General features: G+C 44.3%; 39 protein-coding genes (1 of these 39 only partly in view). 18 read left to right on the top strand and 21 right to left on the bottom strand.

Annotation, left to right across the window (positions count from 1 at the left end; all coding sequences use genetic code 11):
- Positions 1 to 74: 74 nt before the first annotated feature.
- The gene (locus ACS8FD_RS00255) at positions 75 to 1325 is read left to right on the top strand and encodes a cation:proton antiporter (RefSeq protein ID WP_439273893.1); all 1251 of its coding nucleotides are present in this window, start codon (positions 75 to 77) and stop codon (positions 1323 to 1325) included.
- Between the two features lie 11 nt (positions 1326 to 1336).
- Here the strand turns inward: ACS8FD_RS00255 and ACS8FD_RS00260 are convergent, their stop codons facing one another.
- The 4 genes from ACS8FD_RS00260 to ACS8FD_RS00275 form a co-directional block, all read right to left on the bottom strand.
- Positions 1337 to 2701: a serine hydrolase domain-containing protein gene (locus ACS8FD_RS00260; protein ID WP_439273894.1), complete on the bottom strand. Its 1365-nt coding sequence runs from the start codon at positions 2699 to 2701 to the stop codon at positions 1337 to 1339.
- Between the two features lie 202 nt (positions 2702 to 2903).
- Positions 2904 to 3419: a protein tyrosine phosphatase family protein gene (locus ACS8FD_RS00265; RefSeq protein ID WP_439273895.1), complete on the bottom strand. Its 516-nt coding sequence runs from the start codon at positions 3417 to 3419 to the stop codon at positions 2904 to 2906.
- A gap of 188 nt (positions 3420 to 3607) precedes the next feature.
- Positions 3608 to 4525, bottom strand: coding sequence for a MaoC family dehydratase (locus ACS8FD_RS00270; RefSeq protein ID WP_439273896.1), 918 nt, complete (start codon positions 4523 to 4525; stop codon positions 3608 to 3610).
- 217 nt (positions 4526 to 4742) lie between these two features.
- Positions 4743 to 6143, bottom strand: coding sequence for a 3-oxoacyl-ACP reductase (locus ACS8FD_RS00275; protein WP_439273897.1), 1401 nt, complete (start codon positions 6141 to 6143; stop codon positions 4743 to 4745).
- Between the two features lie 1027 nt (positions 6144 to 7170).
- Between ACS8FD_RS00275 and ACS8FD_RS00280 the strand changes: the two genes are divergently transcribed.
- Together ACS8FD_RS00280 and ppk2 are read left to right on the top strand one after the other, a co-directional pair.
- Positions 7171 to 8757 carry an acetyl-CoA C-acetyltransferase gene (locus tag ACS8FD_RS00280; protein ID WP_439274041.1) on the top strand — a complete coding sequence of 529 codons (1587 nt, stop codon included), beginning with the start codon at positions 7171 to 7173 and terminating at the stop codon, positions 8755 to 8757.
- A 228-nt stretch (positions 8758 to 8985) separates the two neighbouring features.
- On the top strand, positions 8986 to 9999 hold the full coding sequence (gene ppk2 / locus ACS8FD_RS00285) for a polyphosphate kinase 2 (RefSeq protein ID WP_439273898.1): 1014 nt from the start codon (positions 8986 to 8988) through the stop codon (positions 9997 to 9999).
- 54 nt (positions 10000 to 10053) lie between these two features.
- Here the strand turns inward: ppk2 and ACS8FD_RS00290 are convergent, their stop codons facing one another.
- From ACS8FD_RS00290 to rsmG, 10 genes are all read right to left on the bottom strand, one after another.
- Positions 10054 to 10401, bottom strand: a complete 348-nt coding sequence (locus tag ACS8FD_RS00290; protein ID WP_439273899.1) for a PilZ domain-containing protein — start codon at positions 10399 to 10401, stop codon at positions 10054 to 10056.
- Positions 10402 to 10519: 118 nt separating this feature from the next.
- Entirely contained in the window at positions 10520 to 11632 is a 1113-nt protein-coding gene (locus ACS8FD_RS00295) for a DNA polymerase III subunit delta' (protein WP_439273900.1), read from the bottom strand.
- A 95-nt stretch (positions 11633 to 11727) separates the two neighbouring features.
- Positions 11728 to 12579: a 3-deoxy-manno-octulosonate cytidylyltransferase gene (kdsB, locus tag ACS8FD_RS00300; protein WP_439273901.1), complete on the bottom strand. Its 852-nt coding sequence runs from the start codon at positions 12577 to 12579 to the stop codon at positions 11728 to 11730.
- Between the two features lie 47 nt (positions 12580 to 12626).
- Positions 12627 to 13784, bottom strand: coding sequence for a tetraacyldisaccharide 4'-kinase (lpxK, locus tag ACS8FD_RS00305; protein WP_439273902.1), 1158 nt, complete (start codon positions 13782 to 13784; stop codon positions 12627 to 12629).
- A gap of 113 nt (positions 13785 to 13897) precedes the next feature.
- A complete protein-coding gene (gene msbA, locus ACS8FD_RS00310; protein WP_439273903.1) occupies positions 13898 to 15679 on the bottom strand; it encodes a lipid A export permease/ATP-binding protein MsbA in 1782 nt (593 codons plus the stop codon).
- A 198-nt stretch (positions 15680 to 15877) separates the two neighbouring features.
- Positions 15878 to 16309, bottom strand: coding sequence for an ExbD/TolR family protein (locus ACS8FD_RS00315; protein ID WP_439241058.1), 432 nt, complete (start codon positions 16307 to 16309; stop codon positions 15878 to 15880).
- Between the two features lie 60 nt (positions 16310 to 16369).
- Positions 16370 to 17107 carry a MotA/TolQ/ExbB proton channel family protein gene (locus tag ACS8FD_RS00320; protein ID WP_439273904.1) on the bottom strand — a complete coding sequence of 246 codons (738 nt, stop codon included), beginning with the start codon at positions 17105 to 17107 and terminating at the stop codon, positions 16370 to 16372.
- A 94-nt stretch (positions 17108 to 17201) separates the two neighbouring features.
- Entirely contained in the window at positions 17202 to 18386 is a 1185-nt protein-coding gene (locus ACS8FD_RS00325) for a ParB/RepB/Spo0J family partition protein (RefSeq protein ID WP_439273905.1), read from the bottom strand.
- Positions 18387 to 18545: 159 nt separating this feature from the next.
- Positions 18546 to 19325, bottom strand: coding sequence for a ParA family protein (locus ACS8FD_RS00330; RefSeq protein ID WP_439273906.1), 780 nt, complete (start codon positions 19323 to 19325; stop codon positions 18546 to 18548).
- A gap of 170 nt (positions 19326 to 19495) precedes the next feature.
- Positions 19496 to 20197 carry a 16S rRNA (guanine(527)-N(7))-methyltransferase RsmG gene (gene rsmG / locus ACS8FD_RS00335; RefSeq protein ID WP_439273907.1) on the bottom strand — a complete coding sequence of 234 codons (702 nt, stop codon included), beginning with the start codon at positions 20195 to 20197 and terminating at the stop codon, positions 19496 to 19498.
- Positions 20198 to 20407: 210 nt separating this feature from the next.
- On the opposite strand from rsmG, the gene ACS8FD_RS00340 reads away from it, so the two are divergent.
- The 3 genes from ACS8FD_RS00340 (at position 20408) to ACS8FD_RS00350 (ending at position 25244) form a co-directional block, all read left to right on the top strand.
- On the top strand, positions 20408 to 23134 hold the full coding sequence (locus ACS8FD_RS00340) for a Lon protease family protein (RefSeq protein WP_439273908.1): 2727 nt from the start codon (positions 20408 to 20410) through the stop codon (positions 23132 to 23134).
- Positions 23135 to 23372: 238 nt separating this feature from the next.
- Positions 23373 to 24506 carry a helix-turn-helix transcriptional regulator gene (locus ACS8FD_RS00345; protein WP_439273909.1) on the top strand — a complete coding sequence of 378 codons (1134 nt, stop codon included), beginning with the start codon at positions 23373 to 23375 and terminating at the stop codon, positions 24504 to 24506.
- Between the two features lie 78 nt (positions 24507 to 24584).
- The gene (locus tag ACS8FD_RS00350; RefSeq protein WP_439273910.1) at positions 24585 to 25244 is read left to right on the top strand and encodes a TerD family protein; all 660 of its coding nucleotides are present in this window, start codon (positions 24585 to 24587) and stop codon (positions 25242 to 25244) included.
- 53 nt (positions 25245 to 25297) lie between these two features.
- Here the strand turns inward: ACS8FD_RS00350 and ACS8FD_RS00355 are convergent, their stop codons facing one another.
- On the bottom strand, positions 25298 to 26281 hold the full coding sequence (locus ACS8FD_RS00355; protein ID WP_439273911.1) for an ion transporter: 984 nt from the start codon (positions 26279 to 26281) through the stop codon (positions 25298 to 25300).
- A gap of 752 nt (positions 26282 to 27033) precedes the next feature.
- On the opposite strand from ACS8FD_RS00355, the gene ACS8FD_RS00360 reads away from it, so the two are divergent.
- The gene (locus ACS8FD_RS00360; protein WP_439274042.1) at positions 27034 to 27663 is read left to right on the top strand and encodes an OmpW/AlkL family protein; all 630 of its coding nucleotides are present in this window, start codon (positions 27034 to 27036) and stop codon (positions 27661 to 27663) included.
- Positions 27664 to 27921: 258 nt separating this feature from the next.
- On the opposite strand, the gene ACS8FD_RS00365 is transcribed toward ACS8FD_RS00360, so the two are convergent.
- Both ACS8FD_RS00365 and aceE read right to left on the bottom strand, forming a co-directional pair.
- Positions 27922 to 29694, bottom strand: coding sequence for a 2-oxo acid dehydrogenase subunit E2 (locus ACS8FD_RS00365; RefSeq protein ID WP_439273912.1), 1773 nt, complete (start codon positions 29692 to 29694; stop codon positions 27922 to 27924).
- 38 nt (positions 29695 to 29732) lie between these two features.
- Positions 29733 to 32549 carry a pyruvate dehydrogenase (acetyl-transferring), homodimeric type gene (gene aceE, locus ACS8FD_RS00370; RefSeq protein WP_439273913.1) on the bottom strand — a complete coding sequence of 939 codons (2817 nt, stop codon included), beginning with the start codon at positions 32547 to 32549 and terminating at the stop codon, positions 29733 to 29735.
- 1042 nt (positions 32550 to 33591) lie between these two features.
- Between aceE and ACS8FD_RS00375 the strand changes: the two genes are divergently transcribed.
- The 5 genes from ACS8FD_RS00375 (at position 33592) to ACS8FD_RS00395 (ending at position 46361) form a co-directional block, all read left to right on the top strand.
- Positions 33592 to 36792 (top strand): hypothetical protein, encoded by a 3201-nt coding sequence (locus ACS8FD_RS00375; protein ID WP_439273914.1) that lies wholly within the window; start codon positions 33592 to 33594, stop codon positions 36790 to 36792.
- Positions 36793 to 37195: 403 nt separating this feature from the next.
- A complete protein-coding gene (locus tag ACS8FD_RS00380; protein WP_439273915.1) occupies positions 37196 to 37660 on the top strand; it encodes a hypothetical protein in 465 nt (154 codons plus the stop codon).
- A gap of 71 nt (positions 37661 to 37731) precedes the next feature.
- The gene (locus tag ACS8FD_RS00385; RefSeq protein ID WP_439273916.1) at positions 37732 to 39855 is read left to right on the top strand and encodes a hypothetical protein; all 2124 of its coding nucleotides are present in this window, start codon (positions 37732 to 37734) and stop codon (positions 39853 to 39855) included.
- A gap of 178 nt (positions 39856 to 40033) precedes the next feature.
- Positions 40034 to 45280 carry a hypothetical protein gene (locus ACS8FD_RS00390; RefSeq protein ID WP_439273917.1) on the top strand — a complete coding sequence of 1749 codons (5247 nt, stop codon included), beginning with the start codon at positions 40034 to 40036 and terminating at the stop codon, positions 45278 to 45280.
- Positions 45281 to 45458: 178 nt separating this feature from the next.
- Complete coding sequence (locus ACS8FD_RS00395) at positions 45459 to 46361, top strand: hypothetical protein (protein WP_439273918.1); 903 nt, start codon at positions 45459 to 45461, stop codon at positions 46359 to 46361.
- Positions 46362 to 46419: 58 nt separating this feature from the next.
- On the opposite strand, the gene ACS8FD_RS00400 is transcribed toward ACS8FD_RS00395, so the two are convergent.
- The 3 genes from ACS8FD_RS00400 to glnA all read right to left on the bottom strand — a co-directional run bounded on the left by ACS8FD_RS00400 (position 46420) and on the right by glnA (position 49467).
- Entirely contained in the window at positions 46420 to 46848 is a 429-nt protein-coding gene (locus ACS8FD_RS00400; protein ID WP_439273919.1) for a hypothetical protein, read from the bottom strand.
- A 300-nt stretch (positions 46849 to 47148) separates the two neighbouring features.
- Positions 47149 to 47859 carry a DUF4124 domain-containing protein gene (locus tag ACS8FD_RS00405; RefSeq protein ID WP_439273920.1) on the bottom strand — a complete coding sequence of 237 codons (711 nt, stop codon included), beginning with the start codon at positions 47857 to 47859 and terminating at the stop codon, positions 47149 to 47151.
- Between the two features lie 198 nt (positions 47860 to 48057).
- Entirely contained in the window at positions 48058 to 49467 is a 1410-nt protein-coding gene (gene glnA / locus ACS8FD_RS00410) for a type I glutamate--ammonia ligase (RefSeq protein ID WP_439273921.1), read from the bottom strand.
- Between the two features lie 655 nt (positions 49468 to 50122).
- Between glnA and ACS8FD_RS00415 the strand changes: the two genes are divergently transcribed.
- The 5 genes from ACS8FD_RS00415 to ACS8FD_RS00435 all read left to right on the top strand — a co-directional run bounded on the left by ACS8FD_RS00415 (position 50123) and on the right by ACS8FD_RS00435 (position 54482).
- Positions 50123 to 50746 carry an anthranilate synthase component II gene (locus ACS8FD_RS00415; RefSeq protein WP_439273922.1) on the top strand — a complete coding sequence of 208 codons (624 nt, stop codon included), beginning with the start codon at positions 50123 to 50125 and terminating at the stop codon, positions 50744 to 50746.
- Positions 50747 to 50863: 117 nt separating this feature from the next.
- Positions 50864 to 51994, top strand: coding sequence for an anthranilate phosphoribosyltransferase (trpD, locus tag ACS8FD_RS00420; RefSeq protein ID WP_439273923.1), 1131 nt, complete (start codon positions 50864 to 50866; stop codon positions 51992 to 51994).
- A gap of 46 nt (positions 51995 to 52040) precedes the next feature.
- Positions 52041 to 52904, top strand: a complete 864-nt coding sequence (gene trpC / locus ACS8FD_RS00425) for an indole-3-glycerol phosphate synthase TrpC (protein ID WP_439273924.1) — start codon at positions 52041 to 52043, stop codon at positions 52902 to 52904.
- Between the two features lie 97 nt (positions 52905 to 53001).
- On the top strand, positions 53002 to 53733 hold the full coding sequence (locus tag ACS8FD_RS00430) for a Smr/MutS family protein (RefSeq protein ID WP_439273925.1): 732 nt from the start codon (positions 53002 to 53004) through the stop codon (positions 53731 to 53733).
- A gap of 116 nt (positions 53734 to 53849) precedes the next feature.
- Positions 53850 to 54482, top strand: a complete 633-nt coding sequence (locus tag ACS8FD_RS00435; protein ID WP_439273926.1) for a DNA-3-methyladenine glycosylase family protein — start codon at positions 53850 to 53852, stop codon at positions 54480 to 54482.
- Between the two features lie 43 nt (positions 54483 to 54525).
- Here ACS8FD_RS00435 and ACS8FD_RS00440 read toward each other — a convergent pair whose 3' ends face one another.
- On the bottom strand, positions 54526 to 56463 hold the full coding sequence (locus ACS8FD_RS00440; protein ID WP_439273927.1) for a mechanosensitive ion channel family protein: 1938 nt from the start codon (positions 56461 to 56463) through the stop codon (positions 54526 to 54528).
- Positions 56464 to 57029: 566 nt separating this feature from the next.
- On the opposite strand from ACS8FD_RS00440, the gene ACS8FD_RS00445 reads away from it, so the two are divergent.
- Positions 57030 to 57671: the start of a TonB-dependent receptor domain-containing protein gene (locus tag ACS8FD_RS00445; protein WP_439273928.1), read on the top strand. The gene runs 1311 nt beyond the window's last position; only the first 642 of its 1953 coding nucleotides appear in the window; the start codon lies at positions 57030 to 57032; the stop codon falls past the right edge of the window.

Genomic DNA, 57671 nt, shown 5'->3' on the forward strand with positions numbered 1-57671 from the left:
TTTCTGCATTATAAGTAACGATTCAGGCTATTTAGATGCTGGTGAATACTAACTTATAGGCGTACGCAACTCTTATGATCGAAAACTATAACTATATACTCTTAATAGGCGGCGTCGCATTTTTACTAGGGACACTCTTTCCTATCATCTCCAAACGTGCTCCTATCTCGTTGCCTATGCTGCAAGTCGCTTTTGGGATGATAGTCGGGTATTTTTGGCTCACGCTATCATTTTTAAACCCTTTAGACAATAGTATCGTCATCGAAAAAGTGACTGAGATTGTGGTATTAGTATCTTTAGTTGGCGCAGGTATCAAAATAGACACTGAGCTGGCTTGGGATTTATGGCGTCCTACGCTGCGCTTATTGTTTATCACTATGCCGATTTGTATTTTTGCTATGGCGGTACTCGGCTATTACACTTTTGGACTGACTATAGGCGCTGCGATATTATTGGGCGCGGTACTCGCTCCAACTGATCCTGTCTTAGCTTCCAGTATTCAAGTAGGCCCTCCCAATAGCGGAGGTGAAGATATTCCACGCTTTACCCTGACCTCAGAGGCCGGTCTCAATGACGGTCTTGCTTTTCCCTTTGTTTATTTAGCGATTAATATTGCTGAAGCCTACAATGATGGCCAGCGCTTTACTGGGGAGATGTTGTGGTCGTGGTTTACTTATGAGGTATTGTGGAAAATATTAGCTGGCGTAGTCGTTGGTGTCTTGGTTGGTAAACTGCTAGCGAAAGCTGTCTTTTCCAACAGTTCTGATGAGACCAATATATCGCAAGGCTATACCGTCATTGCTTTAACTTTACTAGCCTATGGTTTAGCAGAATACGTGCATAGTTATGGTTTTATCGCGGTATTTATCGCCGCCTTCGCTTTTCGCCGCTCAGAGCATAAACACTCTTACCATCAAAAGCTGCACGATTTTGCAGAGCAATCAGAAGGCCTGCTGATGTCAGTCGTCTTAGTGGCTTTCGGTATGCTTATTGGTCAATGGCTACACTCTGGCATTGAGCTGACATGGCGTGTGTACATTGTCAGCTTCGCTTTTTTGTTCCTTATACGTCCCATTGGCGGCGTGATAGGCCTCACTGGGCTAAACATGCATCATACCGAAAAATATGCAATATCTGCCTTGGGCATTCGCGGTATTGGTACGTTATACTATCTATCCTATGCGCTTAATAAAGATCTATTTAGCGAAGCTGATGCGACTAAGCTTTGGATAGTCTGTATCATTGTTATTCTGATCTCTATCTTCATTCATGGGTTGAGCGCGCCTTCACTATTAAACATGACGCCAGACAAACCGCGCCGATAACTATTAGGGTCTTAATCTTGCGCATCAATTATCTCAATTACCGCTTCGGTCAGCGCAAACTGACGAATATCATTAAGCATAGTGACATCAAAGTTATGAATAAAAGCAAAAGATAACTGGCGCGTCGGCTCACACCAAGCCACTGAACCGTTATAGCCCATGTGCCCAAAACCTTGATCGGTGCTTGAAGTAACGCTATCGTCGTTACTTTGGCAAACGCTAAAAAGCTTATGATAGCCGAGGCGCCAATTCATTGCGGCGGGCATCACCGCATCCATACCCACCGCTTGTGGCTCAGACAGCTGTGCAAACGTCTCTGCATCTATCAAGGTCTTACCTTGCCATACGCCACCATTAGCGAGCATGCCGTAGATAGTGGCGAGGGCTTGCGCTGAAGCTACGCCATTGGCAGCAGGGATAACGGCTTGGAGCGTTTGCGGCTGATAATAATCGATAGGTTGCTTGCTGGCGGGCACTAGCGCGGCTCGATAATTGCTTGCATTAATAGCGCTGTGATCGAAGTATAAACGATTAATTTTTGTAGCGGTCAAGGGCGCGTTATGCTGATTTTTATCTGCTGTTGATGAGGCTTTTTGCTTGTCAGCCAATTGTTGCCAACACTCATAGCTCGGTAGCTGCTTGTAAATCGCTAACGTCTGCTCCGATTCCGCTTTTAACACTGGCTTTTGGCGTCTCGTTGTTAATGACTCATTTTCTGACGCTGCATTGGCAAAGCCTTTCGCTAATTTGGCTACCTTATCTACTTTGTTTACAGGCACGCCAAAATAACAGCTCTCAGCGATACCTAAGGGCTCAGTTAGATAGTGACGTAGCGCTGCAGCAAGCGTCATGTCAGTCGCCTTTTCTATCAAGCCACCTAATACCCAGCCATAAACAAGCGCACTATAAGCACTGACAAAACGTTCAGCAGCATCGATCTCATTAGTTGGTATCGCCGCCACCTTTTCAAGCATCTTGGGCCAGTTTAATAAAGTTGCATTGTCTACTTCGATAGCACTAATAGCGAACAAGCTAGCTTGGTGCGACATTACCTCACGTAAGGTAATTTCAGCTTTGCCATTAGTAGCAAACTTGGGCCAATAGCTGGCAATAGGCTTATCATAAGCTAGCAGTTTCTTAGAGACCAGAATATGGGCTAGCGTCGCCAGCACCCCTTTACCGGTAGAAAAGTTAAGCGCCAAAGTATCTGCTTGCCACTCACGATCGCTTTGTGCCTGCCCTACGCTTGCAGCAGCTAAGCACTCGCCTGCCTGATAAACCACCACCGAGCCGCCTGCGGGCGCGTCCTCTAGCTGCAAATCATTGAGCCATTGTTGTAAGCGAAGTTGCAAGTCGCCGTTGATGCTTTTGGTCATAATATTTCCCTACATAAAATATGGCTAAAAAAAGTGGAATTTATACTTATATCAGGTATCAGGTTTACATTTGTCACTGTTTGATTCTTAACTTACTATACCAGCACAAGCCTGAGTGTCTAATAAACAAACAGGCGACCTATAGTGATACAAGTCGCCTGTTATTGTGTCGCGTCTTTTGACTCGCTAGTAAGTCATCCTCTTAGCGAGGCACTAGCAAGCGGTTATAAGTCTCTTGCTCTAACTTTTCGGTTAGTCCATGACTATGACCACGCTCCATAGCAGTATCCATTTTACGGCCACGTAACCAGCCTGCACGTAAAGCAACAGCCGCGCCTACTCGGCTGCCTGAGCCGCAGTGTATGACGGTTTTTTTGCCATGATGTTGACGCAAAACATTATCAAAGGCTAAGATGTTGAGCTGCTTAAGATCGGCAGCGCTAGCGATAGGCAGATGCTCGTAAGCCATCCCTGCTTGCTGAACCGCTTCGGCTTCATCGAAAGCTAGCTCTTCATCCGCTTGCAAGTTGACGACTAGCTCCACTCCTGCCTGCGCAAGAGCACTTACTTTTTGCTCATCAAGTGCTCCGCAAACGATAGTTTGCTCAGCAGGACGAAAATAACGTGTCAGCGTCTCGGTGAGTACTACTCCGTTATCAGAGTCGTAGCGAGTATCTGTATCTTGTGATTCTGTCGGTTGAGTTGTATTTTGGGTCATAATGATAAAAAAATTAAGTAATAAATGAATAATTAAGATTGGCGGTATTGAAGCTGAAAGACTATTCGATCGCTACCGAAAAAAATATAAAATATTGGCCGTATTTAATCTCGAAATCGAAGCGATTTAACGCTGATAGCGAATATCTATCAGCGTTATTTCCTTCAATATAAATAAAACGCGATTATTTATTGCGAGTCTTCTATTAACTTTACAACGCCAGCTAAGTGTGGCTTATCGTTTTTGGCACTATATAGACCAAAATTACAATGATCATCGCTACTTTCGAGCTTATCGACTGGCTCAGCGATGAGCTCTACTTCTGACGGCAAGAAAATAGGCAACTTAAAAGATACCTCAGCGCTATAAGCATCTGGCAAATCATTCATCATCGCTAAGCACTTTGCTTTTGACCACATACCATGAGCGATAGCTTTTGGAAAGCCAAAAGCTTTGGCTGATAAGGGATGCAAATGAATCAAATTAAAATCACCTGAAATAAAGGCATAACGGCGACCGATATCCTCTGGCACTTCAAACACTTTATGTACGCCTTTGTCATCAACCATAGGCTTCACGGTTACTGGACGTGGTTTACTTCTCTCAGTACTATTACCTTTAGGCTTTTTACCACGAGCCAAATAAGTAGAAGTGCCTTCCCAGATGATGTCTTCTTGCGATTTCACCGTCGTCACAAAATCAAACTGCTGACCTTGCGCATGATCGCGCAGATTGGCAAAACTGACTGATAAGGTAACGGTCTCACGCTCACCGATAGGACGGTGCTGGGTCACTAAGTTATCAACGTGTACTAAACCTAGCATCGGAAACGGGAACGGCTCTTTGACCATCATATTCATCTGCAGAGTCTGTGACAGTACTGCAAAGTAAGTAATCGGTACTTTACCGTTATCACTGAAACCGCAAATCTTACGATAATCATCTAAGTTGCTTTGATCAATATGTAACTCGTCTACAGTATAAGTGGCTGATGGCAATGCATCTTTACTGACCTTCGTACTATCACCAATGGGCAGTAAGCTTTTAATGATATTGGCATAAGTGGTATGCGCTTTTGGCAGGGCATCATAATGGGTATCTGACATAAATCTATCCTAGGTAGGGCTTGGCAAACTTTTAATGGAACAATGGAACGACTGGCCTAACAGTTTAAGCCTCATGGCTATCTATTCCTGTGTTTTTATCATAAAAAAGCTACCCTTGGGCAGCTTTATTAACATTTATTAGTATTTTTTTCGTAAGCATATGTGAGCTATTTTTATTTATTGCAATAAAATCAATAGCTTAGTTAACATTAGCATACTAAGCACCTAGCATGCTTTGACCACAGACGCGTACCGTATTACCGTTTAGGCCACTAGAAGCAGGAGACGCAAGCCAAGCGATCGTTTCTGCGACATCGACAGGAAGTCCGCCTTGGCTCATAGAGTTCATACGGCGACCTGCTTCACGAATAGCAAATGGGATAGCTTCTGTCATTTGCGTTTCGATAAATCCTGGCGCAACCGCATTGATCGTCATGCCTTTGCCCTCAGCCGCTAACTGTCTGGCGGTTGCATCAACTAAACCGATAACACCCGCTTTCGAGGTGGCATAGTTGGTTTGACCCAAGTTACCCGCGATACCTGAGATTGAAGAAACACAAACGATACGCGCATCGTCTTTTAGCACTTCTTTCTCCAGCAAGTATTTATTAAGCTCAGCCACGCTATTTAGGTTGATGTCGATAACCATGTCCCATTTTTTCTCATCCATATTGGCGAGCGTCTTATCGCGCGTCACGCCGGCATTATGGATAATAGCGTCAAGACCACCACGCTTTTGCGCTGCATCAGCGATTTGCTCACCTGCATCTGCGCTGGTGATATCTACAGTCAAGGTTGAACCACTGATTTCGCTGGCGACATTTTGCAAGTCCGCTTGCTGCTGCGGAACATCAAGACAAATCACATGCGCGCCTTCGCGAGCTAATACTCGCGCAATAGCTTCACCAATACCGCGACTGGCGCCAGTGACTAGCATCGTTTTGCCCGCGAGCGGCTGTGACCAATCGATATCAATAGTATTACCCGCGCCAACACGGACGACTTGGCCTGAGACGTAGGCTGAGCGAGCTGAGGTAAAGAAGCGCAGCGCTGAATCAAGATTTTTCTCGCTACCTTTAGCCACATAAATGAGCTGTGCGGTGATGCCGCGTTTGAACTCTTTACCTACGGACTTGACAAAACCTTCAAGCGAGCGCTGGGCAAGCGCAGTTTGGACATCGTCGATATCTTCAGGTGGGCGACCAATAATGACCACGCGGCCAGACTTTTCAACACTGCGCGCGACTTGATGAAAAAACTCATATACTTGTTTGAGCTCATTAGCATTGCTGATATTACTGGCATCAAATAGCAGTACTTTAAACTTATCTTTGCTGCCCGTATTTGCTTTGGCTTCGATACCAGCTTCTATTAACGCATCTTTGGCATCATCACGGCTATTAACATAAACCTCAGAATGTAAGTCAGATAAAATACGCGCAACTGAGCTACTGACACTCATGTCCTCGCCTTTCGCGCGACCGACTAAGACGCTACCGCGTACCAAGCGTTGTCCGCTTTCAAAACGATCTAGACTTACCGGCTGCGGTAACCCTAAGTTTTTAGCTACTTTTTTACCAATTGAGGATTGTACAAAATCACCATAACGGTCTGACATAAAATACTCCTGTATATAAAAATGAAGAATAATGAGGGTTATCAAATTAAATACTATAAAACGAATAAGATTAGCGATTAACCCTAAATCGCCGCTTACGGATAAAAACCGAACAGCTACATTTTGCAGCCATCTAGCCCATAACACTTAATAAGGCGTTGCTAATATATAGCACCTGAACAAAATATTTACTTATTATAAAGACTCATCTAGGCGATGATTATAAGTGTTTAGTAAGTACTACATATTGGTCCTTATCCATAATAGGCTTATTACAAGCTTCTGCCAACTTGTCATCGCTGACACTAACATTGGTAAAACTTACCGATGTTTATTAAGGATAGGATTAAACAGCTTTTAAATGATCTTAGTAAAAGATCTCTTAGCAAGAGATCTATAGTAACTAACTATCGACGGCATCTGTAAACCAGATAAAAGTCAATAGCCATCCTCAATCACAAACGTAGACAGCACAGTTACTCTATAATCATTTAAAAAAAACATGCTTATGTTAAAATCTGTTCGGTACTTACTATAAGTTATGATCTTCACCATCAATGATAACAATATATTATTGAATGAGCTACTCAGTATTTAGCCTAGTCAATACTGCTCAGTCTAATATTTATAGCTCACTGTTTGCAATACTGTCTCTTTGAGCTGCAAATATTTGCTAAAGCCCTACAAGAAGGTCATTAAAATTATTATGATTAGCAGTTATCATCTTATATATTGATTAATAATTACTTAACACTCTAACATTCACTACTACTTTAAGGATACCTTTATGAGTAACAAAAAAGACAGCCCTATTGTTGGCACGACAGTCGTTAAAGGTGACGATAACAGCACCAAAAAAGCGACGACCAGCAACCCAAGCTCTACTCCATCTGTAGACAACGATGCGCAGTATGATTCTATCGCTGACCTAAAGCAGCATACCGATATTCTTGATGCCGATGGCAATCCAGTTACCAATCAAGCTGACAGTGCCGAAGCGGATAAAAAAGCTAAAATCAAAGAAGACATGGCTAGTGACAAAAAAGCAGCTAAAGACGAAGAGCTTGCTACTCTTGGCGCTGCTCCTGAGTCTAAAACCACTGATAAAGCGGAAACGGATAGCGCTGATAAAAATAGTGCTGATAAGAACACTGCCGATAAAAAATCAGCTAGTAAGCGCACTACTGCTAGCGAAAACTCTAAAAAAAGCACCACGACTAAAAATAACGCTAATGAGAAAGAAGCTATGCAAGACAAAAAAGATGAACCAAAAGCTGCCGCCACTAAAAAACCACGCACCGCGCCTAAAAAGAAAAATACCGCATCAAATTCAGAGCAGCAGCGCGTCGCTATCTTAGGTGGTAACCGTATCCCATTTGCACGCTCAAATGGTTCTTATGCTGACGCCAGTAATATCGATATGCTCACCGCGGCCTTAAATGGTCTAATCGAGCGTTATAACTTGCAAGATGAAGTCATGGGTGAAGTGGTTGCCGGCGCAGTCATGAAACTAAGCCGCGATATCAACTTGACTCGTGAATCAGTGCTAAACACTGCTCTAAACGCCCACACGCCGACGTATGACATTGCTCAAGCTTGTGGTACTGGCTTGCAGGCGACTTTTGCTTCAGCGAACAAAATCGCTTTAGGTCTTATCGATTCAGCCATTACCGGCGGCGTTGATACCACTTCTGATGCGCCTATCGCAGTGGGTGACGGCCTACGTAAGGTCATGATCAAACTAGGAGCCGCTAAGACTAACAAACAACGCCTAAAAGCATTAATGGGTCTTAATCCAAAGGATATCATCGACTCTCCACAAAATGGTGAGCCGCGCACCGGCCTATCTATGGGCGAGCATCAAGCCATCACCGCTCTTGAATGGAACATCAGCCGCGAAAATCAAGACGAGCTGGCATTCAATAGCCATAAAAACTTAGCGCGTGCTTACGACGAAGGTTTCTTTGATGACTTAATCACGCCTTATAAAGGTCTGACACGTGATAATAACCTGCGTCCAGATACCACTTTAGAGAAATTAGCTAAGCTTAAGCCTGTATTTGGTAAGAAAAACGCCAATCCAACCATGACAGCCGCGAACTCAACGCCGCTCACTGATGGTGCCTCATGTGTACTATTAGCCAACGACGAGTGGGCCAAAGAGCATGGTCTAAAACCATTAGCTTATATCGTGCATCAAGAAACCGCTGCGGTGGACTTCATCGGTAAGTCTGGCGAAACAGAAGGTCTACTCATGGCTCCTGCTTATGCCGTACCACGTATGCTTGAGCGTGCAGGGCTAACTCTACAAGACTTTGACTTCTATGAGATTCATGAAGCCTTTGCCTCGCAAGTATTATCAACGCTAGCGGCTTGGGAAGATGAGACTTTCTGTCAAGAGCGTTTAGGTCTTGATGAGCCATTAGGCTCTATCGATCGTAGCAAGCTTAACGTTAACGGTTCATCACTAGCAGCCGGTCACCCCTTTGCAGCAACCGGTGGTCGTATCTTAGCGACAGCAGCCAAATTGCTCGATGAAAAAGGATCAGGTCGTGCGCTTATCTCTATCTGCGCCGCTGGTGGTCAAGGCGTTACTTGCATTTTAGAAAAGTAGTCTGAAACTCTACTGTTGATTAATGAATCAATGATTCGTTAATGATCACGCCGTAATATCCAAACGCCTTCTGGTGATAATCAGAGGGCGTTTTTTATGGCTACAATGTTTTTCTTGAGGGTACTTTTTATTAATAACGCCTAACCTATCTCTAGATTTTTTGAAAGGTATGGTAAAGTAAAGATATCCCTAACTCTGCTACGACATTTTTATATTAATGAGCTTTATATGACTAAAATACCATCAGCAATAGACCCTGACTCACTGACCATTCAGGAGCGCCACGAACTGAGCCCGCCTGAGCAGGATAACTTTGTAGAGCGTATGGATAAAGAGGTGTTCGACGATGAGCTGCGGCGCAAAATGCATCTAGATTTAATCGATACCTATGATGAGGAGCTCGAAAACGAAGTTGATGACTATGTGCGAGATTTTCGTTTCGATGGTATTGAGATGAGCGAGCATGAAGTTTTGGAGCGGCGCACCTATTTTCAAGAGTTAGTGCGCTTGCAACGAGAGCTTATAAAGCTCCAAGACTGGGTGGTAGATCGTGGTGAGCGTATTGTTGTGGTCTTTGAAGGACGCGATTCTGCTGGTAAAGGCGGCGCTATTAAGCGCATCACTCAGCGATTAAACCCAAGGGTTTGTCGTGTGGCAGCCCTGCCTGCGCCTACCGAACGTGAGCAGTCACAGTGGTACTTTCAGCGCTATGTGGCGCATTTGCCGGCGGCGGGTGAGATCGTATTATTTGATCGCAGTTGGTATAACCGCGTTGGTGTGGAGCGGGTTATGGGGTTTTGTACCGATGCGCAATACGAGGAGTTTTTTCAATCGGTGCCTGAGTTTGAGCGTATGCTAGTGCGCTCAGGCATTCGTCTCGTTAAATATTGGTTTTCGATTACTGATGATGAGCAGCACTCACGGTTTATGAGCCGTATCCATGATCCGCTAAAACAATGGAAGCTCTCACCGATGGACTTGCAGTCGCGTCGGCGCTGGGAAGATTATACCAAAGCGAAAGAGACGATGTTCGAGCGTACCCATATTCCAGAAGCGCCTTGGTGGGTCGTTGAAGGTAATAATAAAAAGCGCGCGCGGCTCAATTGCATCGCTCATTTGTTAGAGCAAATCCCTTATATCGAAGTACCGCGTGATGAGGTAGACCTACCGGATCGTAAGCGTGATGACGAGTATTACCGCGAGCCTATCCCCGATGACATGTATGTACCCTCTCGGTATTGAGCGGTATTAGACTATCTTAAGATCTACATCTTAAAAATGACGTCGTATAAAAACCTACATCGTATAAGTGTTTTGCTGACTGTCTATCTTGCCAGCGAGCAAACGCTCTACTTCGTTCTTAATTCTTTGACCCGTGACATCTTTACCGATTTGCACTGCGAACCCTGCTGGACGGTGGGCGTTGGCTTTATGATTGATCCAGACTACTTTGCCATTCATCGGTAAGCGCTCTTTTGAGTTTGGCAGAGTAAAAGCCACAAACACCTCATTACCTAAGCGCTGCTCAAGGTTACTGGGCACAAATAATGCGCCGTTATCGACAAAAGACAAATAACTGGCATATAAAGTGTTGATATCTTCAATATGACAAGTAAGAATTCCACCGCGTCCTGGCATAGCCATAATCAGCTCCTTGAAGGTTAGGCTTTTAAATATAGAGTTTTATAACGTTTATCTATTTGCTTACAAAGGCTACAGCAGTTGCTATTAGTTTCACCGCAATCTTTTCAAAGTGAATGGGTTATAACATCACTAATGCTTGCATGAGCTTATCATAGGCAAACTTCTCTTGGACATTTTGTTGTAGAGAAATTTTGATTTGTTGCAAGCTATCGACAAGAGTCTGCATCGACATCTCCGTCGGCTTGCGCTGAGCTAAAGCTTTGGGTAGCTCAGTATCGTTTTGAATACTCGCTAAACCCATATTTATCCGGCGAATATCTAGGAGCATAAGCTCGGTTAATTTGATAAAATCGCTGAGAGTGAGCTGCTGCTGCCAATAATCACTTGCCGCTAAGCTGCTACGCTTGCCACTACGCAAGGCCTGCCAAGTCGTCAGCCATAGTGCTCGGTTACTGTACCAATCGGCCTTTGCCAAAGCTATCGCAGCTAAAGGCGCGCCATTGGCGAGCTGTAAGAGTTGCTGGATCTTATCTGGACTGACTGCTTCACGGTTAATAGTACTGCCAAGCGCCTGCTGCACATAGTCAGCCGCAATAGAGGGCTCAATGTGCTGCAAAGGCAATTGTTGTACTCGGCTCTTTATGGTCGGAAGTAATTTGCTCGGTGTATCACTCAGTAAAAATAGATGCACTTGCGCTTGCGGCTCCTCCAATGTCTTTAACAGCGCATTAGCGGCGGCAACAGTCATTTGCTCGGCATAATCCAATACACAAATCCGTACCCCCTGCCCGCCTTGATGAATAAAAGGTTGTAGCGCACGAATATCATCGACCTTGATGGTGACGAGCGTCTTACTAGCCGATTTGGCTGGCTTGCTACTGCTGTTTGACTTTTTATGATGAGACTTAGAACCTTCTTGAACATTATCATGCTCGGCATCAAGCGGCATACTCGTTAGGGGTAATACTTGTAGGCTTGGATGCGTCCCTGATTTTAACCACTGACAGCTCTCACAATGACCGCAGGCACCTTGCCGATGACTGGCCTGCTGATGGCACAGTAACCAAGCGACAAAGCGCCAGACAAACGCCCGCTTACCCATACCTGCCATACCTGCCGCCAGCAATGCATGCGGTAGATTATGCGGCGGCGTTAATACTCGCTCAGTCATTTGGCTCCAGAGCGACTGCTGCCAAGGTAATAACGGCGCAAAATAAATACTATCGGTCATATTCCTTATTACCTTCAACTGTCATCTGCAAAATAAGTATTGATAAGCTATTCTGTATTTTGCTTAGGCTATTTAACTATTCAGCTTTTATAAGCCTATGTGTTATGGTATTGCTGAAAATCGTTCAGGCTCATAGCATTGAGTCGGTCTAAGTCTTCTTGCGTATCCACCCCTGCCGGTAATTGCAGCGCGGCAGCGGCAATCGCAATAGAACCACCGTTTTCTAAAATACGTAATTGCTCTAGGCTCTCAAGCACCTCAAGCGGTGTCTGCGGCCACGTCACGAACTGCTCTAATAGGCTAACTCTATAAGCATATAAACCTAAATGACGATAAGCCTCTTTTGGCGGTTTAGAGTCTAGATCTAATGATACGGCATCTGATGAGGCTTCTTGATTATCGCGAGCCATAGCTAAAGCGAGATCACGATCGCAAGGTATAGGCGCACGGCTGAAATAAAGCGCACGCTGTTGCTGATTCACGGTAGCATTCACGACTTTAACCACTGAAGGACGCATAAAACTGGCAAAATCTTCGATCGGCTCATATAAAGTTGCCATTACGCTAGCGCTATCATTGACTAGTAGCGTTTTGACTTGTTCTAATAATAAAGGCGGCACTAACGGTTCATCGCCTTGCATATTGATAACAATATCCTCTTTGTCCCAGCCTTTAATGGTGGCCACTTCTGCCAAACGATCGGTTCCTGAAGCGTGATCACTACGCGTCATGACGACCTCAAAGCCCGCTTCCATACAAATCTTCGCGATGCGCTCATCGTCAGTAGCGATACACATATCATCTGCAAAATCTGCCACTTGCGCTTTTTCTGCCACCCATAGGATCATAGGCTTGCCATGGATCGCTAATAACGGCTTACCCGGCAAGCGCGTACTTTTAAAGCGCGCAGGGATGACAATGTGAGTCTTAAAAGGTGCAGATGCCATAGCGATTTCCATAATAAGTGATAAAACAAGCGCTATCAGTTGATATTTTAGTGAATAGTGAGATTATGAGTGGCGTTATCTATCGGCGCAGTATTGATACCTAACGCTTTGAGTTGTTGCTCTAGCGTTTGATAGCAAGCAGCGGATAGTTCTGCGCTCACAGGTAATACCCAAAGCCTAGCAGCTAGCTCATTCCAGTCATGATTAGACTTGGCTTCCTCGCGACTTGCGGATTGTTGTTGTCGCTTTTGCAGCCATAGCGCTTTTATTTTCACTGCATCTTTGCTAGTGACTACAATAGGATGCTCGGTATATTGCCACAGCTCAGTCAAGCTAAAATCATAATGATCAGGATAAGGGTGTTGGATAACTTTAAAGCCAAGCGTACTTAGGGTATCAAAAAACCGCTGCGGATAACCAATACCGCTAACGCCATGAACGCTACTGCCAGGTTTCGGCGCGGCTAGCTGACTGACGCTGTCAGTACCGTTTTCTTCTAATTCGTGCGCTAGTAGCGGCTTTAATGGACTAGGCTGCAAATGCATGGTTAATTCATTCGCCGCTTGCAGGCTACCGCTCAAGACCGGATCATCAAGTTTTTTGTGATAGATGACAGTGCTGTCTTTGAGCCGTGATAGCGGCTCGCGAAGATAGCCTACCGGCAATAACTGGCGATTACCAAAGCCGCGCGCAGCATCCACCACAATCCATTCAATATCGCGCTGCAAAGCATAATGCTGCAAACCATCATCAGCGATGATCAGTTGAATATCCTCATGAGCTTCAAGCAAAGTCGTTATCGCTTGCTCGCGATTCGGACAGACTGCCATAGCGACGCCAGTCGTGTTGACGATCAAACAAGGCTCGTCGCCGACAGCACTTGGCAGGCTATCTTTAGTCACCAGCGTTGGCATTTGCGTACTATCGCCGCCATAGCCGCGACTGATGACGCCTACTTTGATACCGCGCTGCTGTAAATAGTGCACTAAGCTGATAATTAGTGGCGTTTTACCACTACCGCCTACGGTAATATTACCGATGACCATAACCGGCACAGGGGCACGGTAGCTGGCCACCCATCCTAACTGATAGGCCTTGCGGCGCACGGCGGTTAGCAGTCCATACAAGCCGCTTATCGGTAGCAATAACCAAAGCCAAAGCGCCTTTCGCTGCCACGCATCAGTGATCAGAGTCTCTAATTTCATAGCACTAACACTACTCTTTATTTGTCATATCAGTCAGATATTCGTTGAGACAATTATCCTCTACCCTATTGCCAAAAATCTGTTCTAAATCAAAGAAATATAGCTGTGGCATACTATTCAAAATCACGCTCATACATCTGCGCGTAATAGCCTTGCTTTTGTAGCAGCGATTCGTGGGTGCCAATCTCAACGATACGCCCACCATCCATCACCGCGATGCGATCAGCGGACTCGATAGTGGTCAGGCGGTGAGCGATAACTAAGGTCGTGCGATCTTTCATGACATTATCGAGCGCTTGCTGGATATAATATTCCGACTCATTATCAAGGGCGCTAGTCGCCTCATCTAAGATCAGAATAGGCGCGTCTTTTAGCAGAGCTCGCGCAATCGACAAGCGCTGGCGTTGGCCGCCAGAGAGCTGCAGCCCTTCTGCGCCTATTTGGCTTTGATAGCCCTGCGGCATTTTCATAATAAAATCATGCGCAAAAGCATCTTTGGCAGCGCGTTCAACCTCAGCTTGGCTTTTGGTCGCCAAACTACCATAAGCGATATTTTCAAAGACACTCGTATTAAACAGTACCACTTGCTGATTGACCATCGCGATCTGCGAGCGTAGGCTCTCTAAAGTAATATCTTCAATAGGCATGCCATCCATAGTGATCTGACCTGAGGATGTCGCTAGTGTTCGCGTCAGCAAATTGACTAATGATGATTTACCAGCGCCACTGCGTCCGACTAGCGCCACCGTCTCACCCGCTTTTACCTCTAAGCTAAAGTCTTGTAGCGCCACAGTTGAGTCAGGATAAACCAAGCTCACCTTATCTAATTGCAAAGCACCTGAGAGCCTTGGGTTTAAAGTGCCAGTATCTTGCTCTTCAGGCTCATCGATAAGGGCAAATATCGACTCGCCAGCCGCGATACCTTTTTGCAATTTTTGATTGACGTCTGTCAATGAGCGTACCGGCTTACTTAGTAGCCCAGCTGCAGCAATATATGAGATAAACTCCCCTGCCGAAATGTTATTGATTACTTGAGGACGCAGCGCCAACCACACCACCACAGACATTGCCATTGCCATCAGTAGCTGCACCGCTGGGGTGTTAATACTGTTAGTCACAACGACTTTCATGCCTTGGCGTAGGTTTTTCTTCGAAGTCTTATCAAAGCGCTTGGATTCATAGGCCTGACCGCCATAGTTCTTGACCACCTGATAACCACCAATAACCTCATTGGTGATGTGGCTGACATCGCCCATCGTTTGCTGAATGCCTTTTGAGAGTTTGAGATAGCGCTTAGAGGCGATGCGTATCAGCCATAATATAGGCGGTAAGACTAAGAACAAAATCAGAGTCAAGCGCCAATTGCTATAAAGTAAAAAACCCACCAAAGCCACAACCGTCAGACCATCGCGTAATAAGGTTTTCATAGAGTCTGTACTGGCAGCAGTGACTTGCTCAACATCAAAGATAAGCTTTGAAGAGATAGTGCCGGCAGGATTGGCCAAATAAAACGAGCTTGGTAGCCGCAAAAGCTTATTAAAAACTTGTACTCGCAGCTCATAAACTAAGTTTCTGGACACTAGCGCTGAATAATAGTTCCCTAAGAAGCTCCCTACGCCGCGCACGAAGAATAAGCTAATGATCAGTAAAGGAAATAAATTTTGTTTGGCTTGATCGTTTTGATTGATAGCATCGGTGATGTACTGCAGTAGCTTCGCGATCCAAATTTCGGTAGCCGCATTAATGGCAAAACCAACGATAGTCAGTAATAGCGCCCACCAATATGGCTTTAAATAACGCAGTAGCCGCAGTAAGGTTTTATGTTTGGGCGGTGCTACTCGCTCAGGCTTAGCTTTAGCCTTATTATTGGTATGTGATAGGCGAGATTGGCTCATAAAAGCCCCAAGTTAAAACAAAATGAATTACTCTTACGAGAGCGGCTGAAAACTGCGACAAAGTATACCATCATGAGGGAGAGGATAGCTATGTCTGCAAAAGACTTCAGATCCAAGGTATGAAAGATAAAAAACTCAGGATAAGTGTTCTAATCACTCATTGATAGCGCTTACTTTATCTCTGTAGTCTTAAGTGTTCTACTGCGGTAGCGGTTGACCTAAAGGGACGACGGTGCTGATGTTAATATTCAAAAATCCCAGTTTGCCAGCGACATCCATCACTTGTACTACTGATTGATGAGTAGCATTTGCATCAGCAGCAATCACGAATAACAGCTGACGATTACTTCCCGCCTCTTGCTGAAGCAGACTGGTCAACTCCGCTGCATTGCTATTGGCAAGCGCTATGCCATTAACTAGATAACTGCCGTCTTCTTGTACCGCCACCTCAATACTCTCTTGCTGCTCTACTACTTCAACGCCTTCTGCTTCAGGCAAGATAATATTTAGACGACTGAAGTGATTAAACGACGTCGCAAGTAATAAAAATATAATTAAAAAGAGCAAGCAATCAATCATTGGCGTCAGATTAATCTCAAGCGGCTCGACAGTAGGCTTTCTAAAACGCATAGCAATCTCTTTGATAGTGCTAAGTAGTGTGAATATTTCAGTATTTGAGCTAATCTTTAACTAAGACTCTAAGCTAAAAGATTGGTGTAAAGGATGGTCATCGCTATGTGAGAGATTAGAACGCTCTGTTCCAGCTTTATTCGCTGCTAATAATGCTGAATCATAAGCTGAGTCATGAGCGACATTTAACAGTTTATAATCGTAAAGCTCTTGGATCATCAGCCCCGCTTCAGTCTCAAAATGGGCGTTAATATCAACGATACGCCGCTGAAAGTAGCGGTAGGCAACCAGCGCCGGTATAGCGACAATCATACCGGCAGCAGTAGTAATCAGCGCTTGTGAGACGCCAGCGGCCAGCAAGGTCGGATCTTGCATAGCGCCATCGGTAATGGCCAAAAATGAAGAGATAATACCTAGCACGGTACCTAATAAGCCTAATAGCGGCGCTATAGCCCCTATAGTGCCGAGCATATTGATGTTTTTTTCTAATTGATGAATCTGCACGCTCGCTCGGTTTTGCATGTGCATGGTCATAGAGTCAAGCCCATACTGGCGATAGAGCAAGCCGGTCGCCAATATGTCGCCTAGCGGGGTTTTTTCTTTGACATTGACCAGCTGAGTGCGCCCGATAGTACCATTCTCGCGTAAACGATTGATCAGCTGCTCGCGCAGTTTTATCGGTACTACCTTACTGAACTGTAAAGTACTACTACGTTCTATAATGATTATAAGCGCCACGACTGAACAGACGACGATGGGCATCATTAACCAACCGCCTGCTTTTACCAACTCCCACATAAGGCTTCTCTTTTTTTTGAGATTTTTACTGAGCTTTATTTGCCAGATAGCTTCTAGGAACTATTAATGACAGCATTAGAGGCTAGAACAAAGACTAGCTTTGCACATTTAAATGTTTGATTAGAGCGGTCAGCTCATCTTGATTGTGGAAGAATATCTCGACGCTACCTTGACCGCCTTTTTTGTGTTTGAGCTTAACCTCTGCCCCTAGCGCATCTGTTAAACGCTGGGTCAGGCGCTCGACATCGTGTGTCTGCGAGGCGTCTTTAGGCTTCGTGTTTTGGGTAGGCTGCAAAATAGACTTGACCAGCTTTTCTGCCTCACGTACCGTCATATTCCCATCAATAATTTTTTGGGCGATGATCGGCTGCTGCTTGGAAGACAAAGCCAAAAGCGTGCGCGCATGACCCATATCGAGCGCGCTATTTGAGAGATGGTCTTTGACCGTATCGTGGAGCTGATTGAGGCGTAATAAATTAGATACCGTCGTACGCGCCTTCCCTACTACCTCAGCGATCATGGCATGACTCATACCAAATTCAGTATGAAAGCGCTGAAGTGCTGCTGCCTGTTCGATAACGGACAAATCTTCGCGTTGAATATTTTCGATTAAAGCCAGCGCTATAGCAAGCTCGTCGGACAAGGCGCGCTCTATCGCTGGTATAACGGCTTTACCTGCCATTTTAGCGGCGCGCCAACGGCGTTCACCAGCGATAATTTCATGGGTGACTTCATCTGTACTTTTATCTTCGTTGGCGAGTAGCGGTCTTATCACAATGGGCTGCATGACGCCATGCTGCTCGATAGAAGAAGCCAATTCTGCTAGCGCCGTCTCACTCATATCGCGGCGCGGTTGATATTTGCCCGCTTGTAAGCGCTTGACATCTATTTGTACTAAGCTGATTTGATCTTCGGACGCTGTGTTATCCTGCTCATTACCGCGAGATTTATGATTGCGCGTTTTAGCAGTGTTACGAGTAGCACGCGCCGATCGTTTAGTTGACTGCAAGGCATTATCTTGATTGGCGGCTATAGATTTCGTCGCCGCTGCCACTTTATTGACCGTCACATCATCAGTTGTAAGAGTTGTAGCACTCTGATCTTTGCGAGCAGTGTTATCACTTGCAGGGTCCTCATTGGCGACATCGTTCTCAACATTAACGGCGCGCGCTGCCATGTCATCTTGCAATGCTGAGGCGGTGATTTGTTTTTCTTTTTTTATTGACCCTAATAAGGCATCTAAACCTCGATTGGCAGCCAATCCTCGTTTTTTCGCCATGATTCCTTATCCTCTAACGCTACAATAAAAACCAAATGATAATAATGAAGACACCGATACACTCTTTTTCGATGCCATCATTTACAAAAATACTGCTCAAGACTAAATGTTTTAAATCTTTATTTCTAACGACTGTTTATCTCTAACGACTTTGCAGTCTTAACTGCTTTGCTCGATGACTTCGTCAGCAAGCTTTTGATAAGCTCTAGCGCCTTTGGACCAACGCTCGTAAGCCAATACCGGTATGCCGTGCGCAGGCGCTTCTGCCAAACGAATATTTCTTGGAATATGGGTGCGGTACATGATATCGCCAAAGTGCGAATCTAGCTCTTGAGAAACGTCATTGGCTAGAGTATTACGCGCATCAAATAAGGTGCGCACGACGCCGCGAATATGCAGCTTAGGATTCAGCTCAGTCAAGCGCTCAATCGTTTGTGATAAATCGGCTAAACCTTCGAGCGCATAGTACTCGCACTGCATCGGGATAATCACCCCATCTGTAGCCACCAACGCATTCACCGTCAAAAGATTTAGGCTTGGCGCACAGTCCAAAATAATATAGTCATAAGCTTGGCTTTGTTGATTCGCTTGCTCTGCGACTAAGTCGCTCAGTGCTGATTTTAGCAGCTCATGGCTGTTGGTCTGACCCATCAAGGTAATATCCATACCAGCCAGCTCACGATTTGCCGCGATGACATCAAACCCTGCTGGGCTTTTAACGATTGCCTCTTGTAACGACACGCCATCGAGCAGCACATCTGCTATGGTCAGCTCAAGCTCGTTTTTATGCAGACCGGTACCGGTAGTGGCATTACCCTGCGGATCTAAGTCAATCAGCAAAACATGCTTACGCTTATCGGCTAAGCTTGCGGTCAAGTTCACAGCCGTCGTAGTTTTACCTACGCCGCCTTTTTGATTCGCAATGGCTATGATTTCCATACACTCACTCAATTTATTAGGTCTATTACTGATATTTATATCAAACTTTTTATCTTAATATAGTCTTGACGGTAAGGTAATATTCACCAAATATCGCCAAGCTGTTATTAGTAAACTATGCTGCCTTATCTTGATAACGGCTGTTTTATCATACACAAAGTGGCGACAGCTTAGACACTTTTATTGGATAATTCAATTAAATGTCGACTGTCATCCAAACGAGGCACGGTTAATTTGATAGTTTTTATCTGCCATGTTGGCTTTAGAGCTGATAATTCATCGGCACTAGGCGCTTTACCTTTCATCGCACATAGATAGCCTTGCTCCGCTAACCGCGGCTGCGCCACTGATACAAAATCTGTTAAGCTGGCAAAAGCCCGCGAGGTTACCACCTGATATTGTGCCTCATGCGCCTCAATACGAGCGGCGATAGGCTGCACGTTACTCAGGTCAAGTTCACTACTGATCTGCCTGATGAAACGAATCTTTTTTTGATTGCTATCGAGCGCTGTGCAGTGACGCTCAGGCTGACAAATGGCAATAATCACCGCTGGCAAGCCTGCGCCCGTACCGATATCCAACAAATCCCCGGCTGGTAAATGCGTTATAATGGCCAAACAATCGATAACGTGTTTGGTGAGTGCTTCGACAGGATCGGTGATGGCGGTCAGATTATACGCTTTATTCCATAATAAAAGCTGGTCTAAGTATAATAATAACTGGCGCTGCTGGGTATGGGTTAGCGTTAAAGATAACTGCTCAGTTGACTGTGCCAAGATACCTGCCAGTAGCGGCAACTGCGGTCCAAGCTTTGCAAATCCAGTAGGGTCAATGGTAGGGCTAGCGGACGAGGAAGTGGCAGAAGCTGACATATAACACGTTATCCATTATTTATTTGAACCGATTATTTTATCATGCACCTCAACGCTTGAATAGTTATAGATTGCTTCAATCTTGGTCATCTTATACTATCTACCTTATATTTAGTTCTGTTAGTCATGATTCCTTTCGCCACTTATCATTTTTACGCCTTACACCGTTTATTCACCAAATTTCTTTTATCTAGATGATTACTATACCTTATGATCAAACCGTCCACTGCTGCTAGCAAACCATCGCATCTCTCAAATCATAAAAATCATGATGAGGATAAAGCATCAACACCTCCCCATCCTGTATTCGCTGAAACCAAACAGCGCTGCCTGATCGATACCAAGCAGTTGAAGCGTTACACTCAGGCTAACCCCTTGCCTAAAGATACTCGCAGTGCGCCCCCCTTAGATATCGGCTTCGGTCAGCAGCGCGCCCTCAAAGCCTTGCAGACTGCGCTAGATATTGACGCTAGTGGCTACCATGTCTTTGCTGCTGGCGAAAATGGGCTTGGCAAACGTACCATTATCAGCCGCTTATTACGGCAAATCGCTGCAAAAGATCCCACGCCTAATGATTGGGTCTATGTCCATAATTTTGCCGATCCGCGTACGCCTTTGTCTTTGCGTCTGCCGGCAGGACAAGCTAAGCAGTTGCAACAACAAGTCAATAGCTTATGGCTACAGGCCAAAAAACGTCTCAGTCAGCGCTTTCGTAGCGACGACTATCAAAGCCAAATCGAAGCGATAAAAAATGCCGCTCACGAAAAAGAAAGCCATGCTTACGAGGCCTTAAATGCTGAAGGCAAACAATATGACTTAGCTTTGAGCTTTCGCGCCTCGGATAATAAAGCGGTATTTGTGCACCCTAGTCAATTATCAGCAGCTGCCGAAAGCCGCGCTGATGATGCAGAAGAAAATGAACCCAGCAAGCCTACGCAAGCCGAAAATAACAAAGGTCATTTCACTCACAAAAACCACATGCAAAAACGCTTTAATCAGCTGACCATCGCCTTAGAACAATTAGAAGATGAAGCCAACGACACGATTGAAACTCTACACCGTGATATCGCCCAGCGGGCGCTGCAGCCTTTATTTACTAAGGTACGTGAGCAATTTGCAAGCCAAACATCCGTGCTTGACTATTTGCAAGCGCTGTTAACAGATATGGTCGCTCACGCTCCGCACATCGTAAATGGTGATGATGAGGAGTTTGTTACCGCACTACTGGCCACCACGCCGAGTCGTTATGCGGTCAACGTTATGGTCAATCATCAGCCTAATAGTGGCGCGCCGGTGATATTTGAAGACTTGCCGACTCATTTGAACCTACTCGGTCATGTGGAGCAAGTCACTCAGTTAGGGACGGTGACAACCGATGTCAGCATGATTCGTGCCGGCGCGCTACATCGAGCTAATGGCGGCTATCTACTGTTAGAGGCCAGTCACTTGCTTGAGCATCCTTATGCTTGGCAAGGTCTCAAACGCGCGCTACAATCGCGTAAAATCAAGCTTTCAAGCCTTGAGCAGATGCTAACCTTAACCGGTAGCTTATCCTTAGCGCCTGCCCCTATCGATCTCGATGTCAAAGTTATCTTGCTGGGTGAAGCGGATCTATATTATGAGCTATTAGAGCTAGAGCCGGAATTTGATGCCGTATTTAAGGTGCGCGCGGACTTTCATGACGACGTCATTCGCAGTCAAGAGCATGAGCTCGCGCTAGTCGCGAAGATGGCCGATATTATCGATCATGCCAATCTTTATCCTTTTGATAGTCACGCACAAGCGGCACTTCTGGAGCATTTGAGCTTACAAGCAGAAGATCAAAACCGGCTTAGCTTACACAGTGATAGCTTGATCAAGCTGCTGCATGAATCCCATCGTCATGCGCGCTTAGATCATGAAACTTCTACGCAGCGAAACGTTAATGAAACAATCGTCAGCGCTGAGCATGTCAAGCAAGCCATTAGCGACATGGATGAACGCTCAGGCTACCTGCGCGACTTATACTGGGATGAGTTAAAAAACGGTCAGCAGCTGATTCAAACGAAGGGAGTAGCGGTTGGGCAAGTCAACGCGCTAACCGTCGTCAGTTACGCCGATAGTGAGTTTGGTATGCCTGCACGGTTGACGGCGGTGATTCAGCCTAATATTGGCGCAGGAGATATCTTAGATATCGAGCGCGATGTCGATCTAGGCGGCAGCTTACATGCTAAAGGTATGCTGATTATGACCAGCTATCTACGTGCGCTTTTTAGTCAGCATCATGCGCTGAACTTTAGCGCCTCACTAGCGTTTGAGCAAAGCTACGCTCATATCGACGGCGATAGCGCCACCGTGAGCGAGGCTTGTGCGCTACTATCAGCGCTCGCCAACGTCCCTATTAACCAAGCCTTTGCGATTACCGGTTCGATGAATCAGTTGGGCGAAGTGCAAGCCGTTGGCGGCATCAACGCCAAGATTGCCGGCTTCTTTGATGCTTGCCGCGAGCAAGCGCTAACAGGAGAACAAGGGGTGGTCATTCCTATGGCCAATATTAATCAGTTGATGCTGCGTGATGATATTATTAAAGCGGTCGAAGCTGGTAGCTTCTACGTTTATGGCGTGCGTACTATCAATGAAGCGCTCACTTTGATGACCGGCCTACCGATTGACACTCTCAATAAAAAAGGTCGCTATCATAAAGATACTTTATTTGGCAAAATCTTAAGGCGGCTTATATCCTGGGATGAGAGCCAAGCGGCAGATGAGCTGATCGAAGATAAAAAGGCCGACAAAAAAGCCAAAAAAAAGCGCAAAGCCAAACGTCAAAAAAAGGCAAACAAGCGCCGTGACGAACTTAACAAAAAAGGTGATAGCGATAATAACAACGCTAGACAAGCAGAAGAAGATTTAGAGCATAACGATAATGAAGATAGCGATGTCTATGACAGCCACTAAATAAGCGACGAGCCGTTTGAAGCAGATGAAGATTGGCAATCGTCCCTAGACGCTAGTGACGTTTTCTGCGATGATAAAACACTTTAATTAAAGCGTATTGATTCAAGCAAGTAAGACAGATTAAGCCTATAGTCTATATTGAGACTCTTGCTGTTACTCGTACCGATACTCATGACGATATTGGGCTAAAGCTTTAATCTTAAGATATCCAAACTGACTTTATATAGGTTATCAGCCAATGACTGCGCAAAATACTCAGGCGACCGACATCATAAAGAATATGAAACAATCACTGACCGATTCTGAATCTGTCGATGTAGCTAGCGATCTTGCATCAGAGGCAGCGCTTGACTCGGTAGCTAGCCGTCATGGCGCCGCCACCACCGCGCGTCAGTGGCAAGTATTATCACAGCTTCAGCGCAATCGCTGGGTCGGTACGACTCATATTTATGAGCAGCTAAAGTTAGCCGGATTTGATATTAGCTTGCGTACCGTGCAGCGTGATCTCAACGCCTTGGCCAAGCGCTTTCCCATTGAGAAGAACAACGCCAATCCGCAAGGCTGGCGCTGGTGCGATGATGCGCCATTACAGAGCTTACCGCATATGAACCTATCGCAAGCGGTCGCCTTCAATATGGTCGAAGCCAATCTGACCCAGCTGCTACCACCTGCTATCTTAGATGAGCTGTTTCCTTGGTTTGATTTAGCACGGCGACAGCTAAAAAATAGCAAAGTCACCCACTCTTGGATCGACCGGGTGCGTATTGAGCCGGCTACTCAGCCGCTAATCGCGCCACCTATTGACATAGAGAGTAAAGATAACATCTATCATGCCCTATTTTATCAACAACAAATCAAAGCTCATTATACGCGTAGCAATAAAAATGAGGCTAGCGAATACATTTTAAACCCTATCGCCATTATTCAGCGCGGGGTTATTATCTACCTGCTGGCAACGCGCACGGATGACCCTGAGCTCATTATTCGTACCTTTGCTCTGCATCGTTTTGCGAGCGTTGAGATCCTAGAGACAAGTGCTGTAACGCCTGAGGATTTTTTATTAGATAGCTATCTAGATGCTGGCGGTATGGGCTTTACTCATCCTTTGCTCAGTCAGTTGCCCGATCATGGCAAAAATACCGCTGTTGAGTTGACCTTCACTAGACGGGCGGGTAAAAGTTTGACTGAAAGCCAGCTGAGTGAAGATCAAACCGTCACTATCAATGATGACGATACTTTGAGCGTAAACGCTACCGTCAATATGACCTCGCAATTGGTCTGGTGGCTGCGCGGCTTTGGTGACGGCTTACTGGCTGCCAAACCTGATCTTCTGCATGAAGTGGTGTTAGGAAAGACTCATAATCCGCTATAAGCTATTAAGCTCAACCTATTAGAACAAACCTAATCAGCTAAAACTATAATCTTAAACTGCCGTTATTGAAGGAAATTTATGTCAGCCTCTACCCCATCATTGCCTTTATCAGAGAGCTTAAGTGCTCTTGGTTTCGCTACGGATAGATTGTTTTTTGCGATGAACTATCAATTCACTCCGCCAAAAGCAACCGGACTGAAAAAACGGCTCAAACAAAATGATAAAGCTATCGATGTCGATATCGCCTGCGTGCTCTATGATAATAATTGTGTCATAGATGACATCGTTTGGTTCAAGCAGCTGCGTGATAAAGCGGAGTCAGTACGGCATCAAGGCGATAGCTTAAATGGCAAAGATCGCGGTGAGCAAGCCCTTTATCATGCGCCACTAGATCAAGAACAAATCCGCCTATATTTAGATCACATTCCCGCTCATATTCGCCACGTGGCTATGATTGCCCATTCCTACAATGAACAACCGCTTGCAGGCGTAGAAGCAGGTGAGATGCATTTGAGTGACGACGAATACAACCGAGCTTTTACCGTCGATCTTAAACATCTGCCACGCGACTGCTACGGACTTTGGGTCGCAAACTTGCGCCGTGAGGTGGACGATTGGTATCTGACGGTACAACAGCTGCCTTTAAACGCTGAAGACATCGAAAAATTGGCGCAGCAAGTTGCTCACGAACTAGCCCGCGCGCTACCGATAGCTCAGCCGACTACATCTAGCCTTTAGATATAGATAATTAGATGTAAAACTGTCATGGTGTTTAACGCGCTACGTAGCCGTTAGCGTAACGACTCTCCGCAGTGTGGGCAGAAGTTTTTTGCTTTAGACACTTCTTTTTCTCGGCGCTCAAGCTCCTGCTCACGCAACACTTGTAGCACAATATCTTGCGCTTGCTCTCTATCAAGTCCCAACTCGCGGCGGATTTTGTCGATCATCGTCTGATTTTGTACCAGATCAAAATCACTCTCAATCAGCTGCTCGCGAAAGTCTTGTTCTAGCTCATCACGGCGCTGAGCCAGCTCGTTAGCAAGACCTGTTGCCAAAATACCTGCCGGTAGCGCCGCCAAACCTACCCCTAAGATAGTAATAATAGCGCCTAGTATTTTACCGGCGTTGGTAATCGGCGTCACATCCCCGTAGCCGACCGTCGTTAAAGTCACAACCGCCCACCACATAGCTTTGGGTATTGACTCAAACTCCTCTGGCTGCGCGTGATTCTCAACCAAATAGATACCACTGGATGCTGTCACTATCATAATGATTAAAATGAAGATGACCGCTTGGAATGAGCCTTTTTCTTTACTGATAACGACGAGCAAAATACGCATTGAAGCAAAATAGCGTGTGAGCTTCAAAATACGGAATAAGCGCAGTATTCTTAAGAAGCGCAGATCGATAGTCACAAAGAAGTTTAAGAAGGCCGGCGCAATCGCAACCAAATCGATTAAAGCAGAAGGACTTTTTAGCCACTCCCAACGTTGACGCCAAGTCGTATTATCGGGTTTGGCCTCAGCGACGCTCCACAAACGTAATAAATACTCTATCGAAAACACCACGATTGAGAAGTTTTCAAATAAAGTAAAATACTCCTGATAAGGGTAATACCATTGATCAACAGACTCAGCAATCACTGCTGTGACATTGGCCATGATCAAGAAAATTAAAAAGTAATCAACACTACGGCTAAATAGCGTGTCATGTTCATCATTTTGCAACACATTGTAAACGAAATGACGTAATTGCCGAATGGGATGAAAGGCCATGCTGATCCTTTTAACAAGAGCGATAATTAAATAAAGAGGAGAGGTTACGAATTATAAAGTTTACCACTCTAAACGCTCAGCTGATATTTAACAAAACAAATTCATGAAAAATAGCGACTATTCTAATTAAAAGTAGTGAGCTTATAAGATCCTCAAAGCTTATGGAAGCTGATATAGGATAACGAATCCACAGAACTAACAAAGACAATTTGCCTATATCGATAGCGCATAATAGCTATAAATGAGCGCCAGCAGCAATATGATTATAATAACTAAACCTAGTTGTAGCGCGCGCTGCTCTATAAACGAGCTGCTATTACTACTATCAGAGACTAAGGTTAGACCGCACTGAGGGCAGCTATTACTCGTCTCATTTAAGATCCTCATTGACATCGCCTTGCTGCAACGAAGCGGCGAATTACTACAATAGCCTGTCATACCTCCCTCCTTATCTCAAAATCTCTAACAGCACTTTATCTCAATCTCTTGAGCATCATTATTTCTCTACCCTCATCATCTATTTGTTTTTGCTATTTTTATATTTAATACTCGTATAAATCCTTCGAGAACCTGTCTCTAACGCATAATATATTGCTAGAATATTTTAATTCACTACTCTTTGTAGGGTTTTTATATTATAATAAATACAAGATAAACACTTTATCTTATCACTGTTACATAGGATATCAGAACTGGTGTCATCCCTCACCAGTCGTACGCTGATACTTACTAATTCTCTCAAGGATCAAATGATGAAACTACAATCCCTAGTTTTAGCTGCTGCTACTGCCCTCACTATGACTTCTGCCTTTGCTGTACCTGCTGGTACTTGGTCTGTCGCTGCAGGCGCTCACATGGTTGACCCAAAAAGTGACAATGGTTCGCTGGCGAACGATACATTATCTGTAGAAGTTGACGATGATATCCGCCCTACTGTCAGTGGTGAGTACTTTGTCGCGAACAACGTCGGCATTGAATTACTAGCTGCTATTCCGTTTCATCATGACTTTACTTTAACTGATGCCGCTGGAGTAGAGATCGAAGGTAAAACTCAACATCTCCCCCCTACTTTATCTGTACAGTACCATTTTGATGGCTACAATATGCCAATGAACATCAAGCCATTCGTTGGTGTTGGTGTCAACTACACAACTTTCTTTAAAGAAAGAGTAAATATCAGTGGCGCTGATTTAGACCTCGACGATAGCGTAGGCGTTGCAGGACATATCGGTCTAGACATTCCATTTGCACCAACAGAGTCTTTCCGTATTGATGCGCGCTACATGGATATAAAAACTGATGCTACTTTAAATGGTGATGATATTGGTGAAATCGACATTAGCCCTTGGGTATATGGCGTAGCACTCGTTAAACAGTTCTAAGATAGCCAGTCTGTCCTACCAAAGACGTTAGAAAGAGCCAGCTTAGTTGCTGGCTCTTTTGTGTTTTAGATTTAAACAAATTACTATAGTGAATCCTAAATAAAAATTGTACAGCTATAGCAGAGTGCTACTGTATTTATTTTATAGTGGATCGGCTATAGCTAGAGTTTGAATTGGTTTTATAAAAGCAACCCGCATAAAAAAGACCGTCCTTAGACGGTCTTCTAAAAATACTAATAAATACTCATTAGCGTCTAACTATAACAAGATACGGCGTGGATCAGCTAGTAAGGTGGTAATGTAACGGGTAAACACCGCCGCATCAGCGCCATTAATCACCCGGTGATCATATGATAATGATAATGGTAGCATCAGACGCGGCTCAAAAGTTTGCTTACTCTCATTCCAGCGCGGCTGCATACTTGCCTCGGAGACGCCTAAAATACCCACTTGTGGCCAGTTTACCAATGGCGTAAAGGCTGTACCGCCCAAATTACCTTGACTGGAGATCGTAAAGCTCGCCCCTTGCAAGTCTTTAGTGCTAAGCTTTTTGTCGCGGGCCTTACCGGCTAGCTCGCCGATTTCGATAGCAATTTGCTTAAGACCTTTGTCCTGTACATTTTTAATTACTGGCACAATAAGACCGTCATCGGTTGCCACTGCGATGCCCATATTGACCGTCTTACGGATGATAAGTTGCGTATTATCATCGCTCAAATGGCTATTAAAACGAGGGTACTGTGTCAAAGCATAAGCGGTGGCTTTGACAATAAAGGCCAAAATCGTAAAACCGATACCTTCTGCTTTCATCCCGCCTTTTAACTCACCGCGTAGCTTTTCAGTTTCGGTAATATCAGACAGATCAAACTGCGTCACTTGCGGTAAGTAAGTATTGTAATTGAGCTGCGGAATCGAGACTTTTTGCAGACGGCTTAGATCTTCTACTTCAGTCTCGCCCCAAATCTCTACGTTACTCATATCCGGCAAGCTTGGTAGACTTGTCTGCGTTGCACTACCGCTATTCGTTGCCGCTTTTTGCGTGGTCAAGCTATTCTTCACATGCGCAAATAGATCCTCTTTTAAAATACGATCATTCAGCGCTGAGCCGGATACTTGGGTAATATCTACGCCTAATTGCCGCGCAAGCTTACGCACGGCAGGACCTGCGTAAACCTCAGTCAGCTTTTCATTAACTTGCGCTTCGGTCAGTTTATTACTTGCGCTTTTTGAAGCAGCTTTACTATCCGTAGCGGCATCCGTTTTTGATGGCGATGCGGCTTGCTTAGGCTCACCACTTGTTTGCTTCTGCGGCTGTTTTAACTCACCTTCTGACTCCTGTGGTTTGGAATTCTCAGGCTCAGATGCTTGATTATCCGCGGCCGGAGTATCAGATGTATCAGCGTTACTGCCGATAATCACGATAAAATCTTGGCCATTTGCGACCATATCACCTGCTTGTACGAGGATCTTCTCAATCGTACCGGACTCGGGTGCGGGCACTTCGACTGAGGCTTTATCAGACTCGATGAGTAAGATAGAGTCATCAGCAGTGACCTTATCACCAACGCTGACCATAATCTCTGCCACTTGCGCTTCTTCAACGCCTAAGTCTGGCAAAGCGTGAGTCGTCGCGCTGCCGATATTTTTCTTAGGCTCAGAAGCATCAGCATTATCTTTTGTCTGCTGCGCTTGCTCACTCTTTGCGTCCTCAGCTTCTGTAGACTTACTGTCTTCTGTATCAGCTTCAGACGGTTTCTGCTCATTTTTAGAGCTGTCATCAGGCTCATCAGCTGCTTCACTATCAGCGTCACTATCGACCTCAATGAGCACCATTCCTTCGCTAACTTGATCACCGACCTCAACACTGATTTTGCTCACTTTACCAGCAGCAGAGCTAGGCACTTCAAACGACGCTTTGTCAGACTCTAATAAAATAATATTATCGTCTTTAGCGATCACATCACCGACTGCTACCATGATTTCACTGACTTCGGCGCTCTCAACACCTAAATCGGGGGCTTTAATATCCATCCTAATTTCTCCTTATTATATCGTCACATAGTTGTGGGCTATTCTTTGATGTCATCATCGTTTAGCAATTCGGCATCGGCTTGATCTTCGGCGCGGCCTTCGCTAGAGATTTCATCATCATCTTCACCGACAAAATCAGGAACAGGATTTGGATTGACGTTATCAGGTGCAGGTGCATCTGGGAAATGATCATAATGGGGCTGTTGCTGCCAAGCAGGCGGCTGATCGACTTCGATACCGAAGCTTGAAATTGCGTCTTTGACTAAGCGCATCTCAACCTCTCCCTCGTCTGCCAAGCGCTTGAGCGTCGCCACCACGATATGAGCGGCGTCAACGTTAAAGAAGCTACGCAGCTGCTCGCGAGTATCTGAGCGACCATAGCCATCCGTACCTAAAGTGATATACGGGCGGTTATCTGGTAGCCAAGCTCGGATCTGCTCAGAATAATTACGCATATAATCTGTGGCAGCCACGACGATACCTTCATGCGGGGCTAATTGCTCTGTCACCCAAGAGACCTTCTCTTCCTCTTGCATAGGATGCAAGCGATTGTAGTCATCACAGGCCATGCCATCACGAGTCAGCTCGTTGAAGCTGGTCACGCTCCAGACGTTAGCGGTAATATTGAATTCATCATTAAGGATCTGCGCCGCTTTTTGTACTTCACGCAATATTACTCCTGAGCCTAATAGCTGCACTTGGCTTGAACCATTATCCTCAAGCAAGTACATCCCGCGCTTAATACCTTCCTCGCAGCCTTCTGGCATCGCTGGCTGCTCATAATTTTCGTTCATCAGCGTTAAGTAATAATAGACGCGCTCACCCTCGCCATACATCCGGCGCAGACCATCATGCATAATGACGGCTAGCTCATAACCAAAGCACGGATCGTAGGTGACGCAGTTAGGCACTACGCCGAATAAAATCTGTGAATGACCATCTTGATGCTGTAAGCCCTCGCCGTTTAGCGTAGTACGGCCGGCGGTTGCGCCTAGTAAGAAGCCTTGCGCTTGACAGTCGCCTGCCGCCCAAGCTAAATCACCGACGCGCTGAAAACCAAACATCGAGTAGTAGATATAAAGCGGAATCATCGGCAGAGCATTGACTGAATAGCTGGTCGCTAGTGCAATCCAAGTACTCATCGCGCCCGCTTCGTTGATGCCTTCTTCTAGCATATGGCCATCGATCGCTTCTTTATAGCCCATGAGCGCTTCGCTATCTTCTGGCGTATATTTCTGTCCAGAAGCCGAATAAATCCCTAACTGACGGAACATTCCTTCTAAACCAAAAGTACGCGCTTCATCAGGAACGATAGGCACGACGCGGTCTTGGATATCTTTGTTTTTTAGCATAGCCGATAGCAGACGCACAAACACCATCGTCGTTGATTGCTCTTTGCCTTTACTGCCCTTAAGCACACGATCAAAGATAGATAAATCAGGAATATTAAGCGGGATATGACCACTACGGCGGTTAGGCAGATGTCCGCCTAACGCTTCACGGCGACCTTTTAGATACTTCATCTCCGCCGAGTCTTCTTCTGGCCGATAAAAAGGCAGCGTCTCTAATTGCTCGTCAGTAAACGGCAGATCAAAACGATCACGGAAATACATCAACGACTCATGATCGAGTTTTTTGATCTGATGCGATTTGTTTACCGCTTGTGCTTGAGTGGATAAGCCATAGCCTTTGACGGTCTTGACTAACACCACGGTTGGCTGACCTTTGGTCTTCATGGCTTCACTAAAAGCGGCGTAGACTTTTACAGGATCGTGACCACCACGGTTTAAGCGGGAGATATCCTGATCTGATAGCTCATTCGCCATCTCCTCAAGCTCGGGATATTTGCCAAAAAACTCTTTACGGACAAAGCTTGGATCACGCGCTTCGTATAGCTGATATTCGCCATCAACCGCTTCTTCCATCCGATGTTTGAGCACACCAGTTTCGTCTTTATCGAGTAGATTATCCCACTGACCACCCCAAATAACCTTGATAACGTGCCAACCGGCGCCGCGAAATACCGATTCTAGTTCTTGAATAATTTTGCCATTACCGCGCACTGGGCCATCAAGACGCTGCAAGTTACAGTTGACCACCCAAATGAGGTTATCAAGCTTTTCACGGCCAGCAAGGGAGATAGCGCCTAAACTCTCTGGCTCATCTGTCTCACCATCACCTAAGAAGGTCCAAATCTTGCGACCTTCCGACTCAAGCAAGCCGCGGTTTTCCATATAACGATGCACATGCGCATGATAAATGGACATAATGGGGCCAAGACCCATAGACACTGTTGGAAACTGCCAATAGTCCGGCATCAAATAAGGATGCGGGTAGCTTGACAAGCCTTTGCCACCCACTTCACGGCGAAAATTCTCTAATTGATCCTCATTCAAGCGACCTTCTAGATAAGAGCGAGCATAAATACCGGGCGCGGAGTGACCTTGATAATAGATCATATCGCCACCGAAGTGATCGCTTGCCGCCCGGAAGAAGTGGTTAAAACCCGTCTCATAAAGCGTCGCACTAGAAGCGAATGTCGCTAAGTGACCGCCCAAATCATCGTCGTTCTTATTAGCGCGCATCACCATAGCTAGCGCGTTGTAGCGAATGAGCGCTCGAATCTTACGCTCTATTCCCAAATCGCCGGGATACATCGGCTCATCTTCAACAGCAATGCTATTAATATAAGCGGTGTCCAAACGGTTAAACGGTAAGCCTTCTTGTACCGACATATTATAGAGCGCTTTTAATAAAAACTGAGCACGGTCTTTATCGGCATGCTTAATCACCGATTCAAACGCATCTAGCCATTCCTGTGTTTCGGTGCTATCGGCATCCTTGTAATAATTCATCTTTATTTGTCCTTTTTATGAGTAGTTCCTGTTTACGACAGGATAGGTTATGTCGCTTAAAAGCAAGGGTGAGATTTATGAGTTATAGAAAGCAATGTTAAAGCCTTCATTTAAGGTATCTATATTACTTTATGTATAACCGTTATTCATTAAAATAATGAAGAAACAGATAATTTTGCAACTTCCTTGTGCTGCTTAAGGGTACTGTTTACTGATTTGAGTTTAAATGCGAGGTTAGCATGAGAGTGACTTTGTCGATCGGTTTGATAAGAATTCTAATCTTAAAGTCAGTTTACATATAATCACTGACCTCTATTATAGGCGCTTATGTACTAAATGTTTATGGCTATTAGTAAATACCCATACGCTAAGCATTTTTTAGAAAAATAGCGCTATCAGAGCTAGCGGTACTAGATGATAAACCTCTTTCTCCTACTCGCTCTGCCATTCATCTGTCGATAAAAAGAACATAAGTTCGTTATTTTATCCTTATTCAGTGAATCTATATGACAATTTTGAGCGCTTTTTATTAGCGACCAGATAAGAAATGCGACTAAACTGCCTCTATACATCTTTGCTATGACAAATATTGGTAAGAGCTCATTCTTTCTAACATAACAAAAGGTTATCAAAGCAATTTATCTTTACATATCAATCCTGAGCTTATATAAACGATAGACCCCTTTATTTACAGGCTTTTAGCTAATATTCGATCACGATTATTATGTAGCGCACCTAATTTTGGCATATTTATTGCGGTAATTGTATTGAGCAATATTTGCACGACTACTATATCGGCTTATTTAACCGCTTATCGCAAAGTTATAGAAAGTTGCCTATTTATAGATTAGGTACAAGCTACACTATAGTGAACATAGTTTCATTTTTATTTCCTTCTATCTTTATATTTCTACCGTTTGTCGGAAATTTTGATGCTTCCTATAGAAACAGCTCGATTATGATTTTTAATGAAATTAGTTTGTAAGAACCGCGCTACCTACATAGAAAATATCGAATAAATAAATTTATTTAAGGTGACAATATGCGTCAGTATCATAAAATATTAAAAGCTATCGATATTTATTCATATCGTAGGTTCTTAGAACAAATGTTCATTATAGTAGGATTATTACTATTTTCTTTGGTTAGTGGGTCGGCTTTTGCTATAGAAAATAATCCAGGTTCAAGTCTTACTTGTCCTGCAAACTCGACTAAAGGTTTTTTAAGTAATGGCAGTTATAGCAATCTTATTAGTAGCTTTACGAATAGAACCTATCAAAACGTAGTCAGTCAAACAACGTCTACAGGCAGTACGAATGCTAATATACCTTTAAAAATCAAGATGAGCGTTACGAGCTCTGATGAAGGCGCGACTAACAGTACTCCTGCTCTATATGGAAGTTCTCCACAAGCCATAAGCTTTATTGGTAATCCTAGTACTCGAACGCCAAGTACTGCAATAACGCTAGAGTTTCAAAATAGCTCAAACAATCAGACTGTTTTTTTAGATCAAGTCGCAATGAGTGCTTTTGATATCGATAAATCTGTAAATAGTGGTTCTTGGGACGACAACGTAAAAATAACGGGCATCCCACAGAGTGGTGCTCCGATTACAGGTACGTTTCAAAATATACCTAACTCTAAAGTTATTGGAAGTTCATCAGGACTAAGATTACCTAGCGCCCCAGATGACGACAACTGTACGGGCAGCCTTCAGTCAGACTGTCAAGGTTCTGTAGTTTTCGATGAGCCTGTGAAGTCAGTAACACTGGTATATACAGACTTGAAAAGTAATAGAACTATTACTAGTAGAAGATTTGAGTTTCGTTTAGATAGTTACTGTTACGTGCCTTCCGATTATAAAATTACTAAAAGTGATGGAGTTAATAGCGTCAATACTAACAGTATTACTGACTATATTATTAAGGTTACCAATCTGGGTAATACAACAATATCCAATATTACTTTAAAAGATCCGGTAGCTAATGGTCTCAACAAACTCACCGGCACCAATGATATCACTTGTGATGCCAGTGATACAAACAATGTTTGTACGACAGCACCAACCAAAGATCAGTTAGAAAGTACTAGTGGATTCAATATAGCAAGCTTAGCAGTGGGCCAAAGCTTTAGTATAAAAGTTCCAACGAGAGTGACGGCTACTTCTAACTCAAACATTACTAATACAGCAACTATTAGCCACCAGACTATTGCTACTAAAAGCGCTTCTGACACTAATTCAGTTACGTTCTCAAATAGTTTAGGCGGCACTCCGGTTCCAGCCACTTGCCCAGCTGACCACAAGATGTATTACTTAGGAGCCAATAGGACGGCGACTCCCTTAGTTAGAACTCAAACCCTAGGTTGGAATACTAATGGTAGCACCTCACAGACATTTAATTTCAACAACAGTGAGCCTTCAGGTACTAAGACATTTAAGATTGAATTTCCTTCACTACTAGACATAAACAGCACTGGAGGGAACACCCCACCTTTTTATCAACCGTCAAATGCTGTAAGCGTTGCGGCGATCAACTTGCAACATAACTCCGTTGGCGTAAAAACCAATCATACCTTAGATATCAGTGTAAACCGCCCTGTTAGCAAAATAGGGTACAAAATACAAGATATTGATTCGACAAGTACCATTATTACCAATGTTAATCAAGTTCCCTATGTTGAGGAAATTGATGTCTCTACTAGTAGAGGACAACTTACATTTAATGATATATTTCATACTATTAACGCTAATAGAGATGTAGTCAGTGCCATTAAAGGACTAAATTGTAGTGTGAACAGTGGTGTCAATAATTGTACTATTGATGCTACTTGGGACTATACCCCTGCTAACACTCCTCTTAGATTAGAGCATAAAAATATCTTTAATCAATACGACAGTTATCATGCTGTAGGCTACTCTGATTTTTACTTCTGCTTAGCACCGCCAAAAGTCGTAGTCAAAAAGGTGCTGACTGGTAATCGCGTTAATGATGCTGATCAGTTTAATATCGAAGTCTCTGGCGGTACTTTAAGTCCGAATACTGCCAACTCTCCAGCATCCTTCACGACCACCGGAAATGGCAATGATATTGGCAATGCCATTGGTAGTGTTTTGACGCTACAACCGGCTACGCAATATACCATCACTGAGCGCCTATCACCTGAAACGAACGAAGGTAATATCAACAACTATAAAGCAAGCTACAAATGTACTAATGCGACAACTAATAGTACGACAGTCATGCCTAAAGGTGATGGTGCTTCATTTACCCTCTCAAATTTAGATTACGGTGACGAAATCACTTGTACGATTACCAATACCCCATCTGTTTACACCTTTACTGGCTTTGTGTTTAACGACAACGGCGGAATTTCCTCTAGTACAAGTACTAGGCAAAATATTTCTACGACTTTTACTGGCAACGCTAACTATTTCAACGGTATCTTTGACAGCAGCGACAACAATATAGAGTCAGGCATTGGCGCTAGCGGTCTTCAAGTGCGTTTGACAAACTGCGGTTCCAATGGAGGTACAAATATTGTAGGTACTACGGCTCAGAACATACCAGAATCACCTCCTTCAGGTTTATTATTAGGTCAATACAGATTCACTGTACCAGCAAGTACCATCGCTGCGTTATCGTCTCAAAAAGTTTGTGTCGTGCAAGTAGAACCATCTAATTGGGAATATAGCATCGATACTACACCAAACACTCGTGAAATAAATTTAACTAATGGACTTCTTGATTACAAAACTGAAAGTAATGGCTCTCGAAATTTAGACTTTGGTGAGGTTAAAGCTAATAATGCATCTCTAGTATTGATAAAATCACAATATGTACATACTTGTTCTGATTCAATAAACTTTAATAGTATACCTGCTAATCCAAGTCCAGACTCTCCAACCAATGGTTTTAGCATTCAACCTGTATCTGATATCGACCCTGGAAAATGCATAGCCTATAGAATAGAAGCTTATAATCGAGGACACGTAGATTTACAGGACATTCAGATTACTGATAAGCTACAAACTGAACCTGTATTGTCTGTTTTTAATCTATCACGCCCATTAGGTGTGCCTGATACAGTTTACAACTCCAGTAGTCCTTCACCAGTTTATGGACAAAATGGCACAATCGTATCTAATAAATTTAACTTAGTAAAACCTACAACAACATCACCTACAAAAGCGACTCTATTCTTTAATACCAAATACGGTACAACTAACAATACTAATCCTTAGTAACGGCTCTTAGCTTACTAACAATCACTCATAATACTACTACGACTAAGACCCCATCTATTGGGGTTTTAGTGTTTTATGCAGATTACCTATCCAAAAATGTTACCAACCTTCTTACATCTGACCACTTAGCCGATTTTCGATACCATCTATCGCTTTTTAGGTGTTTATCTAGCCTTTGTCTGTAAAAATGCATCATGTAATCAAATGCCTCATCTTTGTTTGTATTAAAGAAACAGTATTATATTTTTGGCACAGATATTGCTTATATAAATTCAACCAGCTATCTGAAGCTATTATCAAAGATTGTAAATATAGATCAGCGATAAAGACAGAAACAAGCTAAAGCCAAATTAAAAATATAACTCTTACTAACGATCATGACATCAGCAAGGATTCTTTTATGAAATACACCACTACCCTACGTAATACACTAATCGCTGCTCTAGCTTCGGTAAGCTTGATGAGTTTTGCTCATGCTGATGACGCGCTAAAGATGCAGCTGTCGGCTAATAAAGTCGTGACTAATAGCGAAGGCAAGGTTTCTTACGTACCAGTCAATACCGCACCTGCCGGTACCATTGTGCAGTACAAAGCGACTTACTCTAATACCATCAATCAAGATATCCAAGACTTAGAAGTTGTACTGCCTATCCCTGCCAATATGACGTTCACTGGTGAAGCTAACCCTGCCAGTGCACAAGGGAGTATCGATGGCAAGAACTACGCCGATATGCCATTGATGCGCAAAGTCGACGGCAAGATGGTCAAAATTCCTTATTCTGAATATAAATCGCTGCGCTGGAATATCAAGCTACTACCTGCACAAAAATCAGCAGACGTCGCGCTCAATACTGTCGTTAATTAATCCATTTCTAACCGTGCGTTCCTTTTAACCTTTAACCCTTACCCTAGTTCTTTAGACTTTTGGAGCAATACATGAAATCGAATACTTTTAACTATAGCTTGCTTGCTGTTGGCGTTGCCGCGCTGATGGGCGTGTCGACTGGTGCTATGGCGAATACTAAGCCTACTGAGTCTGGTGCAGTAAGCAAAGGCGCAAATGGTATCAAAAACATCGCAACTGCGAAATATAAGGTAGGTAATGATGCTGAATTTCAGCCAGAAGTTCAGTCTAATGAGGTTATCGTAAATATCAGTGAAACAGCGAACTTCTCATTAGTTGCTACTTCTGATGGTGTCATTGATGAAAAGAACGAAGACATCGCTGCCACTCCGAATAACACGACTGAGTTTAAACATACCTTAGCCAACATTGGTAACGTGTCTGATACTTATACGATTAATACAACAGGCGAAAACTCAGACATCGTGACGAAAGATCCAAGTTACGCTTTGGATTCAGCATCTATTGACTATACTATCCAGCCAATAGACGGTGGTACGCTATCAGTAGAGCAATCAGAAGCTCTATCTACTCTTGGTCAAGCAAAGTCTGGCACGATTAGTAGTGGTGGTACTATCCAACTACCACCAGGATTAGAAGCAGCGCTTAGCTATCAAGTAGCTACTGGTAATAAAACGGGTGGTGATATCGGTGTCGGTACCTTAACAGCAACCAGTACCTTTATTGCAGCAGCAGAACCAGCAAAACAAAAACTGACCAACGAAAACCAAACTATTGTCAAGGTGCCAGTATTCAAAATCGACAAGTCTGCTACCTGCCAAGGTAAGACGACGGATTGTAACAGTTTTGACTTAAACGCTGATAATCAAGAGATTACTTACAGCATTAAAGTCACTAACGTCGATCCTGGCTATAGTACAGATGCAGATAATGTTGTCTTCCGAGATCAACTGCCTGAAGGTATGACCCTAGTTCCAGGTTCAGTGAAGTTTGGTACTGCAACTGTAGCTGACACTAATCTCACAATAACTAAACCAAATAATCGCCAGACCCTTCAGGGTACTTTACCCTCCTTAGCCGTAGGAGAGGATATTACCGTTAGTTTTAAAGTCAGTATCAATAAAGAGACATTAACTGAAGCTGGTAGTGCGACCAACCATGTCACTCTATATGACAACTACGATAACTCAACACCAGAGCCTGATAATACTAATGGCTTTGATATCTCTGATAGTACAGATGACACTATAGATAACCCTAATCTTCCTAACGGCGTTGAAGGTCAAGGCAATATCGGTGAAGACACTTCATCAACGATTACCTTTACCGATCGTGACCTGACTATTTCTGCAGGTACGACTGAAGAAGTCCCAGTACAAGGTGAAGTGACCTACTCGCATATCATTACCAACGAAGGTAACGAAAATGAAGGTGGTACGGATCGTCCGATCACCATCACATTAACAGATCCAGTTACTGGTAATGCGCTTTCTATTGAAGAAGCTGAAGGTAAGAAACCTTACTACGTAGCGGCCGATGGTACCAATACACCTTTAACCAAGAATCCTAACGGTACTTATAAACTACCTGATAGCATTATCCTCGTACCAAACACTGCAGCAGACGGTCAGACGCCTACTGCAGGTAGCACTGTAGAAATTGGTTATACCGTTAAGTCAAATGGTGCCTCTGATGGTGAGGTCGGTACGACTGATAATGATATCGGTCTAAAGGAAACAAACTCAGTAACCCTAATACCTGCGGTAGTGGATGGAATTGATGCTCCAGCTAAAACAGTCAATAACACGACGACTATTCAAGGCCTTAAGTTAGAAAAACTAGCAGCTGTAGTCTCTGCTACTGGCATCGAAAATCTTACATGTCCTACTGATACTAGTGGCTTAACATTTGGTAGAGGCGAAGGCATCAATGCCAAACCATACGATTGTATCGTTTATAAAATCACTGCAACTAACACGTTTGAAACTAAAGTCTTAACTACTGTGACCTTGTCAGATGAAAAAGCGCTATGGAATGCGCAAGCGACTTATCAAGATGACGTTACAGGCCTAATTGGTACATCAACTAATGGTGTCGTGAATAATGATACTGGAGACTTTATCACTACTACTCTTGGTACCTTACCAGCAGAAGGTACTGGCACGATGACTTTCTCTATCAAAGTTAACCCGTAATCGTTTGACTTAAATAATATCTTTTAAAAGTCTATAAGTAATGAGCATTGCTTATAGACCCACCCTTTATATTTTATTGGATAAGCGACATATTATGACATCTCATGTAATAAATACGTCTAAATACATCACGCACTCAACAGCTAAGATATCTGCGCTGTCGTTTGCTATGTTGCTTATGCAATCAAATATCGCCATAGCCGCGGATGATACAAACCCGAATTTACAAATCATCAAAAACACTGCAAACGCCAGCTACGATGTTGGTTCGGTTGAGCAAAGCAGTACCTCAAATCAAGTGCAAGTCAAATCCTCTGCGCTACCTGAGTACGGTATTGAATTAACTCAGCCGCTAATACAGACCGTTGAGCCTAATGCGACTGTCCACTGGATAAATGTCCTAAAAAACACCAGCTATAGTAATCAGACTGTCGAGCTGAGCCTTGACGTTGCTCCATCGCTTTCAAATGTCAAAGTCTATCAAGACTTAAATAACAACGGCATCATCGATGGAGAAGATAGAGAAATCATCTTCGACAGCTTAACTACCCAGATTAAACTTGGTCAAAGCGAGAGTATTCAGCTTATCGTCCAAGCTCTATCAGATGTGAACGGTAAAAGTGGCGATACTGCTGATATTAAGATTGGCGCTGTCGTGTTAGAAGACGAGTCAATCACTGTTGCAGCTCTCGATAGTCTAATTATCGTTGAGCCTGAGATTAACTTTACCACTCCTAAATTTGATGAGAATAAAACAAGCTCTCAAATCGATGAAAATGTCTATCTTGAAGCCAGCTACGCCCAGTGTAACGTACAGCTAGACAAGCCTGATCAAGCTTGGGTCACTATCACCTCTTTACTTACAGGTGATAAATACTCACTAAAAGCGCTTGAGACTGGTAACAGCACCGGTAAATATCAGCTATCGGCTCCTACCCAAAATAACGCCAACGCTATCAATGATAGAATCATTCAAACTTTAGCAAATGACACTTTGACAGCTAGCTTAGACGCTTGTATCGCTCCTTCTGTTGGCACTGGCTCTGAGCAGCTACCAAATGAGGGCGACTTTACCCTTCGCATCGAAGATTTAGACACGAAAATCGATATCGTCGATAATAATCCAACCTTAGTCGTGACCAAGGAAAGTGAAGTTAAGAGTGCTGAGCTTGGCGATTATGTTAGCTATACCATTAACGTGACCAACAACGGCAACTCTACTGCTTATGATGTACAGCTAAAAGATGCGTTACCGCGCGGTTTTGATATCGTCAAAAATAGCGTCCGTATCGATAACAATAATACCGATAACGGTGTAGATATCAATCAGCCTCAGACCACTGAATTTAGTACTGAAGGCAAATATCAGGTATTAAGCCTTGGCAACTTAGCCGCTAATGAGTCTAAAGAGATCACCTATCGAGTATTGATCGGTGCCTCTGCATTAGGCGGGGATGGAATCAATCGTGCGACTGCGGTAGCCAATAACGAGCAAGGTCAAAGCCTAGTCTCAAGAGAAGCGCAGTGGCAGATCGAAGTAGAGCGCGGCGTGATGAATACCGACGGCATCATCATAGGTAAGGTCTACCATGATATCAATCGTGATGGCATCCAGCAAAAAGAAGATGGTGAGCTTGGCGTCGCTGGCGTGCGTATCTATATGGAAAATGGTAACTTCATCGTTACCGATCCTGAAGGTAAGTATAACTTCTATGGTGTCAGCGCCAAGACGCACGTGTTAAAAGTGGATCGCACCACTATTCCAAACGCTACAGAACTAGTCATTCAAAGTAACCGTAATACCGGCGACGCTGGTAGCCGTTTCGTCGACTTAAAATATGGCGAGCTGCATCGCGCTGACTTTGCTATCGTCGGCGGTATGGGTGATAGCACCGATCGCCTAAATGCTGAACTTGTTGCTCGTAGTAAAAGTATCAGCGCCAAAAATAATGCTTTAGAGCAAGCGGTCAAAAGTAAGTTAGATCTAGAGCCGATATACGATCGTGATTATGATGACAATGTCGATGCTAGCGGCTGTAAGTCTAACGATGCGCTAGATCAAGGTATCCAGTGCGACACAGCTATCGTCAATGAGATGGTCAGTCCAGCTAGCGAGCGTATCGATTTAGAAGTCAATACTATCGCCCAACCAAAAGAAAAAGTACTCGAAGAGTTTCTAAAAGAAGTCTCCGATAATGACGTCGCCTTTATTAACCTAAATGAAGGCCAGCAGCTAAGTACTTATAAGCAAATGGTGCAAGTACAAGCGCCGCTCGGTGCTAACTTTACTTTATACGCTAACGGTAAAGCAGTCTCAGAGCAGCAGATCGGTAAAACCGCTGAGCAAGAAAAGCAAAAGGTAACCGCTTTCGATTATTATGCAGTTGATCTAAAGCGCGGTAATAATACCTTGCGCGGCGTGGCTACTGACGTCAATGGTAAGGTTATCTCCCAACAAACGATTAAAGTAACAACGCCAGATAGCTTGCAGGCGATTGACTACCGTACCCAAGATCGGCTCGTTCCTGCCGATGGTATGAGCGAATATCAAGTCGTTATCAGCCTAAAAGATCGTGACGGCCGTCCTTACGTCGCCTCTACGCCGATCACCATCGACACCAATATCGGCCGCATTAATCTAAAAGATAGCAGCAAAGACAAAGCAGGCACACAAATTACTGTTAATGGCGGCGAGCTGTTGATACCTGTCACCGCGCCAAGCGTTCCCGGCAAAGGCGAGCTGGTTATCGATACTGGTAGCAGCAAACAAATCATTCCGCTACAGTTCACCGCTAAGCTGCGTCCGCTCATCGCCGTCGGTATCGTCGAAGGTGCTATCTCACTCAAAGACTTCGATGGCGGCAATATCACTGATGCTCAAGGCGCTTTTGAGGAAGAGCTTCATGAGATCTCAGGTAATGACGATTACGCCGCCTCGGGCCGCGCTGCGATGTTCCTAAAAGGCAAGGTACGCGGCGACTATCTACTAACGCTCGCTTATGATAGCGATAAAAAAGGCGAGCGCCTGTTCCGTGATATCGAACCTGGCGAATATTATCCAGTCTACGGCGACTCCTCTGCCAAAGGCTTCGATGCGCAGTCGACGAGCAAGCTTTATGTGCGTGTGGATAAAGGCCGCTCGTTCGCTATGTATGGCGATCTAAAAACGCAAATTGATAACGATGAAGGCATCAAGCTCGGTCAATATAATCGTACTTTGACGGGCCTTAAAGCCCAGTATGAAGATAACAATACTCGCGTCACTGCCTTCGTCGCTGAAACCAGTACTAGCCAGCGCGTTAATGAAACTCGCGGTTTGGGTATCTCGGGCCCTTATCCTTTAGCGGAGGACTTCGATGCGGTTTTAGAAAACTCAGAAACTATCGAGGTCATTACTCGTGATGCCAACAATCCAGGCTTAATCATCAGCCGCGAGACCCTCACGCGCTTTGCTGATTATGAGATAGACCCAATTAGCCGCAGCTTATTTCTAAAAGCCCCCATCGCTAGTCAAGATTTGGCGGGCAATCCTATTTATCTACGAGTCACCGTAGAAGTGGACGAAGGCGGCGAAGACTATATCGTAGGCGGTATCGCTGTTAAGCAACAACTCACTAAAAAAATCGCCATCGGTGGCAGCTATATCAATAGTGATGATCCGCTAAACGAAGAGCAATTGGCTAGTGTCAATACCGTTGTCAAAATGAACGATAAGCTCAAGCTTGTCGCTGAATATGCGATGAACAAGGCGGAAAATCCAAACTTTCAGCCTAGCAATCAGATTAACGCTTCAGCATTAGACACTAATGATACTGATGGCGATGCTCTACGTATCGAGCTTGATTATGATGATAAGAAAAACACTCGTGCTAAAGCTTACTATAATGATACGGATGAAGGGTTTGTCACCGGTGCCTCCCCGCAAACAGCTGGTCGTCAAGAGTCTGGCTTTGAGTTCGCACATCTGATCAATGATAAAAAAACAGCGTTAAAATTAGAGGGCGTGCTTACTAAAGACTTGACTACCGAAGCCAGCCGCCAAGGGGTACTAGCCAGTATCGAGCAGCGTTTGAGCACTAATGTCGTCGGTGAGATTGGTGTACGTTATTATAAGCAGGACGCGACAGCCGCTTCTCGCAATATTCAAGACGCCACTGATGTCGTCGATGTCACTGACGATACCCTCTTTAATGATGACATCATTAACCAATCGGCACTTAGCGGTGTTAATGATGCTGATAAAGATATTGAAGGCACTACCGCGCGCGCTCGTATCACCGCGCGTCTGCCTAAGCTCAATAACTCATTAGTGTTTGCAGAATATGAGCAAGATATCGATAACAGCGAGCGCAATGCCACTTCTGTCGGTGGTGAGACGCCCCTTGGTAGTTTAGGCCGTTTATATGCTCGTCACGATTTGATCAACAGCCTATCCGGCAGCTATGGTCTTGACGATACCGAAGAGCGTCAACGCACGGTATTTGGTTTTGACGCCAACTACATGAAAGACGGTAAAGTTTATAGCGAATACCGTATGCGAGATGCGATCAGTGCGCGCGAAGCAGAAGCCGCTATCGGTCTCAAAAACAAATGGTATGTGCAACAAGGTCTGACTATAAACACCTTATTTGAGCGTGTTGAATCCTTAGAAGGAGAAACAGAGAACACCGCTACAGCAGCAGGCGTAGGTGTTGAGTACCTAGCGAAAGAAGATTACAAGGTGTCAGGACGCTTAGAGAAGCGTTGGGGCGAGACTAGCGATACTCTGCTCAGTAGCGCTGGTATTGCTTATCGCTATACTGATGAAGTAACCTTACTTGCCAAAAACATCTACTCGCAAGTCGATTATGATGATGGCGATCGTACGATTAATCGCTTCCAGTTAGGCGCTGCCTTCCGTGACTATGATAGTAATCAACTCGATATGCTAGCCAAACTTGAATATCGTTTAGATGATAATAATACCGGCGACGATACCTATCAAAAAGACACGATTATCTGGTCTTGGAGTGGCAATTATCATCCGACTCGCCCGCTCACCTTGTCTGGTCGTTACGCCGGTAAATACACTGAATTTAGTGCCGATGGCATCAGTAGCGACAACACTGCCCATGCTCTATATGGTCGCGGTCTGTATGACTTAACTGAGCGCTGGGATATTGGCCTACAAGCGGGAACTTATTGGAACAAGCAAGCGAACGATATGTCGTATATGCTAGGTGCTGAAGTCGGCTACAGCCCAATGACTAACTTATGGTTGTCGCTTGGCTATAACTTTATGGGCTTTGAAGATGATGATATTGCCTATGACGACACGACTCAAGAGGGCGCTTACTTTAGATTACGTTTTAAGTTTGACGAATATTTATTTAAAGGTGAAGATACTAGCACTAACCCACGTTTAGACCCTAATTCTACTTTATAAGCTATAGTCAATCCACTTTAAAAACAATACAGTGCAGTTGGGATGAGTTTTGCGCAGCCTCTGTCATAACAGCACGCAAGGAAAATTTATACCAACTGCACGATGACATTAGCGTATCGATTTTATTTCGAACTGACTATATTTAAAAATACTTTTACTTTAATTTGAGGTCTGCTCTATGACTAATATGGCAAATAAATCGGTAACTTTGAAGACTGCCCTACTTTCAGTAGCACCCTCATCATTTGCGCTACTGTTAGGATTGACGAGTATCTCTACGGTACAGGCTGCCGTTTCGCTTGATGAAGATGTCATCATTAGTCCTACTACTACCGCTGTCAACTGTCATATCGACTCTATAAAACCTCAAAATAACGATAAGGGTAACCAGCGTGCAATCGCTTGTATGCAACTACAGCTCAAGAGTTACCAGCTCGCTAGCATGAGTGCCCGGCAGCAGTACTTTGCTTACAAAGCGCAGGCTTGGCTTAATTATGCCAATCATGAAGACCGTATTAATAGCAGCACCGCCGCCGGAAACTACGCCCTTGATGAGGCAAAAAATATCTTGCAAGTATTACAAAGTGGCAAGGAAAATAGCTTAGACTTAACGGTCGATATTCCCAAGACCTCAGCGCTGATGCGCCCCGATCTTTGGGCCAATATTAGTGCACTAAAAGATAGCGGCGGTATCGCTAATGCGCCGCGCGAGCTTGCCTTTAGTGAAGTGAGCTTAGTGTGGGCCGCTGCCGATCATTGTGAGCATGGCTCTCGCAGCTCAGGCCCTCACTTTCGAATGGCAGATCGCTGGCTTGAGCAAGCGCGCGAAGCTTTTGTCAATGCTAATGACTCAGCCGCTAGTGTTGCTATGCAAGAGCTGGCCGTCAGCTACTATCAGCAGTACAAGTCCTTAGATCCAAGCGATGATGTTTGTCGCGGACAAGTGCTAACCTCGCCAACCTCTATAGTGCCAACCCCTATCTCGCTCTCAATAGCAGATGCTGCTATTGTCGATAAAGTTAAGATAGCAAGTGCTATTCCTAGCACTGAGCCTACGGTCAACTATCAAGTGACTGATTAATTCGCAGTCAAGTACTTCTCTATAGACCTTGAGTGCACTTAACAAATCTTGGGTGCGCTTAACTATAGTCAGCAGCCGTCTTTACGCTTGAACGCTTTTTATGCAAACTCTCAGTATTTTTCCTATTATCAGTATCAATACTGAGTTGATATTGGATATGAGTCAGGTCATCTTCGACCGTCTCATAGGCTATCTCCACCACTAACAACAACTTGGCTAAAAACTCCTCTGCTGTAAAGCGCCCATCTATATAACTACCATCAAGCCCTAAATATTGATTCGATAACACATGCCGTAAGCGCTCACAGGCAGGTAGCGTATGTTTGGGCAGATACCCCATCTTTTGAGTGATATGCTGTGGTCGTAGCTCAAGCTTATGTATTTGCTGAATAATTTGCAGGGCTAGAAGGTGACGCGGCTGATAGTGTCGAGTATATATAGAAATGTAGGTATCTTGAGTAGCTGACGAATTAGAGCTAGTGGGCATAGTGGACTCCTGCAACTCCGACAATAAGTGATAAGGTTTGTCATTATGCATTGTGACAAACAAATTAGGCACAGATGAGAGTGTCGGAGTACAAGCTCATGCGCTTTACCAGTATTATTTTATATCGTGCTGGAAGTTGCAAGATTGGTCATGTATGTTATTCATGACGAAAACAAAGTGATCAATCAATTAAACCCACGATAAATTATTTAAGAATCATAGCACATCATTAATTGCTAGTTCAATTACAGCCGCGCTTACCATTAAATCTAATTTGCAAATAAACCCTAGCCGAGCGGCTTATTGGGTGTCGTTATTGATATTATCTTTTTGACGGAGTTTGAGTAGTAGTTTTTGCTGCCAAGGCAGGCGCTGATACGCTTGCAATTGCTGCGCAAGTTGACGCTTTTTTTGTAATATCGCGGTGTTTTGAATGACATAAACGCTGCGGCTAAGACGATTTACAATTTGACCTGCTTTATTTTCTATTATCGCTTCAATCGTATGCTCTCCTGGATTGAGATCGATTGTGGCGATTGAAGCGGTTACGCCTTGCGAGATCAACTTATCATCTAGATAGATACTAATGCTATCTCCTGCTTGCAGCGCTGGGCTCAGTTGCAGATTGACGGTGATGATTTGTCCTGGACGCTGATAAGCGCGCTCAGCCTTAGGTTCAACCATAGTCAGCTGATAATTGACTGCAGCTTGTAAGGTCGGTTTTGGCACTGCTGCCAGTTGACTCACCTGATCGTTGCCATTGGCGCTAGTATCTGTGCGGTTGGGGCTAGCAGCATTGATGCTACTACTATTGCCGGTAGTAATACCTGTTTGACTAATTTGCTTGTCCGCTTGCTGCTCATACGCCTGCGGACTATCGGTAAAGGTAACTTGACCGGTACGCTCATCAACGACTTTATATATAGGCGCCGCATTTGCTGCTAGCGTATAACCCCCAGCCGTCGTTATTGACAAAAACGTTAACAAGCTTATCGCTGATTGTTTTGTCATAAACTTTTTTTTCAGTGCGAGAATCATAGTCGGTTGGCCTAGATAATAGTGATATTTATTATTATGCTTTATTTTTGAGACTAATACCTTAATTGCTTTGAAACTGTATAAACCAATATATGTAAACCAAAAAAACCAGCCAAGATTATCTTAGCTGGTTTTGCTTATCCTAAATGGTTTCGCTTAATCCCCTAGCGACTAGCAGCTATAGTATAAGTCAAACTCAACCGGATGCACGGTCACATTGACGCGCTGAACTTCCTCTTCTTTTAGAGCAATAAAGGCTTCAAGCATCTCTTCTGTAAACACATCACCTTTTAATAAAAACTCATGATCATCACGTAAAGCTTGTAGCGCGATTTCTAGGTTTTCGGCAACGGTTGGAATTTGCGCTTCTTCTTCTGGCGGTAAGTCATACAAGTTTTTGTCCGCAGCATCGCCTGGATGTATCTTATTTTGGATACCATCGAGGCCTGCCATAAGCAGTGCGGCAAAGGTTAAATAAGGGTTAGCCGCCGGATCAGGGAAACGTGCTTCGACACGGACTGCTTTTGGGCTACTCACGTGCGGGATACGGATAGACGCTGAGCGGTTAGAGGCGGAATAAGCAAGCTTAATCGGCGCTTCGTAATGCGGAACCAAGCGTCTATAGCTATTGGTTGAGGGATTAGTAATAGCATTCAACGCGCGCGCATGCTTGATGATACCACCGATAAAGTATAGGGCAGTTTCTGACAGACCTGCGTACTCATCACCAGAGAAGGTATTGACGCCGTCTTTTGAAATCGACATATGCACGTGCATGCCTGAACCATTGTCACCGACGATAGGTTTTGGCATAAAGGTGGCAGTTTTTCCAAACTGATGGGCAACATTATGGACGACATATTTTAATTGCTGTACTTCATCAGCCTTACGGACCAAAGTGTTAAAGGCGACACCGATCTCAGACTGACAAGGGGCTACTTCGTGATGATGTACCTCGACACTACCCTCACCGATGATCTCTTCGATACGCTCACACATCACAGAACGCATATCTTGTGAGCTGTCGATGGGTGGTACTGGGAAATAGGCACCTTTGACACGGGGACGATGTCCCATATTGCCCCACTCATAGGCCTCGTTGGTCGACCATGCGGCTTCTTCCGCGGTGATTTTATGGCTGACGCCAGACATCTCAATTGACCATTTTACATCATCAAAAACAAAGAATTCTGGCTCAGGACCGAAATAAGCGGTATCACCAATGCCCGTAGATTTCAGATATTCTTCAGCGCGGCGAGCGATAGAGCGTGGATCGCGATCATAGCCTTGTAGCGTTGAGGGCTCAATGATATCGCAAGTCACAACTACGGTAACCGCATCAAAGAAAGGATCAAGAAAAGCGGTTTCTGGATCAGGTCGCAAGATCATATCTGACGCTTCGATACCTTTCCAGCCAGCAATGGATGAGCCATCGAACATTTTGCCATCTTCCATCACCTCTTCATCAACGCTGTGCGCTGGGAAGCTGATGTGCTGCTCTTTGCCGCGAGTATCGGTAAAGCGAAAATCCACCCATTTGGCATTTGAGGATTCGATAAGATCTAATAATTTATTCGACATAAATAATCTCCGTTGGGGTTATTAGGTTTTGGTTATTAAAATTTGCTAGGGTTTTTGTGATTCAAAGCTTGGCCTCAGGATCGCTACATATATCCGCATACTCACATAATAAACTGCGCTATATCCTAAACCGCTTTATATACTATATATACTAAGGTATTTATGAGACGCTACTATAATCGCAAGCCTGCTGCTCAAGTTTGCTACTACAGACGCTATTTTAACAACATCTAATCAATACTACTGAACTGTTATGCGGTAATGCAAACAGCCGACTATACTCGTAATTATGCAACTGCTATGCCAAAGCGTACTTTAAGTCGTAATAAAAGTGCTGTTTGCTAGTGAAACCGTCCTAAATCAAGCCAATCTATCATGTTAAGGAAGCTGTTTTAGGTATTATTTTTTTCAAACTTGTTAAGATAAGCCTCTTAATAAAGCAAAAATGCACTATACAGGTGCTTTTTAGGTTTTAAACGCCAAAACAGTGCAGTTGGCTATACTCTATTCCTACTTAGAAAGAGCATTTATATTTTTGATCGCGGCTGCCCTTTGCTTGTTAACAACCTAGAAATTTGCTAGCGCTAAAAATAGTGGTAAGATAGCAAAGCAGAAACCCAGCCGCAAACCGTCTTTTTTACATGAGTAAACGCTAATGATTCTAATGATCGACAATTACGACAGCTTTACGTACAACATTGTACAGTACTTCGGTGAACTACAGCAGGATATCACCGTCTGGCGTAACGATCAGGCCACAATCGAGCAAGTCAAAACGCTCGCCCCTAAGCTGATTGTCATCGGCCCTGGCCCTTGCGATCCAGATCGTGCTGGTATTTCACTGGCGCTGATTGATACCTTTAAAGGTGTGATTCCGATATTAGGCATCTGTTTAGGACATCAAGCTATCGGTCAAGCCTTTGGCGGACAAGTCGTCAAAGCAGGCGCAGTCATGCATGGCCGCTTATCTTCGGTTTATCATAATTATGAAGGGGTGTTTAAGGGTTTAGAAAATCCTACTGACTTTACGCGTTATCATTCTTTAGTAGTGGATAAAGCGAGCCTACCTGATTGTCTAGAGATAACCGCGTGGACGCAAAACGCGGATGGTAGTATTGAGGAGATTATGGGGGTGCGTCATAAGCAATTCGCTATTGAAGGGGTACAGTTTCATCCTGAATCTATCTTGAGTACGGCGGGCTATCAGCTATTGAATAACTTTTTGCAAACCCATAATTTGGCGGTTTTAGACGCGGATGAATTACCGCAAGTTGGTTAGTCATTGTCAATAGTGATAGCTTGTTAATAACTAAATCTTGTTAATAACTTAAGACTGCTAAAACTGATTAAAATCAACCCTATAATCAACGAATATCATAATAATAAGCGAGGCATCATGAGCGCCGAAAACACCACTGACCCTCTATCTCAAAGCACACCAGAGCAGATTACCCAACTCTCAGAGGAGCAAGTCCATAAACTACTGACCTCCGCTTTAGATCGGATCTTGCAGCGTATTGATCTAACCTTTGATGAGATGCATCAGGTAATGCTGATCATCATGCAAGGCAGATGTAACGATGCTCTGATGGGTGCTATATTGACTGGGCTACGGATGAAAGGCGAGTCTATCGACGAGATTACCGCTGCGGCTAGTGCGATGCGTAACTTAGCAGCGAACATCGAGCCTAAAGGATGCGATTATCTGGTCGACATCGTTGGTACTGGCGGTGATGGCGCCAACTTATTTAACGTCTCCACCGCCTCTGCTTTAGTCGCCGCTGCCGCAGGAGCACAAGTCGCGAAACACGGTAACCGCGGGGTCTCAACCAAGTCTGGCAGCTCAGATTTACTAGAGCAAGCCGGTATCAGCTTAGCGCTAGACCCTGCCCAAGCCCTTAAGTGTATCGAAGATGAAGGCATTGGCTTTTTATTTGCCCCTAATCATCATAGCGCTATGCGTTATGCCAATCCCGTCCGCCGCGCCTTAAAAGCACGCACTATCTTCAATATCTTAGGGCCTTTGACTAATCCTGCCGGCGTGCCTAACTTGGTTATTGGCGTCTTTACCGCCCAACTTTGTGAACCACTTGCTAAAGTCATGAAAAACCTAGGCGCCCAGCATGTGATGGTCGTCGGTGCCAAAGATGGTTTAGATGAAATCAGTCTGGCCACCTCCACCACCGTCGCTGAGCTCAAAGATGGTGAGATAACGGTCTATGAGATGATGCCAGAAGATGCCGGTGTTGAATCACAAACGCTGATCGGCCTCGATGTCGACTCACCCAAGCAAAGTCTGGCGCTCATCAAAGCCGCTTTATCAGGCGAAGAGACTCATGACCGCTCTGTCATCAAGGCGCGTGATATGATTGCCCTTAATGCCGGCGCAGCTATCTATACCGCAGGACTCGCTAGCAACTATCCTAATGGCGTTAGCCGCGCACAAAAGGTGATTCAAAACGGTAGTGCTTTGACTAAGCTTGATTCACTAGCCGCGTATACCCAGCAACTAGCCGCTCAAGCCTAACTGTCATCTAGCCACTACTCTATCGTTCTTACTTTTGGATATCATCATGACTGCAAATACAACAACAGATATCGACATTCCCTCAGTATTACAGCGCATTGTCGCGACCAAACACCAAGAAGTTGCTGCGGTCAAAAAACAGCGCTCGCTTGCGGAGCTACAAGCTAAAACCAAAGAGGACATGCAGCCTCGTCGCGGCTTTGCTACTGCTTTACGCGCAGCTGATATCGGTATTATCGCTGAGATCAAGAAAGCCTCACCCTCCAAAGGGGTGATCAATCACAACTTCTCGCCTGCTCTATTTGCCCAGCAATACGAGCAAGCCGGCGCTAGCTGTCTATCAGTACTGACCGATCGTAACTATTTTCAAGGCGATGATCAGTACTTGCTGCAAGCTTATAATGCCACTAGCCTGCCGGTATTACGTAAAGACTTTATGATTGATGTCTATCAGATTTATGAGTCTTACTTGCTTGGCGCTGACTGTATCTTGTTGATTATGGCTTGCCTTGACGATGCGCAAGCTTACGAGCTGCACGCACTGAGTATTGAGCTGGGTATGGATGTGCTGATAGAAGTTCATACCGGCGATGAGCTTGAGCGCGCACTACAGTTGCCGCGCTCTGTCCATAATATTTATGGTATCAATAACCGCGATCTAAATACTTTTGAGGTGGATCTACAAAACACCTTAAAGCTGAAGGATAGATTGCTTGCAACCCCAGCCAATGATAATGCGACTATAGAACCCCTTATCGTTACTGAAAGTGGCATACATAGCAGCGACGATATTGAACTGATGCTAGCGCAAGGTATTCAGCATTTCTTAATTGGTGAGCAGTTTATGAAAACCGATCATCCAGGACAAGCGTTACAATCCTTACTTGCGAGCGTGGATACACAAGCGTAAAGTACACCTACTAATAACACTATAAGAGCACGGTACTGCAGCCTAAAAGGCTTAATTACTCATTCATTTTTATCAACCAAACAGATTTATATTTATTATGGCAAATTCTCTATTTTCAAAAGAAATGCAAGATCAGCTCAAAGAGCTCAAAGGACAACTCAGTAAAGGCCGTGATACTAATAGCCCTGAAGGCGAAAATCAAAAGCCGACTGAGCCTGTCTCTCTGCCGACGCAAAAACAGGTCAAAAAGACGGTTAAACAAATGGACAGCGAGCATGTCGACGATGATAAAGTACTGTTTATGCAAGCGATGCATGGCGTCGATCAGTTAGAAGACAAAAATGTACGCTCACCGGTCAAAGCGAATAAAGCCGGTAAGCCTGACGCGGCGACCTTATCGAAACGCGCCGCAGCGCAAGGTAACGAAGACGGTGATCTAAGTACCGGCCTATCTGATATGCAAGCGCTATTGAACCCAGTAGCGAGCGAAGCTTATTTATCTTACAAGCAGCCTACGCTACAAAATAAAGTCTTTACTCAGCTTAAGCAAGGTAAGCTTCGCTGGTATGATGCAGTAGATATCCACGGCTGCACCATCGAAGAGGCGCGCGAAGCTATGACTCAGTTATTAGTGCAAGCTAAGCGAAATAACGAAACCATGGTAAAAATTGTCCACGGTAAAGGTCAGGAAGCTATCCTAAAAACTTGCGTTAATGGCTGGTTACGTCAGCTACCAGAAGTGCTAGCTTTTTGTTCAGCACCGCCAAAAGATGGTGGTAATGGTGCGGTTTTAGTGCTGCTAAAAAAACCTAAAGCTGATGGTGAATAAGTTATTGATATTGTCATTATCACTACTATAGTTATCAATCTATAAAAAAGGACTGCTTAAACGCGGTCTTTTTTTATGACTAATTTGTGATTACTTTTATAATTGGGAGAATCATTATGAGCATCAATACCCTTGATACTTCAGCTGAACTAAAAGCGCACATCCAAGCCCTTATCGAGGTAGAACCAAGATTTGCGGTTGTCTATGAGCAAGTGGGCGTGCCGGATTTACGGCGTAATGAAGGCGGGTTTGCAGCTTTACTACGAGCGATAGTTGGCCAGCAGCTATCCGTCGCCGCAGCTAGTAGTATTTGGCAGAAGCTCTCTAATGCAAAGTTAACCTCAGCGCAAGCAATTATACAAGCAAGCGATGAGGACTTAAGAGCGCAAGGTCTGTCTAGACAAAAAATCCGCTATGTTCGCTCGTTAGTGGCGCACGATATCGATTATCAGACACTAAAAACGATGAGTGATAGCGAAGTCATTGACACTTTGACCGCAGTTATTGGTATAGGGCGCTGGACCGCTGAGATGTATCTACTATTCTCTTTAGGACGAGCTGATGTCTTAGCGGTCGATGACTTAGCGATTAGAGTAGCCGCTATGGCGCTGTTAGAGTTGCCCGAACGCCCTACCCCAAAACAGCTAAAGATAGCGACACAGACTTGGTCCCCTTATCTTAGCGCTGCCAGCTTACTACTGTGGGCGCACTATGGCTGGCTACAAAACAAAGAAGCGATGCCAGTATAGTCGCTTCTTTTATCAGCGCTTTATGCATAGCCGAAGATGAGATTTAAGGCTTGTTCCAAGGCTGATTCCAGATAGAGATATTGAAGCTTTTTTTGGTGCGCTTAAATTTACGCTTAGCCAATCTAAGGGTAGTAATTTGCTTAGACTTATTAGGATTACTGACTTTACTCTTAGCCAGTTTAGCCGCCTTTTTATCTTTTACCGCACTCTTAGTACTATTCGTCTGGCTACTATCTATCTTACTACTATCAGAACTATCTGCTTGAACCGATTTTTCAGTAAGCTGTAAAGGGCTATTCTCCTCAACCACTGCAGCTGAAGTCTTCACTACGTCCTCTGATCCATTATTAGTCTGCTCATTAGAGGTAGCATCGGCAGTCTCAGGCTCTGACTGATGGTCAAGATCAGCCTGATTGACGAGTAACTGCTGCGTTGGTAGAGCATGTTCCACTTTGTAGTCTTTGACTTTGGTCAATATATCGACTAGCAGAGTATCTTGTTTACCATAAAACTCAATCACATCGAAGGAATTAACGTAGGCTCTTAGCTGAATAATATAACAGTCTTGGCGCAGCTCTAAGATGTTAGCCTGATTCCACTCTTTATTGGTCAGTTCGTGCTCTTTTAGTAGTGTGTCTAAATCGTTGACCATCTCAAAGATCACGTTGATATCAGCACTGCGTTTGATATATAAATTATGCAAAAACTGGAACATATCACGCGAGGTGAAGTTCTCAATTTGCATGGAGGAGAAATCGCCATTGGGTACAGTGACAATGGTTCGGGTTAAAGTACGTACCCGTGAAGAACGAATACCAATATCGATCACTGTCCCTTCATAAGTCCCAAATTTACAATAATCGCCTATGCGTACCGGCGAGTCCGCGACGACCACGACACTACCGACTAAGTTTTCAATCGTCTTTTGCGCACCAAGTGCTAAGGCTAAACCACCAACACCTAGAGCGGCAATACCCGTTGTCAGATCAAAGCCTAAATTGCCGAAGATGACAATCACGGCAAAGATGAGCAGCAGCGCCTTAGTTATCTTACGCATCAGCCCTAAGATAGAAACGCGCTCAATGTAGTTCTTTTTATAGCTTAAATTAACAGCTCGAGTAAATAGCACATCTACCATGCGTAGCAGCAGCCAAGTCACTGCTAACCAAGAAGCAATATCAGTGAAGCGATTGATCGGCTCACGCAGCGTCACAGATACCCCAGAGTAGACCATTACCTCAGAGAGTATCAACGCCATTATGACGACTGATAACGGTAGAATGATCTTATTTGGTAGTGGTAAAGGCTCGCCGCGCACTCGCGGATAAGCGATACGCAAAAAGTGATAGCAGAGCCATACCGCGATATAAGTGACTAAAAAACTACCTAGGGCCAGCATGATAGCGGCTACTAAATCTGCCAACTGATAGCCGAATAACTTTTCGTCCTCTAAGCTCTCCATGGTATAACGCGATATCAGGGTTGGCTCAGTATTTTCAATCACATCTGGTACTAAGCTCAGCGTATCACTAGAGAACTGCCAATACTGCTTGCCATTTTCAGCGACGACTCGCTCTAGTATGAGCGAGACATTCTTATCATTGATACTGATATTACCAACTTTCTCTTGATCGGGCGGCAACTGATCGGCAAGGTTGCCTTCTGGCGTATTATTGATTTGCAAATCAGGCTGAAAGCGCCCTCCTGCATCTAAGGCTTGCTTGAATTGGCGCACGATAGGCGTTGGGTTATCTGATTTGGATAAATTAAGATAATTACTCGCCAGTAAATAATCGTTTTCACTCAAAGCATTGATAAAGCTTTGCACCGTTTGCCTTGGCGTATCGCGCCCAAAAGAGTCTGGTATCGGTGATCTAGCGCTCTCTTCACTACTCTCGCCAGCACTACTCCCGACGCCTAAGGCGCTTGGCTCTGCCGCGAGAGCAGGCGTCGATAGCACCGCTATAAACATCGCTAGCATAAGCGCTATGATTATGAAAACCTTGGGAGATGGTACTGGCGTTGTGGCTGACTCTTTGTAACGCTCGATAGACAAAACAGACCTCATCATTTAGTTATTGGGCTTGGTAACTTGACTTTTGAGTTGGTATAAATTTGAGTAGGTATAAAATAATTAAACCACTACAGCATGCAAACCATCGCTATGATAACAATTATTTATCACTAAATTATTTATGTTTGCCTACTTTTAGACAAATTATTTTGTAAGCTACAAAAAATACATTTCAGCCAAGCTGTATTATTAATAAATAAGCTAGCCCGCTGATTCATAGCAAGAATTATTTTATTCCACCAGTTTGCGAATTAGGCTGAGTAGCGCTCAGCCTTTACTGAATATTTATTCATTTAAAATAGCTTACAAACCGTTATAATTCAGCAATAAGAAAAGCCTTACAGGGTATGGCTTTTTTAGTGGCTCTAACTTTTGGTATGACTACGCTAAACCTTGTTAACTTTGCCTGCTATTATCTTTGACTATTTTTGTATAATTGGCACCTTTCTCTGCTTCCTTTTGATTTAATAACTTTGGAAAACACTATGCTGTTGTTAGCTTCTTCTACCCCTTACCTACGACTTTGTATTTTGAGCACGCTTGGCCTGTGTGCGATAAGTGCCAACGCTGCCACGACTCCAAGTCCCGTTAACGACGACGCATTACCAGAAGTTGAGCTAGATAAAATCGTCGTAACTGCCACGCGTACGCCAACTAAGACCAGCAACGTTATTGCGCAGACACGAGTGATTGATAAAGAGGAGTTACAGCGTTATCAAGGTCAGACGGTCGTAGATGTTCTTAAGAGTCAATCTGGTATAAACATCTCGCAAAGCGGCGGTATGGGAACTATTAGTAATTTTTATATGCGTGGCTATGATAGCAAGCAAGTTCTTGTGATTATCGATGGTATTCGCTACAGCTCTATCTCAACCGGCACTCCATCATTAAACCTATTACCCGTCGAGCAAATAGATCGTATTGAAATACTATACGGCGCATCAGGTTCTAGTGTCTACGGCTCAGACGCTATGGGCGGTGTGATTCAAATTTTTACGAAAGGTAATAACGTAGAGCAGTCTAATATTTCTACCACAGCTGGTTACGGCAGTAATAATCACTATCAAGTGGGTATAACCGGTCAGCTCAAAAATGATACTTCATCATTAAGTTTA

It is taken from the genome of Psychrobacter sp. 1U2, assembly GCF_051847575.1.

What these genes read in the sequence shown, in the direction of transcription:
- ACS8FD_RS00255 (WP_439273893.1), top strand. Translation starts at nt 75, where the DNA reads ATGATCGAAAACTATAACTATATACTCTTAATAGGCGGCGTCGCATTT.
- ACS8FD_RS00260 (WP_439273894.1), bottom strand. Translation starts at nt 2,701, where the DNA reads ATGACCAAAAGCATCAACGGCGACTTGCAACTTCGCTTACAACAATGG.
- ACS8FD_RS00265 (WP_439273895.1), bottom strand. Translation starts at nt 3,419, where the DNA reads ATGACCCAAAATACAACTCAACCGACAGAATCACAAGATACAGATACT.
- ACS8FD_RS00270 (WP_439273896.1), bottom strand. Translation starts at nt 4,525, where the DNA reads ATGTCAGATACCCATTATGATGCCCTGCCAAAAGCGCATACCACTTAT.
- ACS8FD_RS00275 (WP_439273897.1), bottom strand. Translation starts at nt 6,143, where the DNA reads ATGTCAGACCGTTATGGTGATTTTGTACAATCCTCAATTGGTAAAAAA.
- ACS8FD_RS00280 (WP_439274041.1), top strand. Translation starts at nt 7,171, where the DNA reads ATGGCTAGTGACAAAAAAGCAGCTAAAGACGAAGAGCTTGCTACTCTT.
- ppk2 (WP_439273898.1), top strand. Translation starts at nt 8,986, where the DNA reads ATGACTAAAATACCATCAGCAATAGACCCTGACTCACTGACCATTCAG.
- ACS8FD_RS00290 (WP_439273899.1), bottom strand. Translation starts at nt 10,401, where the DNA reads ATGGCTATGCCAGGACGCGGTGGAATTCTTACTTGTCATATTGAAGAT.
- ACS8FD_RS00295 (WP_439273900.1), bottom strand. Translation starts at nt 11,632, where the DNA reads ATGACCGATAGTATTTATTTTGCGCCGTTATTACCTTGGCAGCAGTCG.
- kdsB (WP_439273901.1), bottom strand. Translation starts at nt 12,579, where the DNA reads ATGGCATCTGCACCTTTTAAGACTCACATTGTCATCCCTGCGCGCTTT.
- lpxK (WP_439273902.1), bottom strand. Translation starts at nt 13,784, where the DNA reads ATGAAATTAGAGACTCTGATCACTGATGCGTGGCAGCGAAAGGCGCTT.
- msbA (WP_439273903.1), bottom strand. Translation starts at nt 15,679, where the DNA reads ATGAGCCAATCTCGCCTATCACATACCAATAATAAGGCTAAAGCTAAG.
- ACS8FD_RS00315 (WP_439241058.1), bottom strand. Translation starts at nt 16,309, where the DNA reads ATGCGTTTTAGAAAGCCTACTGTCGAGCCGCTTGAGATTAATCTGACG.
- ACS8FD_RS00320 (WP_439273904.1), bottom strand. Translation starts at nt 17,107, where the DNA reads ATGTGGGAGTTGGTAAAAGCAGGCGGTTGGTTAATGATGCCCATCGTC.
- ACS8FD_RS00325 (WP_439273905.1), bottom strand. Translation starts at nt 18,386, where the DNA reads ATGGCGAAAAAACGAGGATTGGCTGCCAATCGAGGTTTAGATGCCTTA.
- ACS8FD_RS00330 (WP_439273906.1), bottom strand. Translation starts at nt 19,325, where the DNA reads ATGGAAATCATAGCCATTGCGAATCAAAAAGGCGGCGTAGGTAAAACT.
- rsmG (WP_439273907.1), bottom strand. Translation starts at nt 20,197, where the DNA reads ATGTCAGCTTCTGCCACTTCCTCGTCCGCTAGCCCTACCATTGACCCT.
- ACS8FD_RS00340 (WP_439273908.1), top strand. Translation starts at nt 20,408, where the DNA reads ATGATCAAACCGTCCACTGCTGCTAGCAAACCATCGCATCTCTCAAAT.
- ACS8FD_RS00345 (WP_439273909.1), top strand. Translation starts at nt 23,373, where the DNA reads ATGACTGCGCAAAATACTCAGGCGACCGACATCATAAAGAATATGAAA.
- ACS8FD_RS00350 (WP_439273910.1), top strand. Translation starts at nt 24,585, where the DNA reads ATGTCAGCCTCTACCCCATCATTGCCTTTATCAGAGAGCTTAAGTGCT.
- ACS8FD_RS00355 (WP_439273911.1), bottom strand. Translation starts at nt 26,281, where the DNA reads ATGGCCTTTCATCCCATTCGGCAATTACGTCATTTCGTTTACAATGTG.
- ACS8FD_RS00360 (WP_439274042.1), top strand. Translation starts at nt 27,034, where the DNA reads ATGAAACTACAATCCCTAGTTTTAGCTGCTGCTACTGCCCTCACTATG.
- ACS8FD_RS00365 (WP_439273912.1), bottom strand. Translation starts at nt 29,694, where the DNA reads ATGGATATTAAAGCCCCCGATTTAGGTGTTGAGAGCGCCGAAGTCAGT.
- aceE (WP_439273913.1), bottom strand. Translation starts at nt 32,549, where the DNA reads ATGAATTATTACAAGGATGCCGATAGCACCGAAACACAGGAATGGCTA.
- ACS8FD_RS00375 (WP_439273914.1), top strand. Translation starts at nt 33,592, where the DNA reads ATGCGTCAGTATCATAAAATATTAAAAGCTATCGATATTTATTCATAT.
- ACS8FD_RS00380 (WP_439273915.1), top strand. Translation starts at nt 37,196, where the DNA reads ATGAAATACACCACTACCCTACGTAATACACTAATCGCTGCTCTAGCT.
- ACS8FD_RS00385 (WP_439273916.1), top strand. Translation starts at nt 37,732, where the DNA reads ATGAAATCGAATACTTTTAACTATAGCTTGCTTGCTGTTGGCGTTGCC.
- ACS8FD_RS00390 (WP_439273917.1), top strand. Translation starts at nt 40,034, where the DNA reads ATGCAATCAAATATCGCCATAGCCGCGGATGATACAAACCCGAATTTA.
- ACS8FD_RS00395 (WP_439273918.1), top strand. Translation starts at nt 45,459, where the DNA reads ATGACTAATATGGCAAATAAATCGGTAACTTTGAAGACTGCCCTACTT.
- ACS8FD_RS00400 (WP_439273919.1), bottom strand. Translation starts at nt 46,848, where the DNA reads ATGCCCACTAGCTCTAATTCGTCAGCTACTCAAGATACCTACATTTCT.
- ACS8FD_RS00405 (WP_439273920.1), bottom strand. Translation starts at nt 47,859, where the DNA reads ATGACAAAACAATCAGCGATAAGCTTGTTAACGTTTTTGTCAATAACG.
- glnA (WP_439273921.1), bottom strand. Translation starts at nt 49,467, where the DNA reads ATGTCGAATAAATTATTAGATCTTATCGAATCCTCAAATGCCAAATGG.
- ACS8FD_RS00415 (WP_439273922.1), top strand. Translation starts at nt 50,123, where the DNA reads ATGATTCTAATGATCGACAATTACGACAGCTTTACGTACAACATTGTA.
- trpD (WP_439273923.1), top strand. Translation starts at nt 50,864, where the DNA reads ATGAGCGCCGAAAACACCACTGACCCTCTATCTCAAAGCACACCAGAG.
- trpC (WP_439273924.1), top strand. Translation starts at nt 52,041, where the DNA reads ATGACTGCAAATACAACAACAGATATCGACATTCCCTCAGTATTACAG.
- ACS8FD_RS00430 (WP_439273925.1), top strand. Translation starts at nt 53,002, where the DNA reads ATGGCAAATTCTCTATTTTCAAAAGAAATGCAAGATCAGCTCAAAGAG.
- ACS8FD_RS00435 (WP_439273926.1), top strand. Translation starts at nt 53,850, where the DNA reads ATGAGCATCAATACCCTTGATACTTCAGCTGAACTAAAAGCGCACATC.
- ACS8FD_RS00440 (WP_439273927.1), bottom strand. Translation starts at nt 56,463, where the DNA reads ATGCTAGCGATGTTTATAGCGGTGCTATCGACGCCTGCTCTCGCGGCA.